50 protein-coding genes and 1 riboswitch (2 of these 51 running past the window's edge) are annotated in these 57671 nt (G+C 54.4%); of the genes, 32 read left to right on the top strand and 18 right to left on the bottom strand.

Going from position 1 to position 57671, the window contains the following annotated elements:
• The 3 genes from thiP to sgrR all read right to left on the bottom strand — a co-directional run.
• Positions 1–1023, bottom strand: the 5' portion of a protein-coding gene (gene thiP, locus DFO56_RS09585) for a thiamine/thiamine pyrophosphate ABC transporter permease ThiP (RefSeq protein WP_045509949.1). It extends 588 nt beyond the left edge of the window; only the first 1023 of its 1611 coding nucleotides appear in the window; the start codon lies at positions 1021–1023; its stop codon lies off the left edge, out of view.
• Positions 999–1982: a thiamine ABC transporter substrate binding subunit gene (gene thiB / locus DFO56_RS09590; RefSeq protein ID WP_045509947.1), complete on the bottom strand. Its 984-nt coding sequence runs from the start codon at positions 1980–1982 to the stop codon at positions 999–1001. Before thiB ends, thiP begins: the two co-directional genes overlap by 25 nt.
• A gap of 30 nt (positions 1983–2012) precedes the next feature.
• Positions 2013–2113, bottom strand: a riboswitch (TPP riboswitch).
• 36 nt (positions 2114–2149) lie between these two features.
• Positions 2150–3805, bottom strand: coding sequence for an HTH-type transcriptional regulator SgrR (gene sgrR, locus DFO56_RS09595; RefSeq protein ID WP_045509944.1), 1656 nt, complete (start codon positions 3803–3805; stop codon positions 2150–2152).
• 87 nt (positions 3806–3892) lie between these two features.
• Here sgrR and sgrT point away from each other — a divergent pair, with 87 nt between their 5' ends.
• On the top strand, positions 3893–4045 hold the full coding sequence (gene sgrT, locus DFO56_RS09600; RefSeq protein WP_020456530.1) for a glucose uptake inhibitor SgrT: 153 nt from the start codon (positions 3893–3895) through the stop codon (positions 4043–4045).
• 137 nt (positions 4046–4182) lie between these two features.
• Complete coding sequence (locus DFO56_RS09605; protein ID WP_045509941.1) at positions 4183–5361, top strand: sugar efflux transporter; 1179 nt, start codon at positions 4183–4185, stop codon at positions 5359–5361.
• 35 nt (positions 5362–5396) lie between these two features.
• Here the strand turns inward: DFO56_RS09605 and leuD are convergent, their stop codons facing one another.
• The 5 genes from leuD to leuL form a co-directional block, all read right to left on the bottom strand.
• The gene (gene leuD / locus DFO56_RS09610; RefSeq protein ID WP_020456532.1) at positions 5397–6002 is read right to left on the bottom strand and encodes a 3-isopropylmalate dehydratase small subunit; all 606 of its coding nucleotides are present in this window, start codon (positions 6000–6002) and stop codon (positions 5397–5399) included.
• Between the two features lie 11 nt (positions 6003–6013).
• Entirely contained in the window at positions 6014–7411 is a 1398-nt protein-coding gene (gene leuC / locus DFO56_RS09615; protein WP_114413860.1) for a 3-isopropylmalate dehydratase large subunit, read from the bottom strand.
• A gap of 2 nt (positions 7412–7413) precedes the next feature.
• Positions 7414–8505 carry a 3-isopropylmalate dehydrogenase gene (gene leuB, locus DFO56_RS09620; protein ID WP_020456534.1) on the bottom strand — a complete coding sequence of 364 codons (1092 nt, stop codon included), beginning with the start codon at positions 8503–8505 and terminating at the stop codon, positions 7414–7416.
• Entirely contained in the window at positions 8505–10076 is a 1572-nt protein-coding gene (gene leuA / locus DFO56_RS09625) for a 2-isopropylmalate synthase (RefSeq protein WP_045511909.1), read from the bottom strand. The genes leuB and leuA overlap by 1 nt, the downstream gene beginning before the upstream one ends.
• 92 nt (positions 10077–10168) lie before the next feature.
• A complete protein-coding gene (gene leuL, locus DFO56_RS25145) occupies positions 10169–10255 on the bottom strand; it encodes a leu operon leader peptide (protein WP_110093646.1) in 87 nt (28 codons plus the stop codon).
• Positions 10256–10729: 474 nt separating this feature from the next.
• Between leuL and leuO the strand changes: the two genes are divergently transcribed.
• From leuO to mutT, 23 genes are all read left to right on the top strand, one after another.
• Positions 10730–11692, top strand: coding sequence for a transcriptional regulator LeuO (gene leuO, locus DFO56_RS09635; protein ID WP_020456536.1), 963 nt, complete (start codon positions 10730–10732; stop codon positions 11690–11692).
• A 387-nt stretch (positions 11693–12079) separates the two neighbouring features.
• Positions 12080–13804, top strand: a complete 1725-nt coding sequence (ilvI, locus tag DFO56_RS09640) for an acetolactate synthase 3 large subunit (RefSeq protein ID WP_044489561.1) — start codon at positions 12080–12082, stop codon at positions 13802–13804.
• 2 nt (positions 13805–13806) lie between these two features.
• Positions 13807–14298 (top strand): acetolactate synthase small subunit, encoded by a 492-nt coding sequence (gene ilvN / locus DFO56_RS09645; protein WP_007373137.1) that lies wholly within the window; start codon positions 13807–13809, stop codon positions 14296–14298.
• A 177-nt stretch (positions 14299–14475) separates the two neighbouring features.
• Positions 14476–15480 carry a catabolite repressor/activator gene (gene cra, locus DFO56_RS09650; protein WP_020456538.1) on the top strand — a complete coding sequence of 335 codons (1005 nt, stop codon included), beginning with the start codon at positions 14476–14478 and terminating at the stop codon, positions 15478–15480.
• Positions 15481–16100: 620 nt separating this feature from the next.
• The gene (gene mraZ / locus DFO56_RS09660; protein WP_017457919.1) at positions 16101–16559 is read left to right on the top strand and encodes a division/cell wall cluster transcriptional repressor MraZ; all 459 of its coding nucleotides are present in this window, start codon (positions 16101–16103) and stop codon (positions 16557–16559) included.
• Positions 16560–16561: 2 nt separating this feature from the next.
• On the top strand, positions 16562–17503 hold the full coding sequence (gene rsmH / locus DFO56_RS09665) for a 16S rRNA (cytosine(1402)-N(4))-methyltransferase RsmH (protein ID WP_045512058.1): 942 nt from the start codon (positions 16562–16564) through the stop codon (positions 17501–17503).
• Positions 17500–17865 (top strand): cell division protein FtsL, encoded by a 366-nt coding sequence (gene ftsL / locus DFO56_RS09670; RefSeq protein ID WP_017457921.1) that lies wholly within the window; start codon positions 17500–17502, stop codon positions 17863–17865. The genes rsmH and ftsL overlap by 4 nt, the downstream gene beginning before the upstream one ends.
• 25 nt (positions 17866–17890) lie before the next feature.
• Positions 17891–19657 carry a peptidoglycan glycosyltransferase FtsI gene (locus DFO56_RS09675; RefSeq protein WP_020456541.1) on the top strand — a complete coding sequence of 589 codons (1767 nt, stop codon included), beginning with the start codon at positions 17891–17893 and terminating at the stop codon, positions 19655–19657.
• Complete coding sequence (gene murE, locus DFO56_RS09680; protein WP_045511913.1) at positions 19644–21131, top strand: UDP-N-acetylmuramoyl-L-alanyl-D-glutamate--2,6-diaminopimelate ligase; 1488 nt, start codon at positions 19644–19646, stop codon at positions 21129–21131. Before DFO56_RS09675 ends, murE begins: the two co-directional genes overlap by 14 nt.
• Complete coding sequence (gene murF / locus DFO56_RS09685) at positions 21128–22486, top strand: UDP-N-acetylmuramoyl-tripeptide--D-alanyl-D-alanine ligase (protein ID WP_045511916.1); 1359 nt, start codon at positions 21128–21130, stop codon at positions 22484–22486. The genes murE and murF overlap by 4 nt, the downstream gene beginning before the upstream one ends.
• Positions 22480–23562, top strand: coding sequence for a phospho-N-acetylmuramoyl-pentapeptide-transferase (gene mraY, locus DFO56_RS09690; RefSeq protein ID WP_020456544.1), 1083 nt, complete (start codon positions 22480–22482; stop codon positions 23560–23562). The genes murF and mraY overlap by 7 nt, the downstream gene beginning before the upstream one ends.
• 2 nt (positions 23563–23564) lie before the next feature.
• Positions 23565–24881, top strand: a complete 1317-nt coding sequence (gene murD, locus DFO56_RS09695) for a UDP-N-acetylmuramoyl-L-alanine--D-glutamate ligase (RefSeq protein ID WP_045511919.1) — start codon at positions 23565–23567, stop codon at positions 24879–24881.
• Entirely contained in the window at positions 24881–26122 is a 1242-nt protein-coding gene (gene ftsW, locus DFO56_RS09700) for a cell division protein FtsW (protein WP_020456546.1), read from the top strand. The genes murD and ftsW overlap by 1 nt, the downstream gene beginning before the upstream one ends.
• On the top strand, positions 26122–27189 hold the full coding sequence (gene murG / locus DFO56_RS09705; RefSeq protein WP_045511922.1) for an undecaprenyldiphospho-muramoylpentapeptide beta-N-acetylglucosaminyltransferase: 1068 nt from the start codon (positions 26122–26124) through the stop codon (positions 27187–27189). The genes ftsW and murG overlap by 1 nt, the downstream gene beginning before the upstream one ends.
• A gap of 56 nt (positions 27190–27245) precedes the next feature.
• Entirely contained in the window at positions 27246–28721 is a 1476-nt protein-coding gene (gene murC, locus DFO56_RS09710; protein ID WP_045511925.1) for a UDP-N-acetylmuramate--L-alanine ligase, read from the top strand.
• Positions 28714–29634: a D-alanine--D-alanine ligase gene (locus DFO56_RS09715; protein ID WP_045511927.1), complete on the top strand. Its 921-nt coding sequence runs from the start codon at positions 28714–28716 to the stop codon at positions 29632–29634. The genes murC and DFO56_RS09715 overlap by 8 nt, the downstream gene beginning before the upstream one ends.
• A 1-nt stretch (position 29635) precedes the next feature.
• The gene (gene ftsQ / locus DFO56_RS09720; RefSeq protein WP_045511930.1) at positions 29636–30484 is read left to right on the top strand and encodes a cell division protein FtsQ; all 849 of its coding nucleotides are present in this window, start codon (positions 29636–29638) and stop codon (positions 30482–30484) included.
• A complete protein-coding gene (gene ftsA, locus DFO56_RS09725; RefSeq protein WP_017457932.1) occupies positions 30481–31737 on the top strand; it encodes a cell division protein FtsA in 1257 nt (418 codons plus the stop codon). The genes ftsQ and ftsA overlap by 4 nt, the downstream gene beginning before the upstream one ends.
• Before the next feature lie 61 nt (positions 31738–31798).
• Positions 31799–32947, top strand: a complete 1149-nt coding sequence (ftsZ, locus tag DFO56_RS09730) for a cell division protein FtsZ (RefSeq protein ID WP_007373153.1) — start codon at positions 31799–31801, stop codon at positions 32945–32947.
• Positions 32948–33047: 100 nt separating this feature from the next.
• Positions 33048–33965, top strand: a complete 918-nt coding sequence (gene lpxC / locus DFO56_RS09735) for a UDP-3-O-acyl-N-acetylglucosamine deacetylase (RefSeq protein WP_020456551.1) — start codon at positions 33048–33050, stop codon at positions 33963–33965.
• Between the two features lie 278 nt (positions 33966–34243).
• The gene (gene secM, locus DFO56_RS09740; RefSeq protein ID WP_162836382.1) at positions 34244–34750 is read left to right on the top strand and encodes a secA translation cis-regulator SecM; all 507 of its coding nucleotides are present in this window, start codon (positions 34244–34246) and stop codon (positions 34748–34750) included.
• A gap of 60 nt (positions 34751–34810) precedes the next feature.
• Positions 34811–37516 (top strand): preprotein translocase subunit SecA, encoded by a 2706-nt coding sequence (gene secA, locus DFO56_RS09745; RefSeq protein ID WP_045511936.1) that lies wholly within the window; start codon positions 34811–34813, stop codon positions 37514–37516.
• A 59-nt stretch (positions 37517–37575) separates the two neighbouring features.
• Entirely contained in the window at positions 37576–37965 is a 390-nt protein-coding gene (gene mutT, locus DFO56_RS09750) for an 8-oxo-dGTP diphosphatase MutT (protein WP_020456554.1), read from the top strand.
• A gap of 27 nt (positions 37966–37992) precedes the next feature.
• Here mutT and yacG read toward each other — a convergent pair whose 3' ends face one another.
• Genes yacG through coaE form a run of 3 tightly spaced genes read right to left on the bottom strand, consistent with a single transcriptional unit; the run spans position 37993 to position 39562 of the window.
• On the bottom strand, positions 37993–38187 hold the full coding sequence (gene yacG / locus DFO56_RS09755; RefSeq protein ID WP_017457937.1) for a DNA gyrase inhibitor YacG: 195 nt from the start codon (positions 38185–38187) through the stop codon (positions 37993–37995).
• Between the two features lie 11 nt (positions 38188–38198).
• Positions 38199–38942, bottom strand: coding sequence for a cell division protein ZapD (gene zapD, locus DFO56_RS09760; RefSeq protein ID WP_020456555.1), 744 nt, complete (start codon positions 38940–38942; stop codon positions 38199–38201).
• The gene (coaE, locus tag DFO56_RS09765) at positions 38942–39562 is read right to left on the bottom strand and encodes a dephospho-CoA kinase (RefSeq protein ID WP_045511939.1); all 621 of its coding nucleotides are present in this window, start codon (positions 39560–39562) and stop codon (positions 38942–38944) included. The genes zapD and coaE overlap by 1 nt, the downstream gene beginning before the upstream one ends.
• Positions 39563–39881: 319 nt before the next feature.
• Between coaE and DFO56_RS09770 the strand changes: the two genes are divergently transcribed.
• Positions 39882–40925 (top strand): GMP reductase, encoded by a 1044-nt coding sequence (locus DFO56_RS09770; RefSeq protein WP_020456557.1) that lies wholly within the window; start codon positions 39882–39884, stop codon positions 40923–40925.
• A gap of 32 nt (positions 40926–40957) precedes the next feature.
• Here the strand turns inward: DFO56_RS09770 and hofC are convergent, their stop codons facing one another.
• From hofC to nadC, 4 genes are all read right to left on the bottom strand, one after another.
• On the bottom strand, positions 40958–42160 hold the full coding sequence (gene hofC / locus DFO56_RS09775; RefSeq protein WP_045511942.1) for a protein transport protein HofC: 1203 nt from the start codon (positions 42158–42160) through the stop codon (positions 40958–40960).
• The gene (gspE, locus tag DFO56_RS09780; RefSeq protein WP_045511944.1) at positions 42150–43544 is read right to left on the bottom strand and encodes a type II secretion system protein GspE; all 1395 of its coding nucleotides are present in this window, start codon (positions 43542–43544) and stop codon (positions 42150–42152) included. The genes hofC and gspE overlap by 11 nt, the downstream gene beginning before the upstream one ends.
• Before the next feature lie 9 nt (positions 43545–43553).
• A complete protein-coding gene (gene ppdD, locus DFO56_RS09785) occupies positions 43554–43988 on the bottom strand; it encodes a prepilin peptidase-dependent pilin (protein WP_020456560.1) in 435 nt (144 codons plus the stop codon).
• A 176-nt stretch (positions 43989–44164) separates the two neighbouring features.
• Positions 44165–45058, bottom strand: a complete 894-nt coding sequence (gene nadC, locus DFO56_RS09790; protein ID WP_044489563.1) for a carboxylating nicotinate-nucleotide diphosphorylase — start codon at positions 45056–45058, stop codon at positions 44165–44167.
• A gap of 129 nt (positions 45059–45187) precedes the next feature.
• On the opposite strand from nadC, the gene ampD reads away from it, so the two are divergent.
• The gene (gene ampD, locus DFO56_RS09795; protein ID WP_020456562.1) at positions 45188–45751 is read left to right on the top strand and encodes a 1,6-anhydro-N-acetylmuramyl-L-alanine amidase AmpD; all 564 of its coding nucleotides are present in this window, start codon (positions 45188–45190) and stop codon (positions 45749–45751) included.
• Positions 45748–46602: a beta-lactamase regulator AmpE gene (gene ampE / locus DFO56_RS09800; protein WP_020456563.1), complete on the top strand. Its 855-nt coding sequence runs from the start codon at positions 45748–45750 to the stop codon at positions 46600–46602. The genes ampD and ampE overlap by 4 nt, the downstream gene beginning before the upstream one ends.
• A gap of 15 nt (positions 46603–46617) precedes the next feature.
• Here ampE and DFO56_RS09805 read toward each other — a convergent pair whose 3' ends face one another.
• The 3 genes from DFO56_RS09805 to aroP form a co-directional block, all read right to left on the bottom strand.
• The gene (locus tag DFO56_RS09805; RefSeq protein WP_045511948.1) at positions 46618–47568 is read right to left on the bottom strand and encodes a family 43 glycosylhydrolase; all 951 of its coding nucleotides are present in this window, start codon (positions 47566–47568) and stop codon (positions 46618–46620) included.
• Positions 47568–48974 (bottom strand): glycoside-pentoside-hexuronide (GPH):cation symporter, encoded by a 1407-nt coding sequence (locus DFO56_RS09810; RefSeq protein ID WP_045511951.1) that lies wholly within the window; start codon positions 48972–48974, stop codon positions 47568–47570. Before DFO56_RS09810 ends, DFO56_RS09805 begins: the two co-directional genes overlap by 1 nt.
• A 172-nt stretch (positions 48975–49146) precedes the next feature.
• Entirely contained in the window at positions 49147–50520 is a 1374-nt protein-coding gene (gene aroP, locus DFO56_RS09815; RefSeq protein WP_114413861.1) for an aromatic amino acid transporter AroP, read from the bottom strand.
• Between the two features lie 534 nt (positions 50521–51054).
• Here aroP and pdhR point away from each other — a divergent pair.
• The 4 genes from pdhR to lpdA form a co-directional block, all read left to right on the top strand.
• Positions 51055–51819, top strand: coding sequence for a pyruvate dehydrogenase complex transcriptional repressor PdhR (pdhR, locus tag DFO56_RS09825; RefSeq protein ID WP_017457950.1), 765 nt, complete (start codon positions 51055–51057; stop codon positions 51817–51819).
• Between the two features lie 179 nt (positions 51820–51998).
• Positions 51999–54662: a pyruvate dehydrogenase (acetyl-transferring), homodimeric type gene (gene aceE / locus DFO56_RS09830; RefSeq protein WP_020456568.1), complete on the top strand. Its 2664-nt coding sequence runs from the start codon at positions 51999–52001 to the stop codon at positions 54660–54662.
• A 14-nt stretch (positions 54663–54676) separates the two neighbouring features.
• A complete protein-coding gene (aceF, locus tag DFO56_RS09835; RefSeq protein WP_045511955.1) occupies positions 54677–56581 on the top strand; it encodes a pyruvate dehydrogenase complex dihydrolipoyllysine-residue acetyltransferase in 1905 nt (634 codons plus the stop codon).
• 204 nt (positions 56582–56785) lie between these two features.
• Positions 56786–57671, top strand: the 5' portion of a protein-coding gene (lpdA, locus tag DFO56_RS09840) for a dihydrolipoyl dehydrogenase (protein WP_025263731.1). Its footprint extends 539 nt past the window's final position; 886 of the gene's 1425 nt are visible here — the first part of the coding sequence; its start codon is at positions 56786–56788; its stop codon lies beyond the right edge, outside the window.

The following is a 57671-nucleotide window of genomic DNA, read 5'->3' on the forward strand; positions in this document are numbered from 1 at the left end:
CGCGCCCAGCGCGATGCGCAGCGACGTCCACACCGCTTGCCACAGGACTGGCTCCGCCAGTACTTTCATCAGGCTCAGATTGAGGCCATCGACAATCACTGCCAGCAGCGGCGGCAGCAGTAATAACAGAGCCAGCACAATCAATGTGATATCCGCGACCTTGCTGAACAGCCGATCCTCCGGGTTGCGCCAGCCAGTAATCTGGTGGCTGCCCACGGCGATCGCTTTGCTCATCCGCTGGCTGAGCAGCACCAGCCCGAGGCAGCAGATCATCTGGATCAGCGCCAGCATGGCTGCGCGGGCGGGATCAAAATCGAAGCTGAGCGCCTGGTAGATGGCCAGTTCAATGGTGGTGGCCTGCGGCCCGCCGCCCAGCGACAGCACGGTGGCGAAACTGGCGAAGCAGAGCATAAAAATCAGCGCGGCGACCGGCGGGATCTGGCGGCGTAACCACGGCCACTCGACAAAACGGAAGAATGCCCAGCCGCGCATACCCAGTTGTGCGGCAAGCTGGCGCTGCTCGCCGGGGATCTGCTCCAGCGTTTGCAGCAGCAGGCGCGAGGCCATCGGCAAATTAAAAAAGACGTGTGCCAGCAAAATGCCCTGTAAGCCATATGGCGAGAATGTCCACTCCAGACCAAGCGCGTGCCAGAGCGTTGCCAGCCAGCCCTGGCGGCCATACACACTGAGAATGCCGAACACGGCGACCAGCACCGGCAGGATCAGCGTCATGGCGCACAGGCGCAGTAAGGCGAGACGGCCAGGAAAACGCCGCCGGTAGAGCGCGCGGGCAAGAAATATCGCCGGTATGACCGAGAGCAGCGCGGAGAGAAACGCTTGCCAGAAGGAGAAGCGCACCACATGCCACAGGTAGCTGTCATGGAAAAAATCAGCCAGCCCGCTGGACGGGGCGTTTTGCCACAGGGCAAGAAAGGCTGCCAGCGCCACCGCCACCATCAATGTGGCGGCGGTGAGGCCGGGCAGCAGCCAGCCAGCAATCAGCGGCTGACGGCGCGTTGCCATGCATTAATCCAGGTTGCACGCTGGGACGCGACCTCCTGCAAAGAGTATTCCAGCGAGATTTGCGGTTTCACCAGTTGGTCGAAGCCCGCAGGCAGCGTCACATTGGTGACCGGGTACATCCAGTTACCGCCCGGGATAGTGTTCTGGAACGCGGGCGAAACCATAAACTTGAGGAATTTTTCCGCCAGTTCCGGCTGTTTACTGGCAGCGGTGCGGGCGGCAACTTCTACCTGCAAATAGTGGCCTTCGCTGAAATTCGCCGCCGCGTAGTTATCTTTCTTCTCGGCAATAATGTGGTAAGCCGGAGAAGTGGTATAGCTCAGCACCAGGTCGCTTTCCCCTTTCAGGAACAGGCCGTAGGCTTCGCTCCAGCCTTTGGTGACGGTGACCGTTTTGGCCGCCAGTTTCTGCCACGCTTGCGGGGCGTTGTCGCCATAGACTTTCTGCATCCACAGTAGCAGGCCGAGGCCTGGCGTGCTGGTGCGCGGATCTTCGTAGATAACGCGCCATTTCTGATCGCTTTCGACCAGCTCTTTCAGGCTTTTGGGCGGGTTTTTGAGTTTGTTTTTATCGTAGACAAACGCGAACCAGCCGTAGTCGAACGGTACAAACGTGTCGTTCTTCCAGCCGCCAGGCACGTTAACCGCATCGGTGGCGACGCCGCTTTTGGCGAACAGTTTGGTTTGTGTCGCGGCTTCCAGCAGGTTGTTATCCAGCCCCAGCACCACGTCGGCTTTGCTGTTTTTGCCTTCCATGCGCAGGCGGTTAAGCAGCGAAACGCCATCTTCGAGTGCCACGAATTTCAGCTCGCAGTTGCAGTCGCTTTCAAAGGCTTTTTTTACCGCAGGCCCTGGCCCCCAGTCGGCAGAAAAGGAGTCGTAGGTGTAAACGGTCAGAACAGGTTTTGCAAAAGCAGGCGCTGCAATCAGCAGCAGGAACGGCAGTGATTTTTTTAACACTTTGCACCTCAAAATGGGTGGCAAAGGATTTTGAGAGGCAGCCTCAAATCCCTTCGCCGGCGTTATCCGGATCAGGTTCGACGGGTATTTTCTCAGCACACGCGCATGGCGTAGCACCCCGTTGAGAACGCCGCTATTGTAATGATTTGGTAAAAAATGCGAAAGCCTTATGGATCCGGTGGCGCAAACCAGGCGGATTTAAAGTCGAACCAGCCCAGCGTGTTCATGCGCAGCCCGCGCATGGTGCGCTGTCCCTGAATCCTCAGCCAGTGGTGGATTAGCGGTACGATGGCTTTACTGGCGAGCAACTGTTGCGACCAGACGGCAAGATTCATCTCCCCGTTGCGCCATTTTGCCGCATCTGCCTGCCAGTCGAGCGGAATACAGTGCTGTAGCAGCGGTACTTCGTAGAGGTTGGCGAACACCGAGAAATCCAGCGGCAGCGTGAAATTGGCGCTGTTAAGCCAGATATCGCTCCCGGCTTCGCCCCGGTACCACTCCTCGTAATCCACTTCCTGCACAATCAGCTTCACGCCGTGTTCGGCCAGCAGCGTGCTCATGGTACGTGACAGCGCTTCGTGCTCGTTATGTTCGCGATAGAACGTGAGCGTCAGGGTTTCCAGACCCGCTGGTTTTTCACCACTACCGGGGCGGGCATGGTGCCAGCGCGGCAGCAGACCGTAAGCCGGGAACCAGTAGCGTTGGTACTGCTCATTGGCGTGCCACAGCAGATTAGTGGGGGAGAGCACATGGCTGACCCACTCCCTGACCGCCGGGTTCGCGCCACGACTGGATCGCGCATCAAACAACAGGTAATAACAGCCCTCTTCGAGGCGGCTTTCCACCGCTTTTTCGCCGTCGGTTGGCCCCTCAAGCGTCAGGCCGCTGGTCGGCTCATCGCTCAGATCCGGCAACACCCAGACGTTGACTTCATCGATCAGGGCGCGAAAGCCGAAGTAGTCATCAAAGGCGTGGATTTTTAACTGATTAGTGGTATTGCGCGTCACGGCGTAAGGGCCAGTACCAATCGGCTGGCTGGCGAAGTTGCTTATCGTGTTCCATTCACGCGGCAAAATCATTGCCGGCACATGCCCCATCAACCACGGCAGCCAGTTATCCGGCTGGCTGAGATGGATATCCAGTGTCCAGGGCGTCGGCGAGATCACTTCGCGGATATGTGAGTAGAGCGGCAGAGCCGTGGCGCGCTCCAGCGATGCAATCACATCACTCATTTCCAGTTCGCGGCCGTGATGAAAATGAATGCCTGGGCGTAAATAAAATCGCCAGTGCAACGGGGAAATCAGCTTCCAGTGGTGGGCGATATCCGCTTCCAGTTCCCCGTTTTCCTCATTTATGCGCGTCAGCGTACTGAAGATTTGCCGTGCTATATGGGTTTCGGAACGACGTAATGCACTACCTGGCAGCAGGTTACGCAGTGGCCGGTAGTAAAGGACCCGCAGGATATGTCGCCCCTGGCGAAAGCTCCGGCCGAGATGCGAAACCAGCATCTGGCGCACGGCCTTTTTATCGCCGACCAGTTGCACCAGTTGATCGATGCGATCCTGCTCCAGCAGGTCTTCGGCGCGCTGTTGCTGGAGCGCAAGGCCGGTATATAGAAAGGTGAGCCGCGAACGTTTGCCACGGCCGGCTTCAGCATCCCAGGTCAGCCAGCCGCGCTCCTGCATGGTATTGAGCAGGGTGCGCATATGGCGGCGCGAACAGCTAAGCAGCTCCGCCAGCTCGTTAAGCGTCGTTTCTTGTGACTTCCCATCGCAGCATTGCCACAGACGGATAAACTGTTGTTGCAGGCGGCCGGACGACATAAAAGGGGAACTCCTGATAAAAACTCAGCAATTTATTAATCCCTATATTAAGCCAATACTTCTCTGCGATGAAAGCGAGGAGGTCATATGCTGAGATCATCCATACGACGGTTTTATCTGGACTATTTTCACGCCACGCAGGATGCGGGCTGGCTCGCCCGCCTGAGCGCACGGCAGCGCCTGAAAATGCTGGAAGAGCTGATGCAGTGGGAAGTGACAACGCCGGTCTCGAAAGACTGAATCGCTGAAATCATGTGTGACTGAGTATTAAGTGCGAATGCACCCGCCAGCAAAATGTTTTTTGCTGGCTTTTTTCGTTTATGCTGACAGCCGCTTTTTACACTTTCACTTTTTCCCGTTTTAACAAGGAAATATTCATGCTCTGGTTAATGACGATGGGACGCCGCCTTAATGGCGTTTACGTCGCTTTTATGATCGTCGCCTTTATGATGGGAGTTGCCGGAGCGCTACAGGCACCGACGCTCAGCTTGTTTCTGAGCCGGGAAGTGGGCGCTGAACCGTTCTGGGTTGGACTGTTTTATACCGTCAACGCCATTGCCGGGATTGTGGTCAGCCTTGGGCTGGCAAAACGATCCGACAACCAGGGCGACAGGCGCAAACTGATCCTCTTTTGTTGCCTGATGGCGGTGGGCAATGCGCTGTTATTCGCCTTTAACCGCCACTATCTGACGCTTATCACCTGCGGTGTGCTGCTGGCCTCGCTGGCAAATACCGCCATGCCGCAGCTCTTCGCGCTGGCGCGCGAGTATGCGGACAGTTCTGCACGTGAAGTGGTGATGTTCAGTTCTGTCATGCGCGCACAACTCTCGCTGGCGTGGGTGATTGGCCCGCCGCTGGCGTTTATGCTGGCGCTTAATTACGGCTTTACCGCCATGTTTTCCATCGCCGCCGGGATTTTCGTTATCAGCCTGGTGCTGGTGGCGTTCTGGCTGCCTTCGGTGGCGCGTGTTGAACAGCCCGCCGACGTGGCGGTGACGCAGGTCAGCGGCTGGAGCGATAAAAATGTACGCATGCTGTTTATTGCCTCCACGCTGATGTGGACCTGCAACACCATGTACATCATTGATATGCCGCTGTGGATTAGCCTGGAATTAGGGCTACCCGACAAACTGGCCGGGATTTTAATGGGCGCGGCGGCAGGGCTGGAGATCCCGGCGATGATCCTGGCGGGCTTTTTTGTCAAACGCATCGGTAAACGGCGCATGATGCTCACCGCGGTTGCGGCGGGTGTGCTGTTCTACATTGGCCTGATTTTTTTCCACAGCCAGACGGCGCTACTTTCCCTGCAACTGTTTAATGCGGTGTTTATCGGGATTATCGCCGGGATTGGCATGTTGTGGTTTCAGGATCTGATGCCTGGGCGGGCAGGTTCGGCGACCACGCTGTTTACCAACAGTATTTCGACCGGCGTGATCCTGGCCGGTGTGATCCAGGGCGCGCTGGCGCAAAGCTTTGGCCACGGCGCGGTTTATATCGGCATTGCGGTGATTTCAGTGCTGACGCTGTGGCTGACCAGCCGCGTTAAAGACGTATAAACGAAAAAAGGCCCGGAAACCGGGCCTGTTGTTGGTTAGCGCATAAAAGCGGGCTGTTTGTTTTCGTAAGCGGCGATGGCATCGTCGTGCTGTAACGTCAGACCGATGCTGTCCAGACCGTTCAGCATGCAGTGGCGGCGGAAGGCGTCAATCGAGAAGCTGTACGACTTCCCGCCCGCATTCACCACTTGCGCTTGCAGATCCACCTCAAAGCTAATGCCCGGGTTGTTCTGCACCAGCGTAAAGAGCTCATCCACTTCTTGATCGCTCAACGTTACCGGCAGCAGCTGGTTGTTAAAGCTGTTGCCGTAAAAGATGTCGGCGAAACTTGGCGCAATCACCACTTTGAAACCGTAATCGGTCAACGCCCACGGCGCGTGTTCACGTGACGAACCGCAGCCAAAGTTTTCACGCGCCAGCAAAATCGATGCGCCTTTGTATTGCGGGAAATTCAGCACGAACTCCGGGTTCGGTTGTTGGCCTTTGTCATCCAGAAAACGCCAGTCGTTAAACAGATGGGCACCAAAACCGGTGCGCGTAACCTTCTGCAAAAACTGCTTTGGGATAATGGCGTCGGTATCCACATTCGCGGCATCCAGCGGAACGACCAGGCCGGTATGTTGGGTAAATTTCTCTGCCATGGTTGTTCTCCTTACAAGCTGCGAATATCAGCGAAATGGCCGGTCACGGCGGCGGCGGCGGCCATCGCCGGGCTAACCAGATGCGTGCGCCCGCCGCGGCCCTGGCGGCCTTCAAAGTTACGGTTACTGGTCGATGCGCAACGTTCACCCGGATTCAGGCGATCGTTATTCATGGCCAGGCACATGGAGCAGCCCGGCAAGCGCCATTCAAAACCGGCTTCAATAAAGATTTTGTCCAGACCTTCGGCTTCCGCCTGTGCTTTCACCGGACCGGAGCCAGGCACAACCAGCGCCTGTACGCCCGGCGCGACTTTGCGCCCTTTGGCGATTTCCGCCGCTGCGCGCAGATCTTCAATGCGTGAGTTGGTGCAGGAGCCGATAAAGACTTTATCGATAGCCACTTCCGTTAACGGTACACCAGGTTTCAGCCCCATGTAGGCCAGCGCTTTTTCTGCGGAAGCGCGCTCAACCGGATCGGCGAACGAGGCCGGATCGGGAATGATATCGGTCACTGAAATAACCTGACCCGGGTTGGTGCCCCAGGTTACCTGCGGGGCGATCTCTTCGGCCTGAAACGTAACTACGGTGTCGAAAACCGCACCTTCGTCGGTATGCAGGGTTTTCCAGTAGGCCACCGCATCATCGAAGTCTTTGCCCTTCGGCGCATGCAAACGACCTTTCACGTAGTTAAAGGTGGTTTCATCCGGGGCGACCAGGCCGGCTTTTGCGCCCATCTCAATCGCCATATTGCACAGCGTCATACGGCCTTCCATGCTCAGCGCACGGATAGCGTCACCGCAGAACTCAACCACGTGCCCGGTGCCGCCGGCGCTGCCGGTTTTACCAATGATCGCCAGCACGATATCTTTCGCGGTGATCCCCGGTGCGGCCGTGCCTTTGACTTCAATTTTCATGGTTTTGGCGCGACCCTGTTTCAGGGTTTGCGTCGCCAGAACGTGTTCCACTTCCGATGTACCGATACCGAAAGCCAGCGCGCCAAATGCGCCGTGGGTGGCGGTGTGGGAATCGCCACAAACGATGGTCATGCCCGGCAGGGTGATGCCCTGTTCCGGCCCCATTACGTGGACGATGCCCTGATACGGGTGGTTCAGGTCATACAGTTCAACGCCGAATTCGTTGCAGTTTTTGATCAACTCCTGCATCTGAATGCGCGCCATCTCGCCGGAAGCGTTGATGTCTTTAGTTTGTGTCGAGACGTTGTGATCCATCGTCGCGAAGGTTTTACCCGGCTGGCGCACCGGACGGTGGTGCGCGCGCAGCCCATCGAACGCCTGCGGTGATGTCACTTCATGCACCAGATGGCGGTCGATATACAACAGTGGGGTTTCGTTTGGCGCTTCATAGACCACATGGGCGTCAAATAACTTTTCGTACAAACTTTTAGCCATGATTACACCCCTTCAGCGACATAACGAGCGATGATGTCGCCCATCTCATCGGTACTGACAGCGGCGGCGCCACGGGCTAAGTCGCCGGTGCGTACGCCTTCTTCTAATGCACGATTGATAGCGCCTTCGATGGCGTCAGCCGCGTCGCCTGCATTCAGGCTGTAACGCAGCAGCAGCGCCAGCGACAGGATCTGCGCAATCGGGTTGGCGATATTTTTCCCGGCTATATCCGGCGCGGAGCCGCCTGCCGGTTCATACAGACCAAAACCTTGTTCGTTCAGGCTGGCGGAAGGCAGCATGCCCATCGAACCGGTGATCATGGCGCATTCGTCGGAAAGAATGTCGCCGAACAGGTTGGAACACAGCAGCACGTCAAACTGGGACGGATCTTTAATCAACTGCATGGTGGCGTTGTCGATATACATATGCGCCAGTTCAACGTCGGGGTATTCGCCCGCGATTTCGTTGACGATTTCGCGCCACAGCAGCGAGGTTTGCAGCACGTTGGCTTTATCGATCGAGTGGACTTTTTTGCGGCGTTTGCGCGCTGATTCAAACGCGATACGCGCAATGCGCTCGATTTCAAAACGGTGATAGATCTCGGTATCAAATGCTTTTTCATGCTGACCGCTACCTTCGCGGCCTTTCGGTTGACCGAAGTAGATGCCGCCGGTCAGTTCGCGCACGCACAGAATGTCGAAGCCGTTGGCGGCGATGTCTTCGCGCAGCGGACAGAATGCTTCCAGACCCTGATACAGTTTTGCCGGGCGCAAATTACTGAACAGTTTGAAGTGCTTACGCAGCGGCAGCAACGCGCCGCGTTCCGGCTGCTGCGCCGGCGGCAGATTTTCCCATTTCGGACCGCCGACAGAGCCGAACAGAATCGCATCGGCTTGTTCGCAGCCTTCAACCGTGGCCTGCGGCAGCGGGTTACCGTGACGATCGATGGCAATGCCGCCGACATCATAATGGCTGGTGGAAATACGCATACCAAAACGGTTACGTACGGCTTCCAGAACTTTCAGCGCTTGTGCCATTACTTCCGGACCGATACCGTCACCCGGCAACACAGCAATATGGTAATTCTTCGACATCACACGGTTTCCTTGTTGTTTTCTTTGTTCTGAGCCTGGCGTTGCAACTCTTTTTCGACTTCGGCGGCGCGCCAGATGTTGTTCAGTACGTGCACCATGGCTTTGGCGGAGGATTCCACAATATCGGTCGCCAGACCGACGCCGTGGAAGCGGCGACCGTTGTAGTTCACCACGATATCAACCTGACCCAACGCGTCTTTGCCCTGGCCTTTGGCGCTCAAATCGTATTTCACCAGTTCGATGTCATAGGCCGTCACACGGTTAATGGCCTGGTAGACCGCATCGACCGGGCCGTTGCCGTTGGCGGCTTCGGCTTTGATCTCTTCGCCACACGCCAGCTTCACAGACGCGGTGGCGATATCGTTGGAGCCGGACTGCACGCTGAAGTAATCCAGGCGGAAATGTTCTGGCTCTTCCTGCTGTTTATTAATGAATGCCAGCGCTTCCAGATCGTAATCAAAGACCTGGCCTTTTTTATCCGCCAGCTTCAGGAAAGCCTCGTACAGATTATCCAGGTTGTAGTCGGCTTCTTTGTAGCCCATCTCTTCCATGCGGTGTTTCACCGCAGCGCGCCCGGAACGGGAGGTCAGGTTCAACTGAACCTGATTCAGACCGATGGATTCCGGGGTCATGATTTCGTAGTTTTCGCGGTTTTTCAGCACGCCGTCCTGGTGAATACCGGAGGAGTGGGCAAATGCGCCGGTGCCAACAATGGCTTTATTCGCCGGAATCGGCATATTGCAAATCTGGCTGACGGTCTGGCTGGTGCGCCAGATTTCATGGTGATTGATTTGGGTGTGCACGTTCATGATGTCTTTGCGCACTTTTATTGCCATGATCACCTCTTCCAGCGAGCAGTTACCGGCGCGTTCGCCGATACCGTTCATTGCGCCTTCTACCTGGCGTGCGCCGGCGTGTACTGCGGCGATGGCGTTGCCCACGGCCAAGCCTAAGTCGTCATGGGTGTGAACAGAGATAATGGCTTTATCGATATTTGGTACGCGTTCGTACAGACCGGAGATGATATTGGCGAACTCGAACGGCATGGTGTAACCCACGGTGTCCGGGATGTTGATGGTTTTCGCACCGGCATTGATGGCGGCTTCAACGACGCGCGCCAGATCGTCAATCGGGGTGCGGCCTGCATCTTCACACGAGAATTCCACGTCGTCGGTATAGTTGCGAGCGCGTTTAACCATGTAAATGGCGCGTTCAATCACTTCATCCAGCGTGCTGCGCAGCTTGGTTGCGATATGCATTGGCGAGGTGGCAATGAATGTGTGGATACGGAACGCTTCGGCAACTTTTAACGACTCTGCTGCAACATCAATATCTTTTTCGACGCAGCGGGCGAGGGCGCAAACGCGGCTGTTTTTTACCTGGCGCGCAATGGTTTGTACGGATTCAAAATCGCCCGGGGAAGAGACCGGAAAACCCACTTCCATCACATCAACGCCCATACGCTCCAGCGCCAGGGCGATTTGCAGCTTCTCTTTCACGCTCAGGCTCGCCTGTAACGCCTGTTCACCATCACGTAATGTGGTATCGAAAATAACGACTTGCTGGCTCATGGTTTAGGTCCTTGTCTCTTAGGTCGCCTCGCTACGAGCATAAAAAAACCCGCGCCAAGGCGCGGGTTCTTAGTCTTAACTGGAAGGACGATTCAACTCAGAATGTCGCCCACCGGTCTACCGCGCACGAGAGATGCGTTTAGTAGTAGTAGACCAGCGAAACCGACGTTGCGAATCATGAATCATGCTCCAGGTGAATGCGATATGCTTTTAGTGGTACTGGATACGTAAGTTAATGTCAACCCCTCGTCTGAAAAGCGTGGCTGAAGAGCGCCGATTATTTTGTTGCGCTTTAGTTAATAATTCTGCCTATACGATGGAAATACGTTTTTCATGCTTACGCATTACCGGTTGTATCTGGCGTTACGTAGTATTTAAAGTCTTCCGTAAAAGCGAAGTGAATAATCGAGTGATGTGTAAAGGAAAACAGCGATAGAGATATATTTTTATTGTGATTACAGAATGTTTGGTAAGGTAAAAATATATGAAGAACTCCCTTAATTTAAGATGAAAAAGTTAATTTTCATTCGCCTGGAAAATAAAACAGGAGCTTTATATATTCCTAATTTGTCACACCGTACTTCTAATAATGTTATATGCGTGATAAATCATCTTCCTGAATATTATTATTACGCAGGTCGAGGGAGCTCATGATGACGACGGATTGCAAAATACCTGGTGAAGATGTTTATAATCAGCATGTTAATGAAGAGGGGAAACCGCAGTTACGTTCTGTCGATCTCAATTTACTGACTGTTTTTGATGCAGTAATGCAGGAACAAAATATCACCCGCGCGGCACATGTTCTGGGAATGTCGCAACCCGCAGTAAGTAATGCTGTTGCGCGGCTTAAAGTCATGTTTAATGACGAACTTTTTGTTCGCTATGGGCGTGGGATCCAGCCAACGGCGCGCTCGTATCAACTTTTTGGTTCTATCCGCCAGGCGCTGCAATTGGTGCAAAATGAACTGCCCGGTTCCGGATTCGATCCGCTTAGTAGTGAACGTGTATTTAATCTGTGTGTTTGTAGCCCGCTGGATAATCTTTTAACGTCAGCGATTTACAATCGCGTAGAGAAAATTGCCCCCGGTATTAATTTAGTATTTAAATCCGATCTTAATCACAGCACCGAGCACCAGCTGCGTTATCAGGAAATTGAGTTTGTGATTGGCTACGAAGAGTTTCGCCGGCCTGAATTTTCATGTATCCCACTATTTAATGATGAAATGGTACTGGTCGTCAGCCATCAGCATCCCCGCCTCAATGCGCTCACCACAGAAAACGCCATCTTCAGAGAACAGCATGCGGTGGTTTCGCTGGACCGGTACGCGTCATTTAGCCAGCCATGGTATGACAGCGTAGATAAATGCAGTTGTATTGCTTATCAGGGGATGGCGCTGACCAGCGTATTAAGCGTGGTTTCGCAAACTCATCTGGTGGCGATTGCACCGCGCTGGTTAGTGAAGACATTTGCTGAAGGGCTGGATTTAGCGATGCTGCCGCTCCCGTTAGATCTGAAGAGCCGCACGTGTTACCTCTCCTGGCATGAAGCCGCAGGCAGAGATAAGGGCCATCAATGGATGGAAGAGCTTCTGGTGTCGGTGTGTAGCCATTAGCCAGTGGGCAGAATCATCCAGCGGTGAAAGCGTTTGGTTATTCTGCTCTGTTTTTTTCTGGCAGTATTTTGTCCTGATTTACGTCTGTCGCAATGACAGACGATGTTGCAAAAATGGATCAATTACTGGACAACTTCGTATTCGGATGATGAATGGTCATCGTCTTTGCTTATCACAGATGTTTCCACCAATTCTGCGTTTCTGACGTCGTTTTTTCACTTTTGTACAGGCTTCACCGCAAGGGCTTGCTAATTGCCTGCCAGATTTTGAGCGGTTATGGTAACTGCCATTCATAATCAGAGTGCAGGGATTTCCTGTTCTGAACAGAGCGACAGCGCGGAAATGATTTTCGCCGTCAGTCGACAAACGTAAGCCTGGAGGCAAAGCATGGAGATGTTGTCTGGAGCCGAGATGGTCGTCCGATCGCTTATCGATCAAGGCGTAAAGAAAGTATTCGGCTATCCCGGAGGCGCGGTTCTTGATATCTACGATGCCCTGCATACCGTCGGCGGTATTGAACACGTGCTGGTTCGCCACGAACAGGCGGCGGTACATATGGCTGATGGTCTGGCGCGGGCGACAGGTGAAGTGGGCGTGGTCCTGGTAACTTCCGGCCCCGGCGCGACCAACGCCATTACCGGCATCGCTACGGCATATATGGATTCTATTCCGCTAGTGGTGCTCTCCGGTCAGGTTGCAACGTCGCTGATTGGCTATGATGCTTTCCAGGAGTGCGACATGGTGGGGATCTCCCGCCCGGTGGTAAAACACAGTTTTTTAGTCAAACAAACGGAAGATATTCCCGGTGTATTAAAGAAAGCTTTCTGGCTTGCCGCCAGTGGTCGCCCTGGACCGGTAGTGGTGGATTTGCCGAAAGACATTATGAACCCGGCCAATAAGCTGCCTTACGTCTGGCCGGAATCCGTCAGCATGCGTTCCTATAACCCGACAACGCAGGGACATAAAGGTCAGATTAAGCGCGCCTTACAAACGCTGGCGGCGGCGAAAAAGCCGGTGGTCTATGTTGGCGGTGGCGCGATCAATTCAGCCTGTGAAGTACAACTACGCCAGCTTGCTGAAAAACTGAATTTACCGGTTGTCTCTTCATTGATGGGGCTGGGGGCATTTCCTGCTTCCCACCGACAGGCGCTCGGCATGCTGGGCATGCACGGGACTTACGAAGCCAATATGACGATGCACCATTCGGATGTCATCTTTGCCGTTGGCGTGCGTTTTGACGATCGCACCACCAACAATCTGGCGAAATATTGCCCGGATGCGACGGTGCTGCATATCGATATCGATCCGACGTCTATTTCCAAAACCGTGCAGGCAGATATTCCGATTGTTGGTGATGCGCGGCTGGTGCTGGAACAGATGCTGGAATTGCTGGATCAGGAAGCGTATCCGCAGCCGTTAGATGAGATTCGCGACTGGTGGCTGCGCATCGATCAATGGCGCGCCCGCCAGTGCCTGAAATACGATACCCAAAGTGAGAGCATTAAACCGCAGGCGGTGATCGAAGCGGCCTGGCGCCTGACGAAAGGTGAGGCTTACGTGACATCAGATGTCGGCCAACACCAGATGTTCGCCGCGCTTTACTACCGCTTTGATAAGCCGCGCCGCTGGATCAACTCCGGCGGGCTGGGCACGATGGGATTCGGTTTGCCTGCGGCGCTCGGCGTGAAGATGGCGTTGCCGGATGAGACGGTGATTTGCGTGACCGGCGATGGCAGTATCCAGATGAACATTCAGGAGCTTTCTACCGCTTTACAGTATGAACTGCCGGTGCTGGTGCTCAATCTTAACAACCGTTACCTGGGCATGGTGAAGCAGTGGCAGGACATGATTTATTCTGGTCGCCATTCGCAATCGTATATGGAGTCACTACCTGATTTCGCCCGCCTGGCGGAAGCCTATGGCCATGTTGGGATCCGCATTACGCGCCCGGATGAGCTGGAAGCGAAACTCGCTGAAGCACTGGAACAGGTGAAGAATAATCGCCTGGTGTTTGTTGATGTTACCGTTGACGGTAGTGAACACGTTTATCCGATGCAGATCCGCGGTGGCGGTATGGATGAGATGTGGTTAAGCAAAACGGAGAGAACCTGATTATGCGCCGGATATTGTCTGTATTACTGGAAAATGAATCGGGCGCGTTATCGCGCGTGATTGGTTTGTTCTCCCAGCGGGGTTACAACATTGAAAGCCTGACGGTTGCGCCAACCGATGATCCGACGTTATCAAGAATGACGATCCAGACCGTTGGCGATCAGAAAGTGCTCGAACAGATCGAAAAGCAACTGCACAAACTGGTTGATGTTCTGCGCGTCAACGAATTGGGGCAGGGGGCGTACGTTGAGCGCGAGATCATGCTGGTGAAAATTCAGGCCAGCGGCTACGGGCGCGAAGAGGTGAAACGCAACGCGGAAATTTTCCGTGGGCAGATCATTGACGTTACCCCTTCTATTTATACGGTCCAGCTTGCCGGAACCAGCGACAAACTGGATGCGTTTCTGGCGACGATCCGCGATGTCGCAAAAATCGTTGAAGTCGCGCGGTCTGGCGTGGTGGGGTTGTCGCGCGGCGACAAAATCATGCGTTGATCGTGATCGTTCTCTCCATTTATCTGCCCGGCCTCTTACGCCGGGCTTTTTTTTGCGAAATCATACGGAACCCGATACGAAAGCGGTTGCCGCAGTGAGTATTCTGCGCTTAGATGTTATGGAAATTAGCCTATATCCCTAAAAAGGTTATGGAGTGCACTATTTTAAGGGGCAATTGTGAAACTGGATGAAATCGCCCGGCTAGCCGGCGTCTCACGAACCACGGCCAGCTACGTCATTAATGGTAAGGCGAAGCAGTATCGTGTCAGCGACAAAACCGTCGAGAAAGTGATGGCGGTTGTTCGTGAGCATAACTACCACCCGAACGCGGTGGCGGCTGGGCTGCGAGCAGGACGAACTCGCTCGATTGGGTTGGTTATCCCCGATCTTGAAAACACGAGCTACACGCGTATTGCCAACTATCTGGAGCGGCAGGCGCGTCAGCGCGGCTATCAGCTTTTGATTGCCTGCTCTGAAGATCAGCCTGACAACGAAATGCGTTGTATTGAACATTTGCTGCAACGGCAAGTGGACGCGATCATCGTATCCACTTCTCTGCCGCCGGAGCATCCGTTCTATCAACGGTGGGCGAATGACTCCTTCCCGATCGTCGCACTCGATCGTGCGCTGGATCGTGAACACTTCACCAGTGTCGTCGGTGCCGATCAGGATGATTCGGAAATGTTGGCGGAAGAGCTGCGTAAATTCCCGGCGGAGCGTGTGCTTTACCTTGGCGCTTTGCCGGAGTTATCGGTGAGCTTCCTCCGTGAGCAGGGCTTTCGCAGCGCGTGGAAAGACGATCCGCGCGAGGTTCAGTATCTCTACGCCAACAGTTATGAGCGGGAAGCCGCTGCGCAACTGTTTGAGAAATGGCTGGAAACCAACCCGATGCCGCAAGCAATGTTTATCACCTCGTTTGCCTTATTGCAGGGGGTGCTGGATGTGACGTTGCGTCGCGACGGCAAGCTGCCATCTGATTTGGCGATTGCCACCTTCGGCGATCATGAATTGCTGGATTTCCTGCAATGCCCGGTGCTCGCGGTGGCGCAGCGTCATCGCGATGTGGCCGAACGCGTGCTGGAGATCGTGCTGGCAAGCCTTGATGAGCCACGTAAACCGAAAGCGGGGCTTAGCCGTATTCGCCGTAATCTTTACCGTCGCGGCATACTTAGCCGGGTATAGTTTCGGGTGAAAGGCAGCGACAGCTGCCTTTTTACTATTCATCTCTTACCTTTAATCAAATTATTGTTAAGACTCTCCTAAGATAAATCCTTAATTTCCCAATGGCTGCTGTTAATTTATTTTGCCCATTTCTTAAAAAACATTTTTAAAGGGTAATTGAGAAGTAACTTATCCCGGTTTTTGTATTGAATTGTTACATCTAAAAAAGGCCACGTGCATTGAATTAACGTCCATTTATCGCGTTAAGGTTTTATCATTGTGGAAATGCCGCCGCGCTGTGCGCGCGTTGATGTAACTGGTGCTGTTAACTCTCTTCAATATGTCTTAAAATGCCGCCCGCGTCGCAAACTGACACTTTATATTTCGCGCGCAGAAATTGAATGGTTTTAAACGCGCGTGCGCATATTCTGTTTTTTTTCTTGCAAATATTCATGACGTTAATTTGCCTCGTAAGCTGAGCACTATTTCACCGACGCAGATATTCGCTGCGAATAAGGGATCTTTTGTTCTGGTTAGCCATTGCGCTGGCTTGACAAGCTTTTCCTCCGCTCCGTAAACTCCCTCAGTGGGGATTTGTGGGATAAAGTGGTGTAAAAGGGTCACCTGGGGGTGAATCGGAAATGTTCCGTGGAGCGACGTTAGTCAATCTCGACAGCAAAGGGCGGTTGTCCGTTCCCACCCGATATCGGGATTTGCTGCAGGAGAATGCCTCCGGTCAAATGGTTTGCACCATTGACATCCGTCACTCATGCCTGCTGCTTTACCCTTTGCCCGAATGGGAAATTATCGAGCAAAAACTGTCGCGTCTGTCGAGCATGAACCCGCTCGAACGGCGCGTACAACGTTTGTTGCTGGGGCATGCCAGCGAGTGCCAGATGGATAGCGCCGGGCGCATTTTGATTGCGCCTGTTTTACGGCAACACGCCGGATTAACGAAAGAAGTGATGCTGGTCGGGCAGTTCAATAAATTTGAGCTGTGGGACGAAACGACCTGGTATCAACAGGTCAAGGAAGATATCGACGCTGAGCAATCGGGTTCCGAAGCGCTTTCGGATCGGTTGCAGGATTTGTCTCTGTAATGATGATGGAAAATTTTAAACACACGACGGTGCTGCTGGATGAGGCCGTTAACGGCCTGAATATTCGTCCGGATGGCATTTACATCGATGGCACTTTTGGTCGCGGTGGTCACTCGCGCTTGATCCTCTCCCAACTGGGAGCGGAAGGATGCTTGCTGGCGATCGATCGCGATCCGCAGGCGATTGCTGTAGCACAAACCATTGATGATCCCCGCTTCTCCATCATTCATGGTCCCTTTTCTGCGCTTGCTGATTATGTCAGCGAGCGTGACCTTATTGGCAAGATCGACGGCATTCTCCTCGATCTTGGCGTCTCTTCACCGCAGCTTGACGATCCGGAACGCGGCTTTTCCTTTATGCGTGATGGCCCGTTAGACATGCGTATGGATCCCACTCGCGGTCAGTCTGCCGCCGAATGGTTACAAACCGCTGATGAAGCCGACATCGCCTGGGTTTTAAAAACCTTTGGTGAGGAACGTTTTGCCAAACGTATTGCCCGCGCCATCGTCGAGCGCAACCGTCTCGATCCCATGACCCGCACCAAAGAGCTGGCGGAAGTGGTGGCGGCGGCAACGCCGGTGAAAGACAAATTCAAACATCCCGCGACCCGTACCTTCCAGGCGGTGCGCATTTGGGTGAACAGTGAACTGGAGGAGATAGAGCTGGCGCTAAAAAACTCGCTCGGCGTGCTTGCCCCGGGAGGGCGGCTTTCGATTATCAGCTTCCATTCACTGGAAGACCGCATTGTGAAACGCTTTATGCGTGAGCAAAGCCGTGGCCCGCAGGTTCCTGCCGGGTTGCCGATGACCGAAGAGCAACTCAGGAAACTGGGTGGCCGTCAGCTGCGAGCCTTAGGAAAGTTGATGCCGGGCGAAGAAGAAGTGGCTGAAAACCCACGTGCCCGTAGTTCAGTTCTGCGTATTGCAGAGAGGACGAACGCATGATCGGCAGAGTGACAGAGACCCTGAGCAAAGTGAAGGGATCGTTAGGAAGCAACGAGCGCCATGCTTTGCCTGGCGTGATCGGCGACGATCTTTTGCGATTTGGGAAACTGCCACTCTGCTTGTTCATTTGCATCATTATGACGGCAGTGACGGTGGTCACTACCGCCCATCACACGCGTTTATTAACCGCACAGCGTGAACAACTGGTTATTGAGCGCGACGCGCTGGATATCGAATGGCGCAACCTGATCCTTGAAGAGAACGCGCTCGGCGATCACAGCCGGGTTGAACGGATCGCCACAGAAAAGCTGCAAATGCAGCATGTCGATCCCTCACAGGAAAATATTGTGGTGCAGAAATAGAGATGAATAAGGAATCACGCAACGCATGAAAGCAGCGGCGAAAACGCTTAAACCGAAACGCCAGGAAGAACAGGCCAACTTTGTCAGTTGGCGTTTTGCGTTGCTTTGCGGTTGTATTCTGCTGGCACTGATGTTTCTGCTCGGACGCGTTGCCTACCTGCAAGTCGTCAATCCGGACATGCTGGTGCGTGAAGGGGATATGCGTTCCCTGCGTGTACAAGAAGTTGCGACGTCGCGCGGGATGATAACCGACCGTTCTGGCCGCCCGCTGGCGGTGAGTGTCCCGGTGAAAGCCATCTGGGCGGATCCGAAAGAGCTCCACGATGCGGGTGGTGTGACGCTCGATAATCGCTGGAAAGCGCTCTCTGACGCGCTGAATATGCCGCTCGACCAGCTTGCTTCACGCATCAATGCCAACCCGAAGATGCGCTTTATTTATCTTGCGCGTCAGGTTAACCCGGATCTCGGTGATTACATTAAAAAGCTGAAATTACCCGGGATTCATCTGCGTGAAGAGTCTCGCCGTTACTATCCATCCGGAGAAGTGACCGCTCACCTCATCGGTTTTACCAACGTCGACAGCCAGGGCATTGAAGGCGTTGAGAAGAGCTTTGATAAATGGCTCACCGGTCAGCCGGGCGAACGCATTGTGCGTAAAGACCGCTACGGGCGCGTGATAGAAGATATTTCGTCTACCGATAGCCAGGCGGCGCACAATCTCGCATTAAGTATTGATGAACGTTTGCAGGCGCTGGTCTATCGCGAGCTGAATAACGCCGTAGCGTTTAACAAAGCAGAGTCGGGCAGCGCCGTGCTGGTGGATGTGAACACCGGCGAAGTGCTGGCAATGGCCAACAGTCCTTCCTATAACCCAAACAACTTCACCGGCACATCGAAAGACGCGATGCGTAACCGCGCTATTACCGACGTATTTGAGCCGGGTTCCACCGTGAAACCGATGGTGGTTATGACCGCGTTACAGCGCGGCGTAGTGACGCCAAATACGGTGCTGAACACGGTGCCTTATCGTATTAACGGCCATGAAATCAAAGACGTGGCGCGATACAGCGAATTAACCCTCACCGGGGTCTTACAGAAGTCGAGTAACGTCGGTGTTTCTAAGCTGGCGTTAGCGATGCCCTCCTCAGCGTTAGTAGATACTTACTCACGTTTTGGCCTGGGAAAAACGACCAATTTGGGGATGGTCGGGGAACGCAGTGGCTTATTTCCTCAAAAACAACGGTGGTCTGACATAGAGAGGGCCACCTTCTCTTTCGGCTACGGGCTAATGGTAACGCCGTTACAGTTAGCGCGAGTCTACGCAACCATTGGCAGCTACGGCATCTACCGTCCGCTGTCGATCACCAAAGTTGATCCGCCAGTTCCGGGCGAACGCATCTTCAACGAATCCATTGTTCGTACCGTGGTGCACATGATGGAGAGCGTGGCGCTGCCAGGCGGTGGTGGTGTGAAAGCCGCCATCAAGGGTTATCGCATCGCGATTAAAACCGGTACGGCGAAAAAAGTCGGCCCCGATGGCCGCTATATCAATAAATACATTGCTTACACCGCTGGCGTCGCGCCTGCCAGCCGCCCGCGCTTTGCGCTGGTGGTGGTCATCAACGATCCGCAAGCGGGTAAATACTACGGTGGCGCCGTGTCCGCGCCGGTCTTTGGTGCCATCATGGGTGGCGTTCTGCGCACCATGAACATTGAACCGGATGCACTGACCACGGGCGAAAAAAGTGAATTTGTAATTAATCAAGGCGAGGGATCAGGTGGCAGATCGTAATTTGCGCGACCTTCTCGCTCCGTGGGTGCCAATGCTACCTGCGCGAGCGCTACGAGAGATGACACTCGACAGCCGTGTGGCTGCCTCGGGCGATCTTTTTGTGGCAGTGGTCGGTCATCAGGCGGACGGGCGTCGATATATCCCGCAGGCGATTGCGCAAGGTGTTGCTGCCATTATTGCTGAAGCGAAAGATGAAGCGAATGACGGTGAAGTTCGTGAAATGCACGGCGTTCCGGTCATTTACCTCAGCCAGTTGAATGAGCGTCTTTCCGCGCTGGCAGGTCGTTTTTATGGTGAGCCTTCCGGGCAATTACGTCTTATCGGCGTAACCGGTACTAACGGTAAGACCACCACCACACAGTTACTGGCGCAGTGGAGCCAACTGCTTGGCGAAACCAGCGCGGTGATGGGCACGGTGGGCAACGGTCTGTTGGGTAACGTCGTACCGACGGAAAATACCACCGGATCTGCTGTCGACGTTCAGCATGTCATTGCCGGCCTGGCGGCGCAAAACGCGACCTTTGCGGCGATGGAAGTCTCTTCCCATGGCCTGGTACAGCATCGCGTGGCGGCACTGAAATTTGCCGCCAGCGTGTTCACCAATTTAAGCCGCGATCACCTGGATTATCACGGTGATATGGCGAACTACGAAGCCGCGAAATGGCTGTTGTTCTCTTCTCATCATTATGGTCAGGCGATCATTAATGCCGACGACGAAGTTGGCCGTCGCTGGCTGGCCAAATTACCGGACGCCGTTGCGGTATCGATGGAAGACAATATCAATCCGGACTGTCATGGTCGCTGGTTGAAAGCCGTGAGCGTTGATTATCACGACAGCGGTGCGACGATCCATTTCGACTCCTCATGGGGCGAAGGTGAAATTGAAAGCCGCCTGATGGGTGCGTTTAACGTCAGTAATCTGCTGCTGGCGCTGGCGACGTTGCTGGCGCTGGGTTACCCGCTGAGTGAACTGCTGAAAACCGCATCACGTCTGCAACCAGTTTGCGGTCGTATGGAAGTGTTCAGCGCGCCGGGTAAACCCACCGTGGTGGTGGATTATGCCCATACGCCGGATGCGCTGGAAAAAGCGCTGCAGGCGGCGCGTCTGCACTGCACTGGCAAACTGTGGTGCGTGTTTGGCTGCGGCGGCGATCGCGATAAAGGCAAACGTCCATTAATGGGCGCGATTGCTGAGCAGTTCTCTGATGTACCGGTGGTGACGGACGACAATCCGCGTACCGAGGAGCCGCGCGCCATTATTAATGACATCCTCGCGGGCATGCTGGATGCGGGTCAGGCTCGCGTGGTGGAAGGCCGGGCAGAAGCGGTGACCAATGCCATCATGCAAGCCAAAGAGAACGATGTCGTGCTGCTGGCCGGTAAAGGCCACGAAGATTATCAGATTGTGGGTACACGCCGTCTGGATTACTCCGACCGCGTCACCGCGGCGCGTTTGCTGGGGGTAGTAGCATGATTAGCGTAACGCTGAGTCAACTTACCCGCACGCTGCACGCAGAACTGCACGGCCAGGATGTGGTGATTGAGGCGGTAACCAGCGACACACGTAAACTGACGCCGGGCTGCCTGTTTGTTGCGCTGAAAGGCGAGCGTTTTGATGCTCACGACTTCGCTGACAAAGCGAAAGAAGGGGGCGCGGGCGCGCTGCTGGTGAGCCGAAAACTGGATATCGACCTGCCGCAGTTAGTGGTGCAGGACACCCGCCAGGCCTTTGGCGAACTGGCTGCCTGGGTTCGCCAGCAAGTACCAACGCGCGTGGTGGCGCTGACCGGTTCTTCCGGCAAGACGTCAGTGAAAGAGATGACCGCTGCTATTCTCAGCGAATGCGGCAATACGCTCTACACCGCCGGCAATCTTAACAATGATATTGGCGTGCCAATGACCTTGTTGCGCCTGACCAAAGAGCACCAGTTTGCGGTGATTGAACTGGGGGCGAACCACCAGGGCGAAATCGCCTGGACTGTTAGCTTGACGCGCCCGGAAGCGGCGCTGGTCAATAACCTGGCGGCAGCGCATCTGGAAGGCTTTGGCTCGCTTGCCGGTGTGGCGAAAGCGAAAGGCGAAATCTACACCGGTCTGCCCGCTAACGGTATCGCCATTATGAATGCCGACAATAATGACTGGCTGAACTGGCAGAGCATCATTGGCGATCGCAAAGTCTGGCGCTTCTCCCCCAACGCAGCGAACAGCGATTTTACCGCGACGAATGTACATGTGACTTCACATGGCACTGAGTTCACGCTGCAAACCCCAACCGGCAATGTGGATGTCACTCTGCCACTGCCGGGTCGCCACAACATCGCCAATTCGCTGGCAGCAACGGCGCTGGCAATGGCGGTTGGCGCAAGCCTGGACGCGGTAAAACGCGGGCTGGCAAACCTGAAAGCCGTACCGGGGCGCTTATTCCCGGTGCAGTTGGGTGAAAACCAACTGCTGCTGGATGACACCTATAACGCCAACGTTGGTTCTATGACCGCGGCTGCCCATGTGTTGTCCGAAATGCCGGGTTACCGGGTGATGGTGGTTGGCGATATGGCCGAACTGGGTGATGAGAGCGAAGCGTGTCATATCCAGGTCGGTGAAGCGGCGAAAGCCGTCGGCATTGATAAAGTTCTGAGCGTCGGCACGTTGAGCAAAGCGTTGAGCAAAGCCAGCGGCGTAGGCGAGCATTTTAACGATAAAGCGGCAGTGACAGCGCGCTTAAAGGCGCTCATCGCTGAGCAGAAAATTATTACTATTTTGGTGAAAGGTTCACGTAGCTCCGCCATGGAAGAGGTGGTACGCGAATTACAGGAGAACGGGACATGTTAGTGTGGCTGGCCGAACATTTGGTCAAATATTATTCCGGCTTTAACGTCTTTTCCTATTTGACGTTTCGCGCCATTGTCAGCCTGCTGACCGCGCTCTTCATCTCCTTGTGGATGGGGCCGCGCATGATTGCCCGCTTGCAAAAACTCTCTTTTGGTCAGGTTGTACGTAACGACGGCCCGGAATCGCACTTCAGCAAACGCGGTACGCCGACGATGGGCGGGATCATGATCCTGACCGCGATTGTGGTTTCTGTTGTGCTATGGGCGTACCCATCCAATCCGTACGTCTGGTGTGTTCTTGTCGTGTTGGTGGGTTATGGCGCGATTGGCTTTGTCGATGACTACCGCAAAGTGGTGCGCAAAGACACCAAAGGCCTGATTGCACGCTGGAAGTATTTCTGGATGTCGGTTATCGCGCTGGGCGTAGCGTTTGCGCTCTATCTGGCGGGCAAAGATACCCCCGCGACCGAGCTGGTGGTGCCGTTCTTTAAAGATGTCATGCCGCAACTGGGTATGTTTTACATTCTGCTGGCTTATTTCGTGATTGTTGGCACCGGTAACGCGGTCAACCTGACGGATGGTCTGGATGGCCTGGCGATTATGCCGACGGTCTTCGTTGCTGGCGGTTTTGCGCTGGTGGCGTGGGCGACCGGCAACATGAACTTTGCTAACTATCTGCACATTCCTTATCTGCGTCATGCAGGGGAACTGGTGATTGTCTGTACGGCGATTGTCGGTGCTGGGTTAGGGTTCTTGTGGTTTAACACCTATCCGGCACAGGTTTTTATGGGCGATGTCGGTTCACTGGCGCTGGGCGGCGCGCTGGGCATTATCGCCGTGCTGCTGCGGCAGGAGTTCCTGCTGGTGATCATGGGCGGGGTGTTTGTGGTGGAAACACTGTCGGTCATTTTGCAGGTTGGTTCATTCAAACTGCGCGGCCAACGTATTTTCCGTATGGCGCCGATTCATCACCACTATGAACTGAAAGGCTGGCCGGAACCGCGCGTGATCGTGCGCTTCTGGATTATTTCGCTGATGCTGGTGCTGATTGGCCTGGCAACGCTGAAGGTACGTTAATCATGGCTGATTACCAGGGTAAAAAAGTCGTCATCATCGGTTTGGGTCTCACAGGCCTTTCCTGCGTGGACTTTTTCCTCGCACGCGGTGTCACACCGCGTGTGATGGATACGCGCGTTTCTCCGCCGGGGCTGGACAAGCTGCCGGAGGCGGTGGATCGCCATCTTGGTAGTCTTAACGATGACTGGTTGCTGGCCGCCGATCTGGTTGTTGCGAGCCCGGGCATCGCGCTGGCGCATCCTTCTTTGAGCGCGGCGGCAGATGCTGGCGTTGAGATTGTTGGCGATATCGAGCTGTTTTGCCGTGAAGCGCAGGCACCGGTTATCGCGATTACCGGTTCCAACGGCAAAAGTACCGTGACCAAGCTGGTCGGGGAGATGGCCGAAGCTGCCGGGATGAACGTCGGGGTCGGCGGTAATATCGGTCTGCCAGCGTTGATGCTCCTCGACGATGCGCGCGAACTTTATGTGCTGGAGCTTTCCAGCTTCCAGCTGGAAACCACCTCCAGCCTGCACGCGGCGGCGGCCACCATCCTGAACGTCACGGAAGATCATATGGATCGCTATCCGTTTGGGTTGCAGCAATATCGTGCTGCCAAGCTGCGCGTCTATGAAAACGCGAAAGTGTGTGTCGTGAATGCTGATGACGCATTGACGATGCCGGTACGCGGCGCGGATGAACGTTGTGTCAGTTTTGGCGTTGATGTCGGCGATTACCACTTAAACCGCCAACAGGGTGAAACCTGGCTGCGCGTGAAAGGTGAGAAAGTGCTGAATGTGGCTGAGATGAAACTGAGCGGCCAGCACAACTACACCAACGCGCTGGCAGCGCTGGCGTTGGCGGATGCCGTCGGTTTACCGCGCGCCAGCAGTCTGAAAGCGCTGACGACATTTACCGGGCTGGCGCACCGCTTCCAGCTGGCGCTGGAGCATAACGGCGTGCGCTGGATCAACGACTCGAAAGCAACGAACGTCGGTAGCACCGAAGCGGCGCTGAATGGCCTGCATGTCGAGGGTACGCTGCATTTGCTGCTCGGCGGTGACGGGAAATCGGCAGATTTCTCCCCGTTGAAGCGTTACCTGAGCGGCGATCGTATTCGTCTTTACTGCTTCGGCCGTGACGGCGCGGAGCTGGCGGCGCTGCGCCCGGAAATCGCGGAACAAACCGAGACAATGGATCAGGCCATGCGGCTCATCGCGACTCGTGTACAGCCGGGCGATATGGTGCTGTTGTCACCCGCTTGCGCCAGCCTCGATCAGTTTAAAAATTTCGAACAACGGGGTGATGTCTTTACCCGTCTGGCGCAGGAGTTAGGCTGATGCGTTTAACGCTCCCCCGCCCAAGAATGCCGCGCCTGCCAGGATTGAGTATCCTGGCCTGGTTGTTTACGGCGTTAAAAGGCTGGGTCATGGGCTCGCGACAGAAGGACACTGATAGCCTGGTCATGTATGACCGCACGCTGCTGTGGCTGACGCTGGGCCTTGCGGCAATTGGCTTTATCATGGTGACGTCGGCGTCGATGCCAGTTGGACAGCGTCTGACGGACGATCCCTTCTTCTTTGCCAAGCGTCACGCGCTGTATCTGTTCCTGGCGTTTTGTATGTCGATGGTGACATTGCGGCTGCCAATGGATTTCTGGCAAAAATACAGCTCAGCAATGCTGATCGCCGCGATCATCATGCTGCTGGTGGTGCTGGTTGTGGGGAGTTCGATCAACGGGGCATCGCGCTGGATTGACCTCGGGCTGATGCGTTTCCAGCCAGCGGAGTTCACCAAGCTGTCGCTGTTCTGCTATCTGGCGAACTACCTGGTGCGCAAAGTAGACGAAGTGCGAAACAACCTGCGCGGCTTCTTAAAACCGATGGGCGTGATCCTGGTGCTGGCGGTGTTGTTACTGGCGCAGCCGGACCTTGGTACGGTGGTTGTACTGTTTATCACCACGCTGGCGATGCTGTTCCTGGCGGGGGCGAAGTTGTGGCAGTTCATCGCCATTATCGGGATGGGTATTTCCGCAGTGGTACTGCTGATCCTTGCCGAACCTTATCGTATTCGCCGCGTAACGTCGTTCTGGAACCCGTGGGAAGATCCCTTTGGTAGCGGTTATCAGCTTACCCAGTCATTAATGGCGTTTGGCCGCGGTGAATTGTGGGGCCAGGGCTTAGGTAATTCGATTCAGAAACTTGAGTATCTGCCGGAAGCGCACACCGACTTTATCTTCTCCATTATCGGCGAAGAACTCGGTTATATCGGTGTGGTAGTGGCACTTTTAATGGTATTCTTCGTCGCTTTCCGCGCCATGTCTATCGGGCGTAAAGCGCTGGAAATCGATCATCGTTTTTCTGGTTTTCTGGCCTGCTCAATAGGTATCTGGTTTAGCTTCCAGGCGCTGGTTAACGTTGGTGCGGCGGCGGGTATGTTGCCGACCAAAGGGTTAACGCTGCCGCTTATCAGTTACGGTGGTTCCAGTTTATTAATTATGTCAGTGGCGATTACGCTGCTGCTACGCATAGATTATGAAACGCGTCTGGAGAAAGCCCAGGCGTTTACTCGAGGTGTGTGATGAGTGGTCAACCAAAGCGGTTAATGGTGATGGCGGGCGGTACCGGCGGGCATGTGTTCCCCGGTCTTGCGGTCGCGCACCATTTAATGGATCAGGGCTGGCAAGTGCGCTGGCTTGGAACCGCCGATCGCATGGAGGCTGATCTGGTGCCGAAGCACGGCATTGAGATCGATTTCATCCGCATCTCTGGTCTGCGCGGCAAAGGTATTAAGGCGCAGTTGCTGGCGCCGGTGCGTATCTTCAATGCCTGGCGTCAGGCGCGCGCCATTATGCAACGCTTTAAGCCTGATGTGGTGCTGGGGATGGGCGGCTATGTTTCCGGTCCTGGCGGGCTCGCGGCCTGGTCGCTTGGTATTCCGGTGGTGCTGCATGAGCAAAACGGCATTGCCGGTTTGACCAACAAATGGCTGGCGAAAATCGCCACCAAAGTGATGCAGGCGTTTCCGGGCGCTTTCCCGACAGCGGAAGTGGTGGGGAACCCGGTGCGTGTCGATGTGTTGGCGCTGCCGCTGCCGCAGCAACGCTTGCCCGGTCGCGAAGGCCCGGTGCGGGTGCTGGTTGTTGGTGGTTCGCAAGGCGCGCGCGTACTTAACCAGACGATGCCGCAGGTTGCGGCAAAGTTAGGAGCCGCGGTCACTATCTGGCATCAGAGCGGGAAAGGTGCCCAGCAGGAGGTTGAGCGAGCTTATGCAAGCGCTGGCGAACCTCAGCATAAAGTTACTGAATTTATTGACGATATGGCACAAGCCTATGCGTGGGCGGATGTGGTGGTGTGCCGCTCTGGGGCGTTGACGGTTAGCGAGATCGCCGCAGCAGGTTTACCGGCGCTGTTTGTACCGTTCCAGCACAAAGACCGGCAGCAGTACTGGAATGCCTTGCCGCTGGAAAAAGCGGGCGCAGCGAAGATTCTGGAGCAACCGCAATTTACCGTAGATGCGGTGGCTGCAACGCTCGCGGGCTGGAACCGCGAAGTATTACTGGAGATGGCCGAACGCGCGCGCGCGGCAGCGATCCCGGATGCTACCGAACGGGTGGCAAACGAAGTGAGCCTGGCAGCTCAGGCATAAATACTGGCGACGCCTTTTGCGTCGCGCAAATTTAAGTAGTCGATGGCGTTTAGAGAATGAATACACAAGAACTGGCGAAACTGCGTTCAATCGTGCCCGAGATGCGTCGCGTCCGGCACATTCACTTTATCGGCATTGGCGGTGCTGGCATGGGCGGTATTGCCGAAGTGCTGGCCAACGAAGGCTACCAGATTAGCGGCTCCGATTTGGCGCCCAATCCGGTTACGCAGCAATTGACGTCGCTTGGCGCCACGATTTATTTCAACCACCGCCCGGAAAACGTAAGCGATGCGAGCGTAGTGGTAGTTTCCAGCGCGATCTCTGCCGATAACCCGGAAATCGTCGCGGCACATGAAGCGCGCATTCCGGTGATTCGCCGTGCAGAGATGCTGGCGGAATTAATGCGTTTTCGCCACGGCATCGCCATTGCTGGTACACACGGCAAAACGACCACCACCGCGATGGTGGCAAGTATTTATGCAGAAGCCGGGCTGGACCCGACTTTTGTTAATGGCGGCCTGGTTAAAGCCGCTGGCGTGCATGCGCGCCTGGGGCACAGCCGTTACCTGATTGCTGAAGCGGACGAGAGCGATGCCTCGTTCCTGCATCTGCAACCGATGGTGGCGATCGTCACCAATATCGAAGCTGACCACATGGATACCTACCAGGGCGACTTCGAGAATTTAAAAACGACCTTTATCAACTTCCTGCACAACCTGCCGTTCTATGGCCGTGCGGTGATGTGCGTCGACGATCCGGTGATTCGGGAGCTGTTGCCGCGTGTAGGTCGCCAGATTACGACCTACGGCTTTAGCGATGATGCGGATGTTCGCGTGGAAAACTACCGCCAGGTTGGTCCGCAAGGGCACTTTACGCTGGTGCGCCAGGATAAACCGGAACTGCGCGTGACGCTGAATGCGCCTGGTCGCCATAACGCGTTAAACGCGGCGGCGGCTGTTGCGGTAGCGACGGAAGAGGGGATCGAAGATGACGCGATCCTGCGCGCGCTGGAAAGCTTCCAGGGCACAGGCCGCCGTTTCGACTTCCTCGGCGAATACCCGCTGCAAGATGTAAACGGTAAAGCCGGTACCGCGATGCTGGTTGACGATTATGGTCACCATCCGACAGAAGTGGACGCCACTATCAAAGCGGCGCGTGCAGGCTGGCCGGATAAAAACCTGGTGATGCTGTTTCAGCCGCACCGTTACACGCGTACTCGCGATCTGTATGACGATTTTGCCAATGTGCTGACCCAGGTGGATTCGCTGTTGATGCTGGAAGTTTATCCGGCGGGCGAAGCAGCGATCCCTGGCGCAGATAGCCGTTCTCTGTGCCGCACTATTCGCGGGCGCGGCAAGATCGATCCGATCCTGGTGTCCGATCCGGCGCAGGTTGCCGCGATGCTGGCACCGGTGCTGACCGGTAACGATCTGATCCTGATCCAGGGTGCCGGTAACGTCGGGAAGATTGCGCGCAGCCTGGCCGAGAGCAAACTGAAACCGCAGACTGTGGAGGAAGAGCGCCGTGGCTGAGAAAGTAGCGGTTCTGCTGGGCGGAACCTCCGCCGAGCGTGACGTTTCGCTTAATTCCGGTGCAGCGGTGCTGGCAGGTTTGCGTGAAGGCGGTGTTGATGCGCATGGTGTGGATCCGCGCGATGTGGATGTCACCCGCCTGAAAGAGATGGGGTTCAGTAAAGCGTTTATCGCCCTGCATGGCCGCGGCGGCGAAGATGGTACTCTGCAGGGGCTGCTGGAATTAACCGATATTCCCTACACCGGAAGCGGTGTGATGGCCTCGGCGATTTCGATGGATAAATGGCGCAGCAAGCTGTTGTGGCAAGGGGCAGGGTTGCCCGTCGCGCCGTGGGTAGCACTGACGCGCAGCGAATTTGAATCAGGCCTGAAAACTATTGATATTCAACGGATTGAGGTGCTGGGGTTACCTGTTATTGTCAAGCCCAGCCGCGAAGGCTCAAGCGTCGGGATGTCAAAGGTCGATAAAAAAGAAGAACTGCATGCAGCGTTAGCGCTTGCATTTCAACATGATGATGAAGTTCTGATCGAAAAATGGCTCTGTGGGCCGGAATTTACCGTCGCATTGCTTGGAAATGAAATTTTACCGTCGATTCGTATTCAACCGGCGGGAATCTTCTATGATTATGAGGCGAAATATCTCTCTGATGAGACGAAGTATTTTTGCCCATCAGGTCTGGAAGCGGACAATGAAGCAGCATTACAAGCCCTGGCGCGTGAAGCCTGGCAAATTTTAGGCTGTCGTGGCTGGGGCCGTATTGATGTCATGCTGGACAGCGATGGACAGTTTTATTTGCTGGAAGCGAACACGTCGCCAGGAATGACCAGCCATAGTCTGGTGCCGATGGCGGCACGTCAGGCGGGGCTGAGTTTCTCCCAGTTAGTTGTTCGCATTCTGGAATTGGCGGAGTGATATGTCACAGGCTGCGCTGAACACGCGAAACCGCGAAGCGGAGGCTGTTAAAATCTCCCGCCGCAACAATGGAACGCGTCTTGCAGGTATCGTATTCCTGCTGACGGTGCTGTGCACTGTGTTGGTGAGTGGCTGGGTGGTACTGGGCTGGATGGACGACGCGCAGCGTTTGCCGTTATCAAAGCTGGTGTTGACAGGCGATCGCCATTACACCCGCAACGATGATATTCGCCAGTCTATTTTGGCGTTGGGCGCGCCCGGCACGTTTATGACGCAGGACGTTAATATCATTCAAAGCCAGATAGAACGTCTGCCCTGGATCAAGCAGGCGAGCGTCAGAAAACAGTGGCCAGACGAATTGAAGATTCATCTGGTTGAATATGTGCCCATTGCACGGTGGAATGATCAACATATGGTCGATGTGGACGGCAACGCATTTAGCGTGCCGGCCGAACGTACTAGTAAACAGGTTTTACCGATGTTGTACGGCCCTGAAGGAAGCGAAAGCGAAGTATTACAGGGCTACCGTGACATGGGGCAAGTGCTGGCAAAGGATAAATTCACGTTAAAAGAGGCGGCGATGACCGCGCGGCGTTCATGGCAAGTAACGCTCAGCAATGACATCAAGCTTAATCTGGGCCGTGGCGATACGATGAAACGTCTGGCGCGCTTTGTGGAACTCTACCCGGTGCTCCAGCAACAGGCGCAAACGGATGGCAAAGAGATTAGCTACGTGGATTTACGCTATGACTCAGGTGCGGCCGTAGGCTGGAAAGCGGCCCCTGTTCAGGAACCGAATCAGCAGCAAAATCAGGCACAACAGAATCAGGCACAGGCAGAGCAACAATGATCAAGGCGACGGACAGAAAACTGGTAGTAGGACTGGAGATTGGCACCGCGAAGGTCGCCGCTTTAGTAGGGGAAGTTCTGCCCGACGGTATTGTGAATATCATTGGCGTAGGCAGTTGTCCGTCTCGTGGGATGGATAAAGGCGGAGTGAACGATCTGGAATCGGTGGTGAAATGCGTTCAGCGCGCTATCGATCAGGCTGAATTGATGGCCGATTGCCAGATTTCATCGGTCTACCTTGCGCTCTCGGGGAAACATATTAGCTGCCAGAACGAAATTGGTATGGTGCCGATTTCGGAAGAAGAAGTTACGCAGGAAGATGTGGAAAACGTGGTGCATACGGCTAAATCGGTACGCGTGCGCGATGAACACCGTGTTTTACATGTGATTCCGCAGGAGTACGCTATCGATTACCAGGAAGGGATCAAAAACCCGGTAGGTCTGTCCGGCGTACGCATGCAGGCGAAAGTGCATTTGATTACTTGCCATAACGACATGGCGAAAAACATCGTTAAAGCCGTTGAACGATGTGGTTTGAAAGTTGACCAACTTATTTTTGCCGGACTGGCTTCCAGCTACTCCGTGCTGACTGAAGATGAACGTGAGCTGGGTGTCTGCGTTGTCGACATCGGCGGTGGTACAATGGACATGGCGGTTTATACCGGCGGTGCGCTGCGTCATACCAAAGTTATCCCTTATGCCGGGAACGTGGTAACCAGCGACATTGCCTATGCCTTTGGTACACCGCCGAGCGATGCAGAGGCGATTAAAGTTCGCCATGGTTGTGCGCTGGGGTCGCTGGTTGGCAAAGACGAGAGCGTTGAGGTGCCGAGTGTCGGCGGCCGTCCGCCGCGTAGCCTGCAGCGTCAGACGCTGGCAGACGTTATCGAGCCGCGCTACACCGAGCTGCTCAACCTGGTGAACGACGAAATTTTGCAGTTACAAGAACAGCTTCGCCAACAAGGTGTGAAGCATCATCTGGCGGCGGGGATTGTGTTGACTGGCGGTGCTGCGCAAATGGAAGGCCTGGCGGCCTGCGCGCAGCGCGTGTTCCATACACAGGTGCGTATTGGTGCGCCGCTCAATATTACTGGCTTAACGGATTACGCCCAGGAGCCGTATTATTCAACGGCGGTGGGGCTGCTGCACTACGGGAAAGAGACCCATTTAAGTGGTGAAGCAGAAGTTGAAAAACGCGTGTCAGTGGGTTCGTGGTTCAAAAGAATCAACAGCTGGCTGCGAAAAGAGTTTTAATTTTTTTCAGAGACCGTAGAGAATTAGCGGTTTCAGGCGACAGGCACAACGGAGAGAGATTATGTTTGAACCGATGGAATTAACCAACGACGCGGTGATTAAAGTCATCGGCGTCGGTGGCGGCGGCGGTAACGCCGTAGAGCATATGGTGCGCGAGCGCATCGAAGGGGTTGAGTTCTTCGCGGTGAATACCGACGCGCAGGCGTTGCGTAAAACAGCGGTGGGGCAAACCATTCAGATCGGTGGTGGTATCACCAAAGGTCTGGGCGCTGGGGCAAACCCTGAAGTTGGCCGTAACGCGGCGGAAGAGGATCGTGAAGCGCTACGCGCTGCGCTGGAAGGTGCTGACATGGTCTTTATCGCAGCGGGAATGGGCGGCGGTACCGGTACCGGTGCGGCACCTGTAGTGGCTGAAGTTGCAAAAGATCTGGGTATCCTGACCGTTGCTGTCGTGACCAAGCCTTTCAATTTTGAAGGCAAGAAGCGTATGGCATTTGCGGAGCAGGGGATTACTGAGCTGTCCAAGCATGTGGACTCGCTGATTACCATCCCTAACGACAAACTGCTGAAAGTGCTGGGTCGTGGTATTTCTTTGCTGGACGCATTTGGCGCGGCGAACGATGTTCTGAAAGGCGCAGTACAGGGTATTGCCGAGCTGATTACGCGCCCGGGTCTGATGAACGTCGACTTTGCTGACGTGCGCACTGTGATGTCCGAAATGGGCTACGCGATGATGGGTTCCGGCGTTGCTAGCGGCGAAGATCGCGCGGAAGAAGCGGCCGAAATGGCGATTTCCAGCCCGCTGCTGGAAGATATCGATCTGTCTGGTGCGCGAGGCGTGCTGGTTAACATTACGGCGGGCTTTGACCTGCGTCTGGATGAGTTCGAGACTGTGGGTAACACTATCCGTGCGTTTGCATCGGATAACGCAACCGTGGTTATCGGTACTTCCCTTGACCCGGATATGAATGACGAACTGCGTGTCACTGTTGTTGCGACCGGTATCGGTATGGACAAGCGTCCGGAAATTACCCTGGTCACCAATAAACAAGCGCAGCAGCCGGTAATGGATCGCTATCAGCAGCACGGCATGCAGCCGATGCAGCAGGAGCAGAAACCAGCGAAAGTGGTTAACGACAATACGCCGCAGACCACCAAAGAGCCTGATTATCTGGATATTCCAGCGTTTTTGCGTAAACAAGCCGATTAAGAATTTGCTGGAAGTTGGGCTTCGTCGCTCTTTGTGCTAAACTGGCCGTCCGATTGTGTTATACAATTTGGATGGATTGGTAATTAGGCGAGATTATACGATGATCAAACAAAGGACACTTAAACGTATCGTTCAGGCGACTGGTGTCGGTTTACATACCGGCAAAAAAGTCACACTGACGTTGCGCCCTGCGCCGGCAAATACCGGGGTCATCTATCGTCGCACTGACTTAAATCCACCGGTAGACTTCCCGGCTGATGCTAAATCTGTGCGTGATACAATGCTCTGTACTTGTCTGGTCAACGAGCATGACGTGCGGATTTCAACCGTTGAGCACTTGAATGCTGCTCTGGCGGGTTTAGGCATCGACAACATTATTGTCGAAGTTGACGCGCCGGAAATTCCGATTATGGATGGCAGTGCAGCACCATTCGTTTACCTGCTGCTGGATGCAGGGCTCGAAGAGCTGAACAGCGCCAAAAAATTTGTTCGCATCAAAGAAACGGTGCGCGTTGAAGACGGTGACAAGTGGGCTGAGTTCAAACCGCATAACGGTTTCACACTCGACTTCACCATCGACTTTAACCATCCGGCAATTGATGCCAGTACGCAACGTTACGCAATGAACTTCTCTGCCGACGCGTTTATGCGCCAGATTAGTCGCGCGCGTACTTTCGGTTTCATGCGTGATATCGAATACCTCCAGTCTCGTGGACTGTGCCTGGGCGGTAGCTTCGATTGTGCCATCGTAGTTGATGATTATCGCGTACTGAACGAAGACGGCCTGCGTTTCGAAGATGAATTTGTTCGCCACAAAATGCTGGATGCAATTGGCGATCTGTTCATGTGTGGTCACAATATTATTGGTGCATTTACCGCTTATAAATCTGGTCATGCGCTGAATAATAAACTGTTGCAGGCTGTTCTGGCGAAACAGGAAGCCTGGGAATATGTGACTTTCGAAGACGAAGCAGAACTGCCGCTGGCATTCAAAGCCCCGTCAATGGTTCTGGCGTAACGCCATAACCTCAAAATCGACTGGTTAACCTGGCACTCTCTCCGGTCAGGGAAACCAGTCGTTTTTATTTGTGCATTTCATCAAAAACGCCGGTGCGCGAATTAAATTCAAAACCTTTCTCCCGCTTTTTTTAGCGCGACTGCTGCTTTCCTGTCCAGTTTTCTGCCTTGCTATGCCCGAATACTGCTGTGGCGTGATGGCTTTAGTGGTAAAATTTGGGGCGCAAAACGACATACACTGACGCATTTTGAGACAGGTGTGATTTTCGGGTGGAGCAAGTGAGCGGAATACTGACGCGCTGGCGACAATTTGGCAGACGCTATTTCTGGCCGCATCTCTTATTAGGGATGGTCGCGGCGAGTTTTGGTTTGCCTGCACTTGCCTGCAATACAGAAACCGCTCAGCCAGCACGCGAAACGACCCGCAATCACGATAACGCCAGCGCGGTCAATTTCAGCAGCTTTGCCTTGCTGGAAGCCAAACGTCGTCCGAATTTTACCGTCGACTACTGGCACCAACATGCCATTCGCACCGTTATTCGCCACCTTTCGTTCGCCATGGCACCGCAAGCGCTGCCGGTGGCAACGAAAGAGCCGTTGCCGATTCAGGCACACCATCTTGCTTTGCTGGACACGCTCAGCGCGCTGCTGACGCTGGAAAGTAAGCCGCCAGCAATTGTTCGTCTTGCAGCCCAAACCACCTTCGTACCGCATACCGCGTTTCGCGTTTCCACCTGGATAAGCCAGGTACAAGGTATCCGCGCCGGGCCTCAGCGTCTCAGCTAAAAAACGAGTCTTTTTATCCATTTTTTAGCTCCGTAAAACGGGGCGCTTGAGATTTTTATTATGCTTACCAATTTGTTAACTAAAGTATTCGGTAGTCGTAACGATCGTACGCTGCGTCGCATGCGTAAAACTGTTGCCCAGATTAACGCCATGGAACCGGCCATGGAGCAGCTCAGCGATGACGAGCTGAAAGGTAAAACTGCTGAGTTTCGCGCGCGTCTGGAAAAAGGCGAGAGCGTAGATAGCCTGCTGCCAGAAGCGTTCGCCGTCGTGCGAGAAGCGAGTAAACGCGTGTTCGGCATGCGCCATTTCGACGTGCAGCTGCTGGGCGGTATGGTGCTTAACGATCGCTGTATTGCAGAGATGCGTACCGGTGAAGGTAAAACATTAACCGCAACATTGCCGGCCTACCTGAACGCCCTGAGCGGTAAAGGCGTGCACGTCGTAACGGTGAACGACTATCTGGCGCAACGTGACGCCGAAAATAACCGTCCACTGTTTGAATTCCTCGGCCTGAGCGTTGGCATCAACCTGCCGGGCATGCCGTCTGTCGCTAAGCGCGAAGCCTACGCCGCTGACATTACTTACGGTACAAACAACGAATATGGCTTCGATTACCTGCGCGATAACATGGCGTTCAGCCCTGAAGAACGCGTGCAACGTAAACTGCACTACGCACTGGTGGATGAGGTCGACTCCATCCTGATCGATGAAGCGCGTACTCCGCTGATCATCTCTGGTCCGGCGGAAGACAGCTCCGATCTGTATAAAAAAGTGAACAAAATCATCCCGCATCTGATTCGTCAGGAGAAAGAAGATTCTGACACTTTCCAGGGTGAAGGCCACTTCTCCGTAGACGAGAAAGCGCGTCAGGTTACCCTGACCGAGCGTGGTCTGGTGCTGATTGAAGAGCTGCTGGTGAAAGAAGGCATCATGGAAGAGGGCGAGTCGCTCTACTCTCCTGCGAATATCATGCTGATGCACCACGTCACTGCTGCTCTGCGTGCCCACGCGCTGTTTACCCGCGATGTTGACTACATCGTTAAAGATGGTGAAGTCATTATCGTTGACGAACACACCGGGCGTACCATGCAGGGACGTCGCTGGTCCGATGGTCTGCACCAGGCCGTTGAAGCCAAAGAAGGCGTGGAAATCCAGAATGAAAACCAGACTCTGGCTTCGATCACCTTCCAGAACTATTTCCGCCTGTATGAAAAACTCGCCGGGATGACCGGTACTGCGGATACCGAAGCGTTCGAATTCAGTTCAATCTATAAACTGGATACCGTTGTCGTTCCGACTAACCGCCCAATGATCCGTAAAGATATGCCGGATCTGGTCTATATGACTGAAGCGGAAAAAATTCAGGCGATTATCGAAGACATTAAAGAGCGTACGGCTAAAGGACAGCCAGTGCTGGTGGGGACTATCTCCATCGAAAAATCAGAAGTTGTGTCCAATGAGCTGACAAAAGCGGGCATCAAGCACAACGTTCTGAACGCCAAATTCCACGCCAAAGAAGCAGATATCGTGGCGCAAGCGGGATACACCGGTGCGGTGACCATTGCGACGAACATGGCCGGTCGTGGTACGGATATCGTGCTGGGCGGGAGCTGGCAGGCTGAGCTGGCTGAGATCGAAGATCCAACGCCTGAGCAAATCGCCAAAGTGAAAGCCGACTGGCAGGTGCGTCACGACGCGGTGCTGGCGGCGGGCGGCCTGCACATTATCGGTACTGAGCGTCACGAATCACGCCGTATCGATAACCAGTTGCGTGGTCGTTCCGGTCGTCAGGGTGATGCGGGTTCCTCCCGTTTCTACCTCTCCATGGAAGATGCGCTGATGCGTATTTTTGCCTCCGACCGTGTTTCCGGCATGATGCGTAAGCTGGGGATGAAGCCGGGCGAAGCGATTGAACACCCGTGGGTCACCAAAGCCATTGCCAACGCCCAGCGTAAAGTGGAAAGCCGCAACTTTGACATTCGTAAGCAGCTGCTGGAATACGATGATGTGGCCAACGATCAGCGTCGCGCGATTTACACCCAGCGTAACGAATTGCTGGACATATCTGATGTTAGCGAAACGATTACCAGCATTCGTGAAGATGTCTTTAAAGCGACTATTGATGGTCATATTCCGCCGCAGTCTCTGGAAGAGATGTGGGATGTTCCTGGTCTGCAGGAACGTCTGAAAAACGACTTCGACCTCGACCTGCCGATCGCAGAATGGCTGGATAAAGAGCCGGATCTGCATGAAGAAACGCTGCGTGAACGTATTCTGCAAAGCGCGGTTGAAACCTATCAGCGCAAAGAGGAAGTTGTTGGCGCAGAGATGATGCGTCACTTCGAAAAAGGCGTAATGCTGCAAACGCTTGATTCCTTGTGGAAAGAGCACCTGGCGGCGATGGATTATCTGCGTCAGGGTATCCACCTGCGTGGCTATGCGCAAAAAGATCCGAAGCAGGAATATAAGCGTGAATCTTTCGCCATGTTTGCTGCGATGCTGGAGTCGCTGAAATACGAAGTCATCAGCACGCTGAGTAAGGTACAGGTGCGTATGCCGGAAGAAGTGGAAGAGATGGAGCAGCAGCGCCGTCAGGAAGCTGAACGTCTGGCGCAGATGCAGCAACTGAGCCACCAGGATGACGAATCCGCCGCTGCGGCTGAACTTGCCGCACAAACTGGCGAACGCAAAGTAGGGCGCAACGATCCGTGCCCGTGTGGTTCCGGTAAAAAATACAAACAGTGCCACGGGCGTCTGGCATAACGCGTTAATAATAATTACGAAGGCGCAGATATCTGCGCCTTTTTTATGGGATCTGCAGAATGAAAATACTCAACATCGCCGTAGGGATCATCCGTAATCCGCAAGGAGAAATCTTTATTACCCGGCGAGCCGCCGATGCGCATATGGCAAATAAACTGGAATTCCCCGGCGGCAAGATTGAAGCCGGTGAAACCCCTGAGCAGGCCATGATCCGCGAACTACAGGAAGAAGTGGGTATAACACCTGTTGAAGCGGTACTGTTTGATAAGCTGGAATATCAGTTCCCGGATCGCCATATCACGTTGTGGTTCTGGCTGGTAGAGCGCTGGGAAGGGCAGCCCTGGGGTAAAGAGGGACAACCAGGCGAGTGGATAGCGCAGGATAAGCTGAATGCGGAAGATTTCCCGCCGGCGAATGAACCCGTTATTACCAGGCTGGCGCAGCGCTAAGCAACACGCCAGCCGGTTCGTTGGCGATTACGGCTGCTCTTCACTCCAGTCATCGCTGTCGGAGAGATCGCCTGAACTTGGAATACGCTTCTCTTCTGCAGCCCATTCGCCTAAGTCAATAAGCTGGCAGCGTTTGGAGCAGAAGGGGCGAAACGGGCTTTCTTCACCCCAGACCACAGATTTGCCGCAGGTTGGGCAGTTAACCATCGTAGCTTCAGTCATTACAGAACTCCTTAACAGCAGGCCAGTTCAAAATCCAGCCGCTCCGGTACCAGGCCGTTTTCGCTGTCGAGGGGCATAAAACGTATAGCAAAGCGGCTCTTATGGCCGGAAATTTGTGGATATAAACGCTCTTTCAAAGGCAATTGCAGGCGCAGCAGGTCGGCATCTTCGCCATTATCCTGGTAAAAACCATTCAGGCTGGTCTGGCGACGAAATGGTGCAGCGTTGCGAATAAGATCAAGGATCAGCGATAGCGTTGCGCGCAGCGGTTCAAGGCTTGCAAGCCATATTTCGATTTGCGCATCGCGCTGTTCTTGCGGTAAGTGCAGCCACATATGCAACGTGGGCAAATCGAAACTACAACATCCGCCGGGGATACTCAGGCGCTGGCGCACCAGCCCAATCAGGCGATCTTCACGTAATAACTGACCGATGCGTGGTGCGGTCATCAACACAGCGCCGCTCTCTTTCAACTGCTGGCGGATAGCCTCAATACGATTGAGATCAACGCCGGGCACTTCGCTCCAGGCGCGCAGTTTACGTTGCTGACGTTCCAGCTCTTTCAGTAATTCAGTGCGGGTATCGCCCCGCTCAAACACATCCAGCAATTCACCTACGTTGCGGAAAAAGTGCAGCGCGTCTGCGTGATCGCTCACCGGTAAATGAACCGAAAGTTGTTGCAGTAAAAACTCAACGCGCAGCCAGGTACGCATCTTTTCATTAAGCGGATGTTCAAAAAGGATGTGGGTGTGCATTACGGTTTTTCCTGTGATACGGCCTGCGAAGCATAACGTAGATAGGCTGCATGCAGGCGGGCAACATCCGATGCTATCGCATCTGGTGCGCCATTATTGTCAATAACATCATCCGCGATGGCAAGTCGCGCTTCACGCGTGGCCTGAGCCGTGAGAATTTTTTCTGCATGTTCTCGGCTCACGCCATCGCGCTGCATGGTGCGTAAAATTTGTGTCTCAACCGGGACGTCGACGACTAAAACGCGATCGGCTTTATCATAAAGCTGGTTTTCCACCAGCAACGGAACAACCCACAGTACATAAGGTGACGTCGCTTGCGCAATCTGGTGCCGGGTCAGTTTTTGAATAAGCGGGTGGAGCAAACCGTTTAGCCATGCTTTATCGGCTGGGGATGCAAAAATATGTTCGCGCAACAAACGACGATTCAGTGATCCGTCCTTAAGCAGCATTTCAGCGCCGAAATGTCCGACAATGGCGCGTAATGCTTCGGTTCCGGGTTCCACAACCTGACGTGCGATAATATCCGCGTCGATAACATTAACACCCAATGCAGCAAAGGCATTTGCCACGGTGCTTTTACCGCTGCCGATGCCGCCAGTTAACGCGACCGTATACCCCATAACGCTTAGTCCTAAAATAGCCTGCCATTCACCACTCTGCGTCTTTTTTCCTGCTTTCGTAACGGTATTTTGCCGTCTCTGATAAGAGAAAAACGCAAAAGTGCTAATATAATTATTAAATTATTCAGTTGGTTGTGATTAAAGCAAGCGACAATGAAATCAATTAACCCAAACTTGCCTGTTCACCAGGTAAATTTATAGGATTGTAGCGTAAAAAAAGAGAATTTCGCAGTCTTGCACGGTCCTTATTAGCGCGTATGATAGCGTCACTGGAGTTGTGAGTTTGTCATGTCGCCATTAACCCCAGGAATCTGCACACATGCGTATTGAAGAAGATCTGAAATTAGGTTTCAAAGACGTTCTTATCCGCCCTAAACGTTCTACCCTCAAAAGCCGTTCCGATGTTGAACTGGAGCGCAAATTCACATTTAAACATTCCGGGATGAACTGGTCCGGCGTACCCGTTATCGCTGCCAATATGGATACCGTTGGCACGTTTGCGATGGCGAAAGCGTTGGCGTCCTTCGATATTCTTACCGCTGTACACAAACACTACTCTGTTGAAGACTGGAAAGCCTTTATTCAGCGTGAGTCTGCTGATGTGCTGCGTCATGTGATGGTTTCTACTGGCACATCCGATGCCGATTTCGAAAAAACCAAACAGATCCTCGCGTTACATGCAGATCTGAATTTTGTCTGCATCGATGTGGCGAACGGTTACTCAGAACATTTCGTGCAGTTCGTTGCTAAAGCACGTGAAGCCTGGCCGAATAAAACTATCTGTGCCGGTAACGTCGTCACGGGTGAAATGTGTGAGGAGCTGATTCTTTCCGGCGCCGACATCGTGAAAGTGGGTATCGGCCCGGGTTCTGTGTGCACCACTCGCGTAAAAACCGGCGTCGGTTACCCTCAGTTGTCTGCGGTGATCGAGTGTGCCGATGCGGCTCACGGCCTCGGGGGGCAGATTGTCAGTGACGGTGGCTGTACCGTACCTGGCGATGTGGCGAAAGCTTTCGGCGGCGGCGCGGATTTCGTTATGCTCGGCGGTATGCTGGCGGGTCATGAAGAGAGCGGTGGAACCATCGTTGAAGAAAACGGTGAGAAATACATGCTTTTCTATGGCATGAGCTCCGAATCCGCCATGAATCGCCACGTTGGTGGTGTTGCAGGTTACCGCGCGGCGGAAGGCAAAACCGTGAAGCTGACGCTGCGTGGCCCGGTGGAAAATACCGCACGCGATATCCTCGGTGGTTTGCGTTCAGCCTGTACTTATGTTGGCGCTTCCCGCCTGAAAGAGCTGACCAAACGCACCACCTTTATCCGCGTTCAGGAGCAGGAAAACCGCGTTTTCAATAGCCTCTGACGAGTTTGCAGGCGCACAGCGTTGCGCCTGCATTATCCGCCACCACTCATCGCATCTCCCAGATGAAAGATGGGCAAATACATTGCCACAACTAATACCCCGATAATAAGCCCAGTAACCACCAGTAAGAGCGGTTCCAGCACTGCGGCCAGACCATCAGCCTGACGCTGGGTTTGTTCGCTATGATGCCGGGCCAGATTCTCCAGCATGCTGTCCAGCGCGCCAGAAACTTCCCCTGTGCGAACCAACTGAATGCACAATGGTGGGAATTCATCACTCTGTTGTAACGCTGCCGAAATAGCCGCACCCTGAGTAATTTCCTGATGCGCGCGTTGCAGCACCGCCTGCCAGTAAGGGCAGGAGAGAGTTTCCCGTACGCTCTCCAGCCCTTGCAAAAACGCGATCCCCGCACGCTGCGTCAGTGCCAGGACGGTAAATATCTGGCTCAGGCGCTGGCCACGAACCAGCGGGCCAATGATCGGGCTTGCCAGTAGTAACCGCTGCCGATGGCGTTGCCAGCCTGTATGGTTGCGCAGCATCCGTAAAACACCACCTGTTAATAATGCGCACACCATTAAGGGCAGTGCCGCTTGCTGCATGATCGCAGCACCCGCAATGACACCTCGCGTCAGCATCGGCAGCGGGGTATTGAATGTCCGGTAAATGGCGGTGAATTCCGGTAGTACCAGATAGATCATGGCCAGCACCACGACGGCAGTCAGTGCGAGGATGATTAACGGATAGCGCAGCGCTTTTTTCACTTTCAGTGTTAACTCTCGCTGCGCTTTTTGCTGGCTGGCGAGTTTAAAGCAGCACTCATCCAGCTTGCCGGTTAATTCACCGGTGCGAATCATCGCCAGCCAGAGCGGTGGAAACACCTCTGGCCATTGGCGCAGCGCAGCGGAGAAGGTTTCACCCTGCTCCAGCGCTTGTGCCAGATGATGTAACAATGCGCGCCATTGCTTTGCAGGGTGCTGTTCAGCCAGAAGTTGTAACCCTTCCGGCAACGTGAGTCCTGCCCGCAGTAAAGTTGCCAGTTGATGAAGTAACTGGCTGCTGTGTTCCGGCTTCCAGAGTGCGCGCCGTATGACGCAGCGCTTTATCGCAAGCGGATGAATTTGCTGTTGGTTCAACAGCAACAGTGTGCTGGTGCGGTTTTCGCTCCAGAACAACCCACTTTGCAGTTCACCGCTTTTTTCGAGCCCGGACCATTGCCAGAGTTGTTTACTTGCCATCAGGGAAACCCAATATGCGCACCAGCTCCTCGAACGTGGTCAGCCCTTGTTCAACGGCGAGGCAGCCATGCTGAAAAAGGGTAGTCATCCCCCCTGCGCGTGCCCGCTGTTCGATCTCATCCGCGCTGAGATCGCTGGCGATGGCCTGGCGAACGTCCGGGGTGATGGCGAGTACTTCGAATAACGCGACGCGTCCATAGAAACCGTGATAGCACTGCTCACAACCTTCGGCGCGCCAGCGAGGCAGCGGGCGCGGCCACAGATTGTCGGGCAAATGGTTGTTTTCCACTCCCAGCTTGCGGCAATGCGGGCACAGTTTTCTCACCAGCCGCTGCGCGACAACCAACGAAAGCGCGGAAGAGATCATCCAGCGCGCAACCCCCATTTGCTGAATGCGCACCAGCGTTTCGCTGGTCGAGTTGGTGTGTAATGTCGACAGCACCAGGTGGCCGGTTTGTGCGGCTTTGATGGCGATTTCCGCCGTTTCGCCATCGCGGATTTCACCGACCATGATGATATCGGGATCCTGGCGCAGTAAGGCGCGCAGCACACTTTGAAAGGTCAACCCGGCACGCGGGTTAATCTGCGTCTGATTCAAACCGTTCAGCGGGATCTCGACCGGATCTTCAACGCTACAGATGTTGACCTCCTGTTTGTTACGCGCCTGAAGTGCGCTGTATAGCGTCACTGTTTTACCACTGCCGGTAGGCCCGGTGACCAGCAACAGCCCCTGTGGTTGCGCCAGCGCGTTATTAAAGAGCGCCATTTGCGTTTCCGTCATACCAAGGGCGGCGATCTCCAGCGCCTGGTTAACCTGGTGCAAAAGCCGTAAGACGACTTTTTCGCCGTGGCGGCAGGGCAGGGTTGCGATACGAAACGAAACAGACTGCCCTGACAACTCGACATTGAACTGTCCATCCTGCGGGAGACGTCGTTCGGCGATATCAAGATTACCGAGCACTTTTAGCCTTGCTGTCAGGGTGCTGGCAAGTGTGCCGGGGAGCGGCGTTAAAGCATGCAGTACCCCGTCAACACGCAGGCGAATGACATACTGGGTTTCGCCGGGCTCAAAATGGATGTCGGAAGCGCGTAGCATCAGTGCCTGTTGCAGCGTGTGGTTTAAAATTTCTACCGCAGAGCCGCTCTCTTCTTTGGGCTCTTGTATTACCGGTACTGGGGGCTGAGCGGTTACCTGCTGGTGCTTATCCATCTGTTCCGGTGTCCAGCAGCGGATATCGATGCGTTTTTGCACCGCGAATTGCAGCGATTCCATCAGCTCTGTGCTGGGGCTATCCACAACGGCAATAGTGAGCACATCGATTTCGTTATTGAGCACAACCGCATTGTGGCGCTGGCAGAGCGCGATAAGTTTGTCCTCTTTCATTGCTGCTCCTTAGCGTCCGGTACGGAAAACATCTTCGCAAGCCTGTTGCAGTGCGCTATCCGCTTGCGTATTGCATGTGCGCGTCCAACCCTGCATACCCTCGGCACTGTTCCACTGTGGCGTCATGACCACACTCAGCCCGTTCAGGCTCTCTTGCCCGGTCAGCGTGACGATGCCTTTTGCAACGCTCATGGCAGAAACATATCGCGTGGTTGTCGGCGCGGGGATGCCATTACTGCTGGCATCGCAGGTATCTAGGCCACCGCGCTCCAGCGCGCATAACTCGATTGCGGTGCGATAGGGAACATAGGCTTGCAGCATGTCGGTTAGCGCGGCTTTACGCAGGTAGTTTTGGTAGGCAGGAATACCGATAGCGCTCAAAATGGCAATGATGCCAATAACCACCATCAGCTCAATTAAGGTGAATCCTTGCTGTCTGTTCATAAACGGCTCCTTGTTTTGAGCCGCTACTCTGTCAGCCCCTGGACTGGCTGGCGAGACGCAAAAAGAAGAGTGGGAAAGAGGCTTCCAGCGTTGTTGATGAAATTGCAGTTCACAACAAAAAAGGTGCGAGTTAGCACGCAAAAAAAACGGGCCTGTGGCCCGTTCAAAAGTGAGGACTAACGAAAGCGCATTGACAGGTCGAGCGCGCGAACATGTTTGGTGAGTGCCCCGACCGAGATGTAATCAACACCGGTTTCGGCGTATTCGCGCAGGGTTTCCTGCGTCACGTTGCCGGAAACTTCCAGCCGTGCCTGACCATGGGTACGCTTCACGGCTTCGCGCATTTGTTCAGTGGCGAAGTTATCCAGCATGATGATGTCCGCGCCGGCTTTCAGGGCGTCATCCAGCTCTTCCAGCGATTCCACCTCGACTTCAACCGGCACATCCGGATGCATCCAGAAGGCTTGCTCAACAGCCTTACGTACAGAACCCGCAGCGATAATGTGGTTCTCTTTGATGAGGAATGCATCGGATAGACCCAGCCGGTGGTTCGCGCCGCCACCGCATAGAACCGCGTATTTCAGGGCGGTGCGCAGCCCCGGCAGCGTTTTGCGGGTATCCAGCAGCTGTGTTTTAGTACCGCTGAGTAGATCCACATAGCGGCGTACTTCACTGGCGACACCGGAAAGTGTCTGGACAAAATTGAGCGCGGTACGCTCGCCGGTCAACAACACGCGCGAAGGGCCTTCAAGCTCAAATAGCGGCTGGTTAGCGTGAATCACGTCGCCATCCGCGACATGCCAGGTGATGGCGACATCATCGCCCGCCAGTTGAATAAAGACCTCTTCAACCCAGCGTTTGCCGCAGAATACGCCGTCTTCACGGGTGATGATCACCGCATGAGAGCGGTTCTCTGGCGGTAACAATTGCGCGGTAATGTCGTTATTTGCATCGACTTCTCCACCCAGGTCTTCACGCAGGGCCTGAGCCACGGCGGCGGGGATATCCAGCTCGATGCGTTCGAGCAGCGCGTCACGTCGGTGATCGGGGTTATAGCGGCGAGGCGGCATGATAAACTCCAAAAAAGGTAACGAATCACAAAGTTAGGTGATGTCCTGCTGGCAACGCCATTACGGGACACAGTGCAAACATGCTACTCTGAAGCGTGTTTCAGCACCATCCTCTATAAGGAGTTCCTTATGCAGTTACGCAAGGGCTGGCTGGTTGAGGCGCGGCATGTGCCGTCTCCCCATTTTGATTGCCGCCCGGACGATGAACAGCCTTCATTACTGGTGGTACATAATATTAGCTTGCCCCCCGGTAAATTTGGCGGCCCGTGGATAGACGCGCTGTTCACCGGCACGCTGGATGCCAGCGCCGATCCGTTCTTCGAAGAGATTGTTCATCTGCGCGTTTCCGCACACTGCCTGATTCGCCGTGATGGCGAGATTGTGCAGTATGTGCCTTTTGATAAACGCGCCTGGCATGCGGGCGTCTCTTCGTATCATGGGCGGGAACGCTGTAACGACTTTTCCATTGGTATCGAGCTTGAGGGCACCGATCATCTGCCTTATACCGATGCGCAATACCGCCAGCTGGCGGCGGTGACACGAACGGTGATTGAGCTTTACCCGTCGATTGCCGACAATATGACCGGGCATAGCGATATCGCCCCCGAACGCAAGACCGATCCCGGGCCGGCTTTTGATTGGGCGAGATTTCGTGCGCTGGTTGCCGGTATGTCAGAAAAGGAGATGCCATGACGTTATTCACCCTGTTGCTGGTATTAGCAGCAGAACGGCTGTTTAAACTGGGCGAGCACTGGCAACTGGATCATCGGATGGAAGTGCTGTTCCGGCGGGTAAAACACTACTCGATGTTCAGAACGTTGCTGATGACCGCGCTGGCGATGCTGGTCACCTTCCTGATTTTGCGCGCATTGTATGGGCTGTTTTTCAATGTTCCGCTGCTGGTGGTGTGGATTTTGCTCGGCGTGTTGTGTATCGGCGCGGGTAAAGTGCGGCTGCACTATCACGCCTATCTGAAAGCGGCAGCGCGCAATGACGCACATGCCCACACGGCAATGGCGAATGAGCTGACGCTGATCCACGGCGTGCCGCCAGGCTGCGACGAGCGCGAGTTTCTGCGCGAGCTGCAAAACGCGCTGGTATGGATCAACTTCCGTTTTTATCTCGCGCCAATGTTCTGGTTTATCGTCGGTGCGTCGTGGGGACCCGTGTTGCTGGTCGGTTACGCCTCATTGCGTGCGTGGCAATACTGGCTGGCGCGTTACAAAACGCCAAACGAGCGTCAGCAGTCTGGCATTGACGCGATTTTGCATCTGCTGGATTGGATACCGGTGCGCCTCGCGGGTGTGGTCTACGCGCTGGTTGGGCACGGTGAAAAAGCGCTCCCGGCCTGGTTTGCGTCGTTGGGCGATCGCCATACTTCGCAATACCAGGTGCTGACGCGTCTTGCGCAGTTCTCGCTGGCGCGCGAGCCGCACACCGATAAAGTCGAAACGCCGAAAGCCGCTGTCTCAATGGCGAAAAAAACGTCGCTGGTGCTGGTGGTCGTGGTGGCGCTGTTAACGATTTACGGCACGCTGATTTAACCGCGTGCCGCAGTATCACTGATTATCCGCTGCCGGGATGCCGAAATCGGGCATCCCGTTTTCTTGCCAGCGAATTGTTTTCAGGCGGGTATGGCGATTGGGATCGTAAAGCGGATCGCCTTCAATTTCGGTGTAATTCCGTGCGTGATAGACCAGCACATCTTCCCCTTCCGGCGTTTGCGTAAAACTGTTGTGCCCCGGGCCGTACTGGCGGTTTTCATAACTGGTTTTAAACACCGGCTGCGGCGATTTATGCCAGTTTTTGGAATCCTGCGGGTTGGCGGTGATATCGATCCACAACAAGCCCATACAGTAATTTTCGTCGGTGGCGCTGGCGGAATAACTCACAAAGAGTTTATCGCCGTGGAACAATACCGCCGGGCCTTCATTGACCAGAAAACCACGACACTCCCAGTCAAATTCCGGTTTGCTTAACATTACCGGTTCGCCTTTCAGCGTCCACGGGTTTTCCATTTCCGCCAGGTAGAGGTTGGAGTTCCCGGCAATATGTGGCGCTTTTTGCGCCCATAAATACCAGCGTTTCCCCTGATGCTCAAAGGTGGTGGCATCGAGCGCAAAGGTATCGAAAGGCGTTTTTACCTGGCCTTTTTCGACCCAGCGACCGCTGAGCGGATCGGCATCCGCGCACTCCAGTACGAACATGCGGTGCTGGAACATATTCAGCGCATCCAGCGCTTTGGTCCAGGTCGCGGCAAAGTAGAGATACCATTTGCCATCAATGTGATGCAGCTCCGGTGCCCAGATAAGCTCGCTCATTGGGCCGCTTTGCGGTTTGCGCCAGACTACCACGCCCTCGGCATCCCGCAGGCCTTCCAGCGTACTGGCGCGGCGGATCTCCAGCCGGTCATATTCCGGCACCGAGGCAACGAAATAGTACTCGCCTTGATGGCGCAGGATAAACGGGTCAGCGCGCTGTTCAATAAACGGGTTCGGCCAGTTATTCATTATGCATTCCTTACGTTATCGCCCGCCGGTAAATGCTGATTTTCGGTCAGTTCATGGTAGTTGACGCGGCGTTTTTCCAGATCCGCCTGGATCTGTTTCATCAGTTCACGGTCGACTTTCAGCAAGCGCACCACGCCTGCGGTGATCAGGTAGCCGACGCCCGGAATAATGGTAAACAGCAGCATGATGCCGTTAATGGCGCTGGCGCTTTGCTGTTTGGCGCCTGCGTCATAGCCATACCAGGAGAGCAGGAAACCGACCATCGCCCCGGCAACTGCCAGCCCCACTTTCAGGAAGAACAGGTTGCCGGAGAAGCTCATACCGGTAATGCGTTTGCCGGTTTTCCACTCGCCGTAATCATCGACATCCGCCATCAGCGACCAGTGCAGCGGGGAAGGGATCTGATGCAGAATGTTCAGCAGGAAGTAGAGCACCACAATCAGCACCGTGGCGTGTGGGTCAAAGAAGTAAAAGGCGCAAGAGAAGAACGCCAGCACGATATTGGTCCAGAAGAAGACTTTCAGTTTACACCAGCGGTCGGTCAGCACTTTTGCCAGCATACTGCCGAGCATCATGCCGACCACGCCAAGGCTAATAAACATCGTCGCGAAATGGGTGCTTTCCCCCATCACCCAGGTGACGTAATACATGGTGGCCGCCATGCGGATAAAACCAGGGCAAACATTGCAGAGCGTCAGCAGGAGGATGCGCACCCACTGATCGTTTTTCCACACGTCTTTGAAATCTTTTTTCAGATCATCATTGGTTGGCACCGCCGGGCGGATACGTTCGCGCACGGTGGCAAAGCAGAACAGGAACATACACATGCCGATAAACGCCAGCACCGTCATCGCCATCTGGTAGCCTTTGGCTTTATCCGCACCGCCGAACCACTCGGCCATCGGCAGCAGCGTGAGCGACAACAGCAGGGTGGCAATGCCGACCATCACAAAGCGATACGACTGGCAGGCAACGCGCTCTTTCGGGTCGTTAGTGATAACACCGCCCAGCGAGCAGTAGGGGATATTGATCGCGGTATAGGTCAGCGACAACAAGAAATAGGTGACAAAGGCATAGATAACTTTGCTGTTATAAGTCCATTCCGGCGTGGTGAACATCAGCACGCTGAAGACGGCGTAAGGTACGGCTATCCACAACAGCCACGGGCGAAAACGGCCATATTTACTTTGTGTCCGGTCAGCGAGCGCCCCCATTAGCGGGTCAGTCACCGCATCAATCACGCGAATCGACAGCAGTAATACCCCAACCAGCGCAGGTGCGAGGCCGAAGATATCAGTATAGAAATAGTTAACAAACAGCATGATAGCGCCAAAGATAATGTTGCATCCGGCGTCGCCCATGCCATAGCCAATCTTTTCTTTAACAGACAGTTTGTTGTTGTCCATTGCCGGTTCTCCCTTTGAGATATGGCATGAAGTATTTGTCTGTAAATTTTTGTTTGCGTAGCAGGATCAGGCCGCAGAGATGGACAAAATGGCTATGGGAAGGAAAGTGTGAGGAAGGTAACACAGTGATAACCCCCCTCTCCCGGGCGGGAGAGGGGGGAGTGGGTAAGGATTAATGCGCTTTCACGGCATTGGCGTTTTTCTGCTTCAGCAGGTAGCCGACGCCGAGGATGGCAATCCACACCGGGATCAGGTAGACGGAGATCGCCATGCCGTCTGTCATCAGCATGATCACCAGTACCGCTGCCATAAAGATCAGGCAGATCCAGTTCCCCAGCGGGTAGAACAGCGCCGGGAAACGCGGCGTAACCCCTTGCTGCTGCTTGGCGCGGCGAAAACGCATGTGCGCCAGGCTAATCATTGCCCAGTTGATCACCAGCGCGGAAACCACCAGCGCCATCAGCAGACCAAATGCGGATTCCGGGGCGAAGTAGTTGATCAGCACACACAGCGCGGTAAACAGCGCAGAGGTGATGATGGTGTTCACCGGCACGCCGCGTTTATCCACGTGTTGCAGTATTTTCGGCGCGTTGCCCTGTTTCGCCAGACCGAACAGCATACGGCTGTTGCAGTACACGCAGCTGTTATAAACAGAGAGCGCGGCAGTCAGCACCACAATGTTCAACGCGTTGGCCACAAACGAGTCACCCAGTTCATGGAAGATCAGCACAAACGGGCTGGTGTCAGCCGTAACACGCGTCCACGGCAGCAGGGAGAGCAGCACGGCCAGAGAACCCACATAGAAAATCAGAATGCGGTAGATAACCTGGTTGGTGGCTTTCGGAATGCTTTGTTCCGGGTTATCGGCTTCTGCGGCGGTGATCCCCACCAGTTCCAGACCACCGAAGGAGAACATGATGATCGCCATCATCATCACCAGCCCACCGATGCCGTGCGGCAGGAAACCGCCCTGTTCCCACAGGTTACGCACGGTGGCTTGGGGGCCAGCGCTGCCGCTAAACAGCAACCAGCCGCCAAATACGATCATCGCGACAACCGCGAAAACCTTAATAATGGCGAACCAGAACTCCATCTCACCAAATACCTTCACGTTGGTCAGGTTGATGGCGTTGATAATGACAAAGAACACGGCGGCGGAAACCCATGTTGGAATTTCTGGCCACCAGAACTGCACATATTTTCCGACGGCGGTAAGCTCCGCCATCGCCACCAGCACGTACAGCACCCAGTAGTTCCAGCCGGAAGCAAAGCCTGCAAAGTTGCCCCAATATTTGTAAGCGAAGTGGCTGAATGAGCCTGCTACCGGCTCTTCAACCACCATTTCGCCAAGCTGGCGCATGATGAGAAACGCGATAAAACCGGCAATGGCATAACCCAGAATTATCCCCGGACCGGCAGATTGAATGACGGATGCGCTGCCCAGAAACAGGCCAGTCCCAATAGCGCCACCCAGCGCGATAAGCTGAATGTGGCGGTTCTTAAGGCCGCGCTTTAGCTGATCGCCGTGCTGTTGACCTTCCATTATGAAACCTCGTGTGTGGTTGTTATTTGTACGCTGCGGTTTGCGTGTAATAAATAAATTCCGTTTTTTGTATTTTTTTGTTTACGAAATGTCGACGTGTTTTTTCGTCAATCCCTTTCATAGGGCTCAGAATAGTGATAAGTGCGCGGGAATGCATCTGCTTTATGAAACTCTGATGACGAGCGGATAAAAAAGAAACCGTTTCTGCGTACCCCATCTACTCCCTCAATGGCCTTATTTCTTTGTTTTATGCGCATTAAAAGAATATTTATTCATATATTGGCGAACTGAATCGGTTCATATGCCTTAATTGGCGTTTCAGGAAAGTTAAAACTGCCTCTTTCGTGGTAAACGAGGCATTTGTGCAAGGTTACATCTTTGAAACGCTATTTCTGTAACATTGTTAAAATGTGCGTGGTTTCCTGATTTCAATCAAAACCTGTATGGACAGAAGGTGAATACTTTGTTACTTTAGCGTCAAGAACATGAAATTGGTAAGACCAATTTACTCCGGGCGAGTGGTAGAGACAGGGAACAATGGCCTACAGCAAAATCCGCCAACCAAAACTTTCCGATGTGATTGAGCAGCAACTGGAGTTTTTGATTCTCGAAGGTACGTTGCGTCCCGGCGAGAAACTGCCTCCAGAGCGCGAACTGGCCAAACAGTTCGATGTTTCTCGTCCTTCACTGCGCGAGGCCATTCAGCGCCTCGAAGCGAAAGGCCTGCTCCTTCGTCGCCAGGGTGGCGGTACTTTTGTCCAAAGCAGTCTGTGGCAAAGCTTCAGCGATCCGCTGGTTGAGCTTCTGGCCGATCATCCCGAATCCCAGTTTGACCTGCTTGAAACCCGCCACGCGCTGGAAGGCATTGCTGCATATTACGCGGCGTTGCGCAGCACCGATGAAGACAAAGCGCGGATCAGCGAGCTGCACCAGGCCATTGAGCGGGCGCAGCAGTCCGGGGATCTGGACGCGGAATCCAGTGCAGTCGTGCAGTATCAAATAGCCGTAACCGAGGCGGCACATAATGTTGTGCTGCTTCATCTGCTACGCTGCATGGAGCCCATGTTGGCGCAAAACGTTCGTCAGAACTTTGAATTGCTGTACGCGCGCCGCGAAATGCTGCCGCTTGTCAGCAACCATCGCTCGAGTATTTTCGCGGCGATCATGGCCGGGAAGCCGGAAGAGGCGCGTGAAGCGTCGCACCGCCACCTGGCGTTTATTGAAGAGATTTTGCTGGATCGTAGCCGTGAGCAGAGCCGTCGTGAACGCTCGCTTCGCCGGTTAGAGCAGAGAAAGAATTAAGATTTTCTGGTGCAGGTTGTACCGGAAGAGTTGTAACACCAGCGCCAAACTTTAGAGCGCGGCAACTAAACGCAGAACCTGTCTTATTGCACTTTTGTGGTTTGAACGAAAAGGCATGAGAATGCAATGGGACAGGTTCCAGACAAATCAACGTATTAGATAGATAAGGAATACCCCCCATGTCAGAACGTTTCCAAAATGACGTGGATCCGATCGAAACTCGCGACTGGCAACAGGCGATCGAATCGGTCATCCGTGAAGAAGGTGTTGAGCGTGCTCAGTATCTGATTGACCAGCTCCTTTCTGAAGCCCGCAAAGGCGGTGTGAAAGTGGCAGCTGGCACAGGGGCGAGCAACTATGTAAACACTATTGCCGTTGAAGATGAACCGGAATACCCGGGCAATCTGGAACTGGAACGCCGCATTCGTTCAGCTATCCGCTGGAACGCCATCATGACGGTTCTGCGCGCGTCCAAAAAAGACCTTGAGCTGGGCGGCCACATGGCGTCCTTCCAGTCTTCCGCGACCGTTTATGAAGTTTGCTTCAACCACTTCTTCCGCGCGCGTAACGAGAAAGACGGCGGTGACCTGGTGTACTTCCAGGGCCACATCTCTCCGGGCATCTACGCACGTGCATTCCTGGAAGGTCGTCTGACTGAAGAGCAGATGAACAACTTCCGTCAGGAAGTTCACGGTAAAGGCCTCTCCTCTTACCCGCACCCGAAACTGATGCCGGAATTCTGGCAGTTCCCGACCGTATCCATGGGTCTGGGCCCGATTGGTGCGATCTATCAGGCGAAGTTCCTGAAATATCTGGAACACCGTGGTCTGAAAGATACCTCTGAGCAAACCGTTTACGCCTTCCTCGGCGACGGTGAGATGGATGAGCCGGAATCCAAAGGCGCTATCACCATCGCCACCCGTGAAAAACTGGACAACCTGTGCTTCATCATCAACTGTAACCTGCAGCGTCTGGATGGCCCGGTAACCGGTAACGGCAAAATCATCAACGAACTGGAAGGTATCTTCGCAGGTGCTGGCTGGAACGTTATCAAAGTGATGTGGGGCGGTCGTTGGGATGAGCTGCTGCGTAAAGATACCAGCGGTAAACTGATCCAGCTGATGAACGAAACCGTCGACGGCGATTACCAGACCTTCAAATCCAAAGATGGCGCGTATGTGCGTGAGCACTTCTTCGGTAAATACCCGGAAACCGCAGCGCTGGTTGCAGACTGGACTGATGAGCAGATCTGGGCCCTGAACCGTGGTGGCCACGATCCGAAGAAAGTTTACGCGGCACTGAAAAAAGCGCGTGAAACCAAAGGTAAAGCGACTGTTATCCTGGCCCACACCATCAAAGGTTACGGCATGGGCGATACCGCAGAAGGTAAAAACATCGCTCACCAGGTTAAGAAAATGAACATGGACGGCGTGCGTTATATCCGCGATCGTTTCAATGTTCCGGTTACCGATGAGCAGGTTGAAAACCTCTCTTACATCACCTTCCCGGAAGGTTCTGAAGAGCACAAATACCTGCACGAACGTCGTCAGGCGCTGAAAGGCTACCTGCCGTCTCGTCAGCCGAACTTCACCGAAAAACTGGATCTGCCTGCGCTGGAAGACTTCTCCCAACTGCTGGAAGAGCAGAATAAAGAGATCTCCACCACCATCGCTTTCGTGCGTGCCCTGAACGTGATGCTGAAGAACAAGTCGATCAAAGATCGCCTGGTGCCGATCATCGCCGACGAAGCGCGTACCTTCGGTATGGAAGGTCTGTTCCGTCAGATTGGTATTTACAGCCCGAACGGCCAGCAGTACACCCCGCAGGACCGTGAGCAGGTTGCTTACTACAAAGAAGACGAGAAAGGTCAGATCCTGCAGGAAGGCATCAACGAACTGGGTGCTGGCGCATCCTGGCTGGCGGCTGCGACTTCTTACAGCACCAACAACCTGCCGATGATCCCGTTCTACATCTACTACTCCATGTTCGGGTTCCAGCGTATCGGTGATCTGTGCTGGCAGGCTGGCGACCAGCAGGCTCGCGGCTTCCTGATCGGTGGTACTTCGGGTCGTACGACCCTGAACGGCGAAGGTCTGCAGCACGAAGATGGTCACAGCCATATTCAGTCGCTGACTATCCCGAACTGTATCTCTTACGACCCGTCTTATGCGTACGAAGTGGCAGTCATCATGCATGACGGTCTGCAACGTATGTACGGTGAAGCGCAAGAGAACATTTACTACTACATCACCACGCTGAACGAAAACTACCACATGCCGGCGATGCCGGAAGGTGCCGAGGAAGGTATCCGTAAAGGTATCTACAAACTCGAAACCGTTGCCGGTAGCAAAGGTAAAGTTCAGTTGCTGGGCTCCGGTTCTATCCTGCGTCACGTGCGTGAAGCAGCGCAGATCCTGGCGAACGACTACGGCGTGGGCTCTGACGTGTACAGCGTCACCTCCTTCACTGAACTGGCGCGTGATGGCCAGGATTGTGAGCGCTGGAACATGCTGCACCCGCTGGAAACGCCGCGCGTTCCGTACATCGCTCAGGTGATGAACGACGCACCGGCTGTGGCATCAACTGACTATATGAAACTGTTCGCCGAGCAGGTTCGTACTTACGTACCGGCTGATGACTACCGCGTACTGGGTACTGATGGCTTCGGTCGCTCCGACAGCCGTGAAAACCTGCGTCACCACTTCGAAGTTGATGCTTCTTACGTGGTGGTAGCAGCACTGGGCGAACTGGCTAAACGTGGCGAAATCGACAAGAAAGTGGTGGCGGAAGCAATCACCAAATTCAACATCGATGCAGAAAAAGTTAACCCGCGTCTGGCGTAAGAGGTAAAGAGATAATGGCTATCGAAATCAAAGTACCGGACATCGGGTCTGATGAAGTTGAAATCACCGAGATTCTGGTCAAAGTGGGCGACACCGTTTCCGCTGAACAGTCGCTGATCACCGTAGAAGGCGACAAAGCCTCTATGGAAGTTCCGTCTCCGCAGGCTGGCGTTGTTAAAGAGATCAAAGTCTCTGTTGGCGACAAAACCGAGACGGGCAAACTGATCATGATTTTCGATTCCGCCGATGGTGCAGCAGCCGCTGCACCTGCTCCGGCAGAAGAGAAGAAAGAAGCCGCTCCGGCCGCTGCTGCGCCAGCAACCGCGGCAGCGAAAGAAGTGAACGTCCCTGACATCGGCGGTGACGAAGTTGAAGTCACCGAAATTCTGGTGAAAGTGGGCGACACCGTTGCGGCAGAACAATCTCTTATCACCGTAGAGGGCGACAAAGCCTCTATGGAAGTTCCGGCGCCGTTCGCAGGCACCGTGAAAGAGATCAAAATCAACACCGGCGACAAAGTCTCTACCGGCTCGCTGATCATGATCTTCGAAGTGGCGGGTGCTGCACCTGCTGCGGCTCCGGCTCAGGCAGCCGCTCCGGCTGCGGCGAGCGCACCGGCAGCTGCGGCTGGCGCGAAAGAAGTCAACGTACCTGACATCGGCGGTGACGAAGTAGAAGTGACCGAAGTGCTGGTGAAAGTGGGTGACAAAGTCTCCGCTGAACAGTCTCTGATCACCGTAGAAGGCGACAAAGCCTCTATGGAAGTCCCGGCACCGTTCGCCGGTGTTGTTAAAGAGCTAAAAGTGAACGTGGGCGACAAAGTCTCCACAGGCTCGCTGATCATGGTATTCGAAGTGGAAGGCGCTGCGCCTGCCGCGGCTCCGGCTGCCGCTGCCGCTCCGGCATCTGCTGCTGCCCCGGCGCAGGCTGCTAAACCTGCTGCGGCACCGGCTGCGAAAGCAGAAGGTAAATCTGACTTCGCAGAAAACGACGCTTACGTCCACGCTACTCCGCTGATCCGCCGCCTGGCGCGCGAATTCGGCGTTAACCTGGCGAAAGTGAAAGGCACTGGTCGTAAAGGCCGTATCCTGCGCGAAGACGTTCAGGCTTACGTGAAAGACGCAGTGAAACGTGCTGAATCCGCACCTGCCGCTGGCGCGACTGGCGGTTCTCTGCCGGGTCTGCTGCCGTGGCCGAAAGTGGACTTCAGCAAGTTCGGCGAAATCGAAGAAGTGGAACTGGGCCGTATCCAGAAAATCTCTGGTGCGAACCTGAGCCGTAACTGGGTGATGATCCCGCACGTTACGCACTTCGACAAAACCGATATCACCGATCTGGAAGCGTTCCGTAAACAACAGAACGCCGAAGCTGAGAAGCGCAAACTGGATGTGAAATTCACCCCGGTTGTCTTCATCATGAAAGCCGTCGCTGCTGCGCTTGAGCAGATGCCACGCTTCAACAGCTCGCTGTCTGAAGACGGTCAGCGCCTGACACTGAAGAAATACATCAACATCGGTGTTGCGGTGGATACCCCGAACGGTCTGGTTGTTCCGGTCTTTAAAGACGTGAACAAGAAGAGCGTTACCGAGCTGTCCCGCGAACTGACGGTGATTTCCAAGAAAGCGCGTGACGGTAAGCTGACCGCAGGCGAAATGCAGGGCGGTTGCTTCACCATCTCCAGCATCGGCGGCCTGGGAACTACCCACTTCGCGCCGATTGTGAACGCGCCGGAAGTCGCTATCCTGGGCGTCTCCAAATCTGCAATGGAGCCGGTCTGGAACGGTAAAGAGTTCGTACCGCGTTTGATGATGCCGATTTCGCTCTCCTTCGACCACCGTGTGATTGACGGTGCTGATGGGGCGCGCTTTATCACCATCATCAACAACATGCTGTCTGACATTCGCCGTCTGGTGATGTAATCGAAGAAGCCGGCCTGACGGCCGGCTTTTTTCTGGTAATCTCATAGGGCTGTTGGGGTTATCAGGGGCAAAAGGACAAATCGTTTGCCGTTTGTTGTTTCAAAATTGTTAACAATTTTGTAAACTGCGGGCGGATAGAACGTCCCGGTGGATGAAGGGCGACATGAAGTACCCCTGACCGCCGGAAATCAATAAGAGGTCATGATGAGTACTGAAATCAAAACTCAGGTCGTGGTACTTGGGGCAGGCCCGGCAGGTTACTCTGCTGCCTTCCGTTGCGCTGATTTAGGTCTGGAAACCGTCATCGTTGAACGTTACAACACTCTCGGCGGTGTTTGTCTGAACGTGGGTTGTATCCCTTCTAAAGCGCTGCTGCACGTTGCAAAAGTTATCGAAGAAGCCAAAGCGCTGGCTGAACACGGTATCGTCTTCGGCGAGCCGAAAACCGATATCGACAAAATTCGTACCTGGAAAGAGAAAGTTATCACTCAGCTGACCGGCGGTCTGGCGGGTATGGCCAAAGGCCGTAAAGTGAAAGTGGTTAACGGTCTGGGTAAATTCACCGGGGCGAACACCCTGGAAGTGGAAGGCGAAAACGGCAAAACCGTGATCAACTTCGACAACGCTATCATCGCGGCGGGTTCCCGTCCGATCCAGTTGCCGTTCATTCCGCATGAAGATCCGCGCGTATGGGATTCTACCGACGCCCTGGAACTGAAATCCGTACCGAAACGCCTGCTGGTTATGGGTGGCGGTATCATCGGTCTGGAAATGGGTACTGTGTACCATGCGCTGGGTTCAGAGATTGACGTGGTTGAAATGTTCGACCAGGTTATCCCGGCCGCAGACAAAGACATCGTTAAAGTCTTCACCAAACGCATCGGTAAGAAATTCAACCTGATGCTGGAAACCAAAGTGACCGCCGTTGAAGCGAAAGAAGACGGCATTTACGTTTCCATGGAAGGCAAAAAAGCCCCTGCTGAAGCGCAGCGTTACGACGCCGTGCTGGTGGCTATCGGCCGTGTGCCGAACGGTAAAAACCTCGACGCTGGCAAAGCAGGCGTGGAAGTGGACGACCGCGGCTTTATCC

The organism is Kosakonia sp. AG348 (assembly GCF_003337365.1).
GTDB lineage: Bacteria > Pseudomonadota > Gammaproteobacteria > Enterobacterales > Enterobacteriaceae > Kosakonia.

What these genes read in the sequence shown, in the direction of transcription:
- ftsQ (WP_045511930.1), top strand. Translation starts at nt 29,636, where the DNA reads ATGTCACAGGCTGCGCTGAACACGCGAAACCGCGAAGCGGAGGCTGTT.
- ilvI (WP_044489561.1), top strand. Translation starts at nt 12,080, where the DNA reads ATGGAGATGTTGTCTGGAGCCGAGATGGTCGTCCGATCGCTTATCGAT.
- leuO (WP_020456536.1), top strand. Translation starts at nt 10,730, where the DNA reads ATGACGACGGATTGCAAAATACCTGGTGAAGATGTTTATAATCAGCAT.
- DFO56_RS09605 (WP_045509941.1), top strand. Translation starts at nt 4,183, where the DNA reads ATGCTCTGGTTAATGACGATGGGACGCCGCCTTAATGGCGTTTACGTC.
- murF (WP_045511916.1), top strand. Translation starts at nt 21,128, where the DNA reads ATGATTAGCGTAACGCTGAGTCAACTTACCCGCACGCTGCACGCAGAA.
- coaE (WP_045511939.1), bottom strand. Translation starts at nt 39,562, where the DNA reads ATGGGGTATACGGTCGCGTTAACTGGCGGCATCGGCAGCGGTAAAAGC.
- murG (WP_045511922.1), top strand. Translation starts at nt 26,122, where the DNA reads ATGAGTGGTCAACCAAAGCGGTTAATGGTGATGGCGGGCGGTACCGGC.
- aceE (WP_020456568.1), top strand. Translation starts at nt 51,999, where the DNA reads ATGTCAGAACGTTTCCAAAATGACGTGGATCCGATCGAAACTCGCGAC.
- nadC (WP_044489563.1), bottom strand. Translation starts at nt 45,058, where the DNA reads ATGCCGCCTCGCCGCTATAACCCCGATCACCGACGTGACGCGCTGCTC.
- mraY (WP_020456544.1), top strand. Translation starts at nt 22,480, where the DNA reads ATGTTAGTGTGGCTGGCCGAACATTTGGTCAAATATTATTCCGGCTTT.
- rsmH (WP_045512058.1), top strand. Translation starts at nt 16,562, where the DNA reads ATGATGGAAAATTTTAAACACACGACGGTGCTGCTGGATGAGGCCGTT.
- lpxC (WP_020456551.1), top strand. Translation starts at nt 33,048, where the DNA reads ATGATCAAACAAAGGACACTTAAACGTATCGTTCAGGCGACTGGTGTC.
- DFO56_RS09810 (WP_045511951.1), bottom strand. Translation starts at nt 48,974, where the DNA reads ATGGACAACAACAAACTGTCTGTTAAAGAAAAGATTGGCTATGGCATG.
- leuB (WP_020456534.1), bottom strand. Translation starts at nt 8,505, where the DNA reads ATGTCGAAGAATTACCATATTGCTGTGTTGCCGGGTGACGGTATCGGT.
- leuD (WP_020456532.1), bottom strand. Translation starts at nt 6,002, where the DNA reads ATGGCAGAGAAATTTACCCAACATACCGGCCTGGTCGTTCCGCTGGAT.
- secA (WP_045511936.1), top strand. Translation starts at nt 34,811, where the DNA reads ATGCTTACCAATTTGTTAACTAAAGTATTCGGTAGTCGTAACGATCGT.
- aceF (WP_045511955.1), top strand. Translation starts at nt 54,677, where the DNA reads ATGGCTATCGAAATCAAAGTACCGGACATCGGGTCTGATGAAGTTGAA.
- ftsZ (WP_007373153.1), top strand. Translation starts at nt 31,799, where the DNA reads ATGTTTGAACCGATGGAATTAACCAACGACGCGGTGATTAAAGTCATC.
- murC (WP_045511925.1), top strand. Translation starts at nt 27,246, where the DNA reads ATGAATACACAAGAACTGGCGAAACTGCGTTCAATCGTGCCCGAGATG.
- ampE (WP_020456563.1), top strand. Translation starts at nt 45,748, where the DNA reads ATGACGTTATTCACCCTGTTGCTGGTATTAGCAGCAGAACGGCTGTTT.
- mraZ (WP_017457919.1), top strand. Translation starts at nt 16,101, where the DNA reads ATGTTCCGTGGAGCGACGTTAGTCAATCTCGACAGCAAAGGGCGGTTG.
- yacG (WP_017457937.1), bottom strand. Translation starts at nt 38,187, where the DNA reads ATGACTGAAGCTACGATGGTTAACTGCCCAACCTGCGGCAAATCTGTG.
- sgrT (WP_020456530.1), top strand. Translation starts at nt 3,893, where the DNA reads ATGCTGAGATCATCCATACGACGGTTTTATCTGGACTATTTTCACGCC.
- hofC (WP_045511942.1), bottom strand. Translation starts at nt 42,160, where the DNA reads ATGGCAAGTAAACAACTCTGGCAATGGTCCGGGCTCGAAAAAAGCGGT.
- gspE (WP_045511944.1), bottom strand. Translation starts at nt 43,544, where the DNA reads ATGAAAGAGGACAAACTTATCGCGCTCTGCCAGCGCCACAATGCGGTT.
- sgrR (WP_045509944.1), bottom strand. Translation starts at nt 3,805, where the DNA reads ATGTCGTCCGGCCGCCTGCAACAACAGTTTATCCGTCTGTGGCAATGC.
- leuC (WP_114413860.1), bottom strand. Translation starts at nt 7,411, where the DNA reads ATGGCTAAAAGTTTGTACGAAAAGTTATTTGACGCCCATGTGGTCTAT.
- leuA (WP_045511909.1), bottom strand. Translation starts at nt 10,076, where the DNA reads ATGAGCCAGCAAGTCGTTATTTTCGATACCACATTACGTGATGGTGAA.
- leuL (WP_110093646.1), bottom strand. Translation starts at nt 10,255, where the DNA reads ATGATTCGCAACGTCGGTTTCGCTGGTCTACTACTACTAAACGCATCT.
- DFO56_RS09805 (WP_045511948.1), bottom strand. Translation starts at nt 47,568, where the DNA reads ATGAATAACTGGCCGAACCCGTTTATTGAACAGCGCGCTGACCCGTTT.
- DFO56_RS09675 (WP_020456541.1), top strand. Translation starts at nt 17,891, where the DNA reads ATGAAAGCAGCGGCGAAAACGCTTAAACCGAAACGCCAGGAAGAACAG.
- ftsW (WP_020456546.1), top strand. Translation starts at nt 24,881, where the DNA reads ATGCGTTTAACGCTCCCCCGCCCAAGAATGCCGCGCCTGCCAGGATTG.
- ampD (WP_020456562.1), top strand. Translation starts at nt 45,188, where the DNA reads ATGCAGTTACGCAAGGGCTGGCTGGTTGAGGCGCGGCATGTGCCGTCT.
- ppdD (WP_020456560.1), bottom strand. Translation starts at nt 43,988, where the DNA reads ATGAACAGACAGCAAGGATTCACCTTAATTGAGCTGATGGTGGTTATT.
- mutT (WP_020456554.1), top strand. Translation starts at nt 37,576, where the DNA reads ATGAAAATACTCAACATCGCCGTAGGGATCATCCGTAATCCGCAAGGA.
- murD (WP_045511919.1), top strand. Translation starts at nt 23,565, where the DNA reads ATGGCTGATTACCAGGGTAAAAAAGTCGTCATCATCGGTTTGGGTCTC.
- ftsA (WP_017457932.1), top strand. Translation starts at nt 30,481, where the DNA reads ATGATCAAGGCGACGGACAGAAAACTGGTAGTAGGACTGGAGATTGGC.
- pdhR (WP_017457950.1), top strand. Translation starts at nt 51,055, where the DNA reads ATGGCCTACAGCAAAATCCGCCAACCAAAACTTTCCGATGTGATTGAG.
- zapD (WP_020456555.1), bottom strand. Translation starts at nt 38,942, where the DNA reads ATGCACACCCACATCCTTTTTGAACATCCGCTTAATGAAAAGATGCGT.
- ilvN (WP_007373137.1), top strand. Translation starts at nt 13,807, where the DNA reads ATGCGCCGGATATTGTCTGTATTACTGGAAAATGAATCGGGCGCGTTA.
- DFO56_RS09770 (WP_020456557.1), top strand. Translation starts at nt 39,882, where the DNA reads ATGCGTATTGAAGAAGATCTGAAATTAGGTTTCAAAGACGTTCTTATC.
- ftsL (WP_017457921.1), top strand. Translation starts at nt 17,500, where the DNA reads ATGATCGGCAGAGTGACAGAGACCCTGAGCAAAGTGAAGGGATCGTTA.